Below are 44,651 nucleotides of genomic sequence, written 5' to 3'. Positions count from 1 at the left end.
AGGATTGAGCAGCTCGGTCGAGGTTTAGTCTGGTCGGTAGGGTCGTGTACCTGAGGGCCCGGTTCTTCTACAGGTGGAGTCGCTTGGTCAGGCGTAGGACTTTAGTCTTGGGGCATGGATACAGACGAAGCCGTTGGTAGCATACCTGGTACAGCCGAGAGTATCACGACGAAGACGACGATCAGTTGACGAGGATAGAGAGTTTCATGATGTCCCTCCCGAAATTGAAAACTGGAAGAATCTCATTGCACTTTGAAACGCAAAAGCGGGCGCAACAACCTGCTGAAATCTGACCACGAACGTGGCAGACTATGTCCTGACAATTGGAAACCCTGCATTCAGAGTTCATAATGGCGGGATGTTAACTGATCTTATTTCCCGCTGCGCAACCACAACAGGTTGAGGCGCAGCGCCTCGTAACAAGGCGCAGGGTCAGCGACTCCAAACGACGTGCGGGCGAAGATCCGGCGATAGGCCTGCTCGTCCCGATAGAGCAAGGGCCAGTCCAACAACCAATCAACCAGGACGCGGTCGTTTGGATGGGTTTCCGTGCTGAAATTGCCTACGATCAGCGTGCCGCCAGGCGCCAACATGTCAGCTTGACCGAGCCTGTCAGCGACGGTCCGCCACCTCCCTCTCTTGTTGAGTCTGATGTCGCTGGCTTGCGCGACTGGCGGTGTGGTCATGAGCCCCTCCTTTTTCTACTGGTAGGGCAGAGAACGAATCTGTCCGCGGGCATAAACGCTTGTATCTATTCTACCTGCTTTTGGCCGCCCGAGACTGCACACTTACTGCACAAAAACTGCATAGTTGCGCGGCGCCAAATCTTCACGCAGTGCGCCATCCAGCGCGACGCGCGGGTCACTCGAGAGCCGAGATCCCTTTTCGCCGCCGAATCCAACCCACGTAAACATCGTCCGGCTTCGGTCCCACTGATTATTGCCAATGTAGGTGCGTCGCACCTGGATGCGCATCCCTCTCACATTCGCCCAGTTGAACCAGCTCTCGCCGCGCAGAGGGTAGTAGTATGTCATCCAGGCGCTGTTCTCGATGATGGTGCGCCAGCCGCCGCCCTGCCAGTTCAAGAACTGGTCATTGTCGCGATGAAGCTGTAGCTGCACGCCGTTGTCGTCCACCACCACTACTGTGATCGAAGGGCGGCCTGCCGCACGGTTTCACCGCGTTTCAGGCAGATGGGCAGCCAGGCCTTGTTCCGCCAATCGCTGGGGCGCGCACCCCAGGCCCCGATCACCGCTTCGCCTACCCAGGAATTCCCCTCGTCGGTGCCGCCCATGTGCAAGGCGTTGCTTCCCTGGCAGGCATCGGATACCAAGTCGAAGTGATCGAGATCATTGTGGTCGTTGTACCAGCTCCCCAGACCGAGCTCGAAATCCTCGATGAGGTCGGGGGGCCAGTTCGCTGGCGTGCTTGTGGGTGTGGGCGTATTTGTGGAGTCGGCGTGGGCGTATCGAAAATCATATCGGTAACTCGAAACGAGGCGCACCAATCGCCGGTATCCGCCCGAAGCTCCAGTTGCGATGTGTTGTAAGGATAGCTATCACCAAGACTTGCCTCATGGTGCTCCGGGGTAGCAAGGTAGCATGAGTAATGGGCTGATTGACCTACCACCATGTTTGTGCTCGTATCGTAGAGTTTCAAGTATGGCCCCTGGTAGCACGTCTGAGCGATTGAATTTACATCGAAGGACAGGGTCAGGAATGTCACGATTGCCTGAGTGGGAACCTGCAGACAATTGGCTGCTTCCGTCAAGGAAATGCTGGTTTGCTCAGGTGGTAGGCTGGCGCCATTTCGGCATACCGAAGGAAGAGGTTGGAAGGGCCCCAACAGGTGGACACCCGGAGCGTAAAACCGATCGGCAGTGGGATGGGCGTCGCGGTGGGGGTTCGTGTTGAGGTGCGCGTCGGCGTTGGGCCTGCGACAAGCGTGGCCGCAGGCGTGAACGTCTTGGTTGGTTTGGGTGCGCGTCGGCGTGAATGTTGGAGTTCGTGTCGCCGTGCTTCCTGGGGGAGGTGTCCGCGCCGGCGTCACGCTGGACACCTGCGTCGAGGTGGCGTGAACGTCTTAGTCGGTTTGGGCGTGCGTGTCGGCCTATCAGGTCTTGAAAGGCGAGAGGATTTTGCATGTCGCGGATGGCGCCACCCCGCCAATATCTTCACCTAACAGCCAGCGCACCGGCGCCGGGTTGTTACCGGCGCCATGGTAAGATCAACGAACTCGCCCCGCAGATCAGAGAAAGGTTCGTTGGTGACGTCGGATTGGTAGTAGGTCAAGAGGCTGGATTCATGCTGGGTCACACCGTGCGCCAAGACGAAATTTCGTGGATAGGGGGAGAGTACAAACACCAAGATGACGATAACAGACATAATTACAGAATGGGTTTTCATTGCAAACTCCTTTTTTTGAAAGAACCCGCCATATTCCGGCAATGCAGCGCAATAACGCCTGAGCGTGTATCCCATCTACTGTGCCCTTGCCATTTTGTCCCAATCGAATATCTTCGACCAGTGGCCATCGCCATCCCAAGTCTTCTATTCTTCAAGAGAAAGAACACGTGTTCTCTGTCACGAGCCACTCGATTGAAAATCCTCTCGATCTGTTGTTCGCACTTGCTTGTCTCCTGGGCGGCCTAACGGCTTACGTTGGTCACGGATTGTCAGTTTTTCCTCACAGCATCGAGCAAATCGGTCCGCTGGCATCGCCACTGTTGATGATTCTACCGGATTTTGACCGGTTGAGACTACACATCTTCTGCACAGATACTGCATGATGGCCTGTAAAGGGCCATCGCGCAGTGACGCCAGTCGCGTCGCGGCCGGGGTCACTGCAGCCGAATCCGGTCCAGGTAGACATCGTCTGGCTCAGGTCCCACTGATTATTGCCGATGTAGGTGCGCCGCAGCTCGATGCGTAGACCGGCGACATGAGTCCAGTCGAAGCCGGCTTCATGCCGCAGCGGAATGAAGTATTCCGACCAGGCGTCGTTTTCGATGATCGTGCGCCAGCCGCCTCCCGGCCAGGGTAAGTACTGATCGTTGTCGCGGTGGATGACGAGCGTATTGCCGTTCGCATCCCGAATGGTCACGGTCAGGGAGGGACGGCCGCCGCGCAAGGTCTCGCCGCGTTTGGCGCAGTAGACCAGGCTGGTCTTGTCCTGCCAGTTGTGCGGGCGGTCGGCCCAGTCGCCGATCACGGCCGCGCCGACCCAGGAGTTCCCTTCGTCCGTGCCCCCCATGCGCATGGCGAAGCTGCCCTGGCACGCGTCTGCCGTCACATCGAAGTGGTCGAGATCGTTGGACTCGCTGTACCAGCCCACCAATCCATCCTCGAAGTCCTCGATCAAGCCGGTTGGGGCCGTTGGTGTGGGTGTCGGCGTCCGCGTCGGAGTTGGGGTGATCGTGGCGCAGCCGCCGGGCACAGGGACGCTGCCGGTTGGACAGGCCGTCGGGGTCGGCGTGAAGGTCGGCGTTGGCGTGCGGGTCGGCGTGTTGGTTGGGGTAATCGTTGCGCATCCGCCGGGCACGGGCACACTGCCGGTTGGACAGGCCGTCGGTGTGGAAGTCGGCGTCCAGGTTGGCGTGTTGGCCGGGGTAATCGTCGCGCAGCCGCCGGGCACAGGAACTGTATCGGTCGGACAGGCCGTCGGCGTGATAGTCGGCGTGGTCGTGGGCGTCATCGTCGGTGTCCGGGTTGGCGTAGGTGTGCGAGTCGCTGTCCAGGTTGGCGTCGGCGTGGGAGTTGGCGTCCAGGTTGGCGTCGGCGTTGCGGTCACGGGCGCCGGGCAGACCCGGAGCTCATCGGCCCAGGCGATGACGTGGCCGGGTTGCCGAGGCCAGTGTCGCAGGCGGATTTGTTTGACGTTGGAAAGATCGAGCACGCCATTCCCCTGGTGATCCCACGGATCGCGCCAGGTCATGGCCGCCAGCGGCACCGGAAATCTCCTGCCACCCAGCGCCATCGGCCGTGATGGGGACGCCCCAGATTTCGTCATCGGCGTCTTGCAGGGCCAGGTACAGATCAGCGCTGCCGGCCTGCTTGCGGTAGAAAAACCGCAGCTCCTGGACGGCGCGCCAGTCACGATTGACCGGCTTTGCCACGAACCACCAGTCGTCAGGCTCGAAGGTGCTGCAGTCCAGTTTGATGGCCTGCCCGCGATAGCCGGCGTCCTGGGAGTAGCTGCAGATGGCGCCGTTGCCAAATTCGCCGTGCCAGTCACGAATATCGTCGAAGCCTTCGAGGGTCTGGCACGCGGGCGGATAAGCTCGCGGCGAGCGGCAGAAACTGCGTGGTGAAAGCCGTGTACCGAATCCAGTCGAGCGTCACGAACGTCGAAGCGCCGGGGTAGGTGAAGCGGCCGCACCAGTCATCCACCTCGGTGCATGCCCAATAGCTCGTCATGATGCGCATGGGCGTGGTTGGCAGGGGCCCGCGTGCGCCGATTTCCTCGTGCCGCAAGGCGCCATCCACATACCAGGCCACGCGCCCGGCCTTCCACTCGATGGCGTAGGTATGAAACGCCGCCGAGGCGTCGAAGCCCAGGTCAATCCAGGTTTCGTGGTTGCCGGCGCCCTGGGTGAAGTAATTGACCTGCAGGCGAGTCGGATCGCGCCCGAGCAGTTCGACGTCTATCTCATCGTTTGGGTTGTTGTCGCTTGGTCCCGTGTAGGTGAAGAATGCCGTCACCGTGCCGGGGACATTCGAGGCCTTGAGCCGCGCTTCGAAACGCCCGTACCCAACCAACGCATTGCTGCGATATTCTCCCGACGCATACGGTCGGTCTCGACAGCCATCCGGGCAGGGATTGTCATCCAGGCGAATCTGCAGCAGGCTGTCGGCCACGCTGATATGGTCAGGCAGCCAGCAGTTCAAGAAGGGTGGTCGTGGATTGCACCAATCGGCCTTGTGCCAGCGGACTGTGTCGAAGGTGTTGAAATCATCAAAGAATGAGGGGGTAGACGTGTTCAGGCGCATGGCCACCACGGCGGCCGCGCCCACGACCAGAGTCAGGCCAAGAATAGCCAGGCCCAGAAGAAGTGAAAATCGTTGTTTGGATCGCATGATCGTCCCCCTATCGGTCACATTGCTCGCATTGTCACCTTTCAGAAACCGCCGGGCTGACTGAAAGGTTCATAGCGGGCGTGGGGCACAGACAGTGAAATCCGGCTGTTTCTCTGCGATAAGAGATGGCTCACAGTCCGGCTATCACCAGGGCGCCATGAACGCTGGCGTCTACGCATCAGGAAATTCCTCATCGTATGCACTGTCATGGCCTGCGCCGACCGTGCTGCACGCGCATAAACACCGCTCGCACACCAGCCAGTCGGCCGGCGCGGAATTTTGCTTGCGCATCTGCTGCCCCGACGGCGCGGCTGGCAGCAGGTATCCTTCACCCCATGCCAATGCCCGGCAGCACCGATCGCACCAGGCGTTCGCACGGTTCTGCGCGGCCCACCAGGCCAGGGCCGCTTGCCGCGCCAGGGCCATCTGCACGGGCAGGCCTGGCGAGAGGGCCGCATCGAATGTGGCTTGCGACATCATTGTCTTCTCCGAAGTCCGAATCAGCTGACGATCTTGCTTGCTTCTATTCTACATCCAACGGCGCACGTTCAGACTGCACACTGTCTGCACAAATACTGCAGACTTTCTCCAACCGGCACAGATGCGGCCCAAAGGACGCTTGCTACCTGCTCCACACTGGTGTATAATCTTGCCTAGCCACTACAGGAGGAGTTTCGCCATGCCACGCTGGTTCAATGTCGCCGGACCGTGCAATCCGGATATTCACTATATGCTATCTCCCCTGACGCGTATCCCCGCAGTGTGGCCCCTGATCGAACAACAGGGCTATTTTGTGATCCACGCGCCGCGCCAGACAGGGAAAACGACCGCCATGATCGCCCTGGCGCGTGCATTGACCGCGGCCGGACGCTTCGCCGCCGTTCTGCTCTCGGCCGAAGTCGGCGCCGCGTTCAACAATGACCCCGGCGCCGCGGAGCTGGCGATCCTGAACTCCTGGCAGCGAGCGGCGGCCTTCTTCCTGCCGGCCGAACTGCGCCCACCGCCCTGGCCCAGCGCTGAGCCGGGCACGCGCTTGGCGGCTGCGCTCGATGCCTGGGCCCAGGCATCGCCGCGCCCCCTGGTCATCTTCATTGACGAAATTGATGCGCTGCAGAACGAAGCGCTTGTTGCCGTTCTACGCCAGCTGCGTGAAGGCTACTTTCGCCGGCCAGAATTTTTCCCCTGGTCCCTCGCCCTGATCGGCCTGCGCGACGTGCGCGACTACAAGGTGGCTTCGGGGGGGAGTGAGCGTTTGCACACCGCCAGTCCCTTCAACATCAAGACCGATTCATTGACTCTAGAGAACTTTACCCTTCGGGACGTGGCCGCGTTGTACCAACAACATACGGATGACACGGGCCAGGTGTTCACACCCGCAGCCACGGCGCTGGTCTTTGAGCTGACGCAGGGCCAGCCCTGGCTGGTCAACGCCCTGGCGCGGCAGGCGGTGGAGACGCTCGTGCCGGATCGGACGCAACCGATCACTCCTGAAACGATTGAACAGGCGAAGGAGATTCTGATCGAACGGCAGGATACGCACCTGGACAGCCTGGCCGAGCGGCTGCGCGAGCCGCGCGTGCGTCGCATCATCGAGCCGATGATCGCCGGCCAGACGCTGGGCGATGTGCCCGAAGACGACCGCCGATTCTTGCTGGACCTTGGCCTGGTGCGCCGTGATCCGGCGGGCCGGCTGACGATTGCCAACCCGATCTACCGCGAAGTCATTCCGCGGGTGCTGACGCAGGGAACGCAAGACACGCTGCCGCGCATCGCCCCCATTTGGCTCAGGTTGGACGGCACGTTAGAGCCGGCGCTCCTGTTGGAAGCATTCCTGGCCTTCTGGCGTGAGCACGGGCAGGCGCTGCTCAAGAGCGCGCCCTACCACGAGGTCGCGCCCCACCTGGTGCTGATGGCCTTCTTGCACCGGGTGGTCAACGGCGGCGGCAGCCTGCAGCGCGAGTACGCGGTGGGCATGGGGCGACTGGACATCCTGCTGCGCTATGGCCAGGTGCGCCTGGCCATCGAACTCAAGACCTGGCGCGACGATGAGCCGGATCCCCTGAGCAAGGGGCTGAGCCAGCTCGACGCCTACCTGGCCGGCCTCGGTCTCGACACCGGCTGGCTGGTCATCTTCGATCAACGCGCCAACCAGCCGCGCATCGCCGAACGCACAAGCACCGCCACCGCGCTCACCCCGGCCGGCCGATCCGTCACCGTCATCCGCGCCTGAGCGGCCAACCCCTCGATACCTCCCCTGATCCTCCTACGATCTTCGACGATCCCGCGCTGATGGCGCTGCGCACCCGTCATGACGGCGAACGCAGCGCCGGTAATGAGTTAGTCTCTATCTCGCATCGGTCCCTCTGGAGGAAAATCTTCGCCCATGGCTCCACACAACCTGACCCGCCGTGAATTCCTGACCGCCTCCCTCGCCAGCGCGGCCACCCTGCTCATCGCCGGCTGCCAACCGGTTACGGATGGCGCCTCGCGTATCAATCCAGCGCCGAGCGCGACCCCGCGACCCCGCGTCCTGCGCATCAACATGCCGCTGAATCGCGGCGATATTGGCGCCGCGGCCGATCCCGGCTGCTCCGGAGCCTACCACAGCTACTTCATCAACTCGCTGATGTTCAGCGCGCTGATCGCGCTGGACGCGCACCTGCAGCCGACGCCTGATCTGGCCGCCTCCTGGCAGATCAATGACGACGGCACGGTGTGGCGCTTCAGGTTGCGTAAGGATGTGGCGTGGAGCGATGGCACGCCCGTAACCGCGCATGATTTTGCCTGGGCGATCAAGCGCAACCTGGCGCCCACGCTCTACTGCGGCGGCCAATACTGGCAGCTTGTGGACATCCAGGGTGCGCGCGCCTTCTACACCGGCGAAACCGCCGATGCTAACCGCGTCGGTGTCCGCGCCCTGGATGATCTGACGCTGGAGGTGACGCTGGAAAATCCGTCAGCCTACTTCATCAACCTGGCCTCCCTGCCCAGCTTCATGGCCCTGCCGCGCCAGGTGGTGGAAAAGGCCGGCGACCAGGCCTGGACAAAGCCCGCGAACGTGGTGAGCAACGGCCCATTCCGCCTCGCGGAGTGGATTCCTGAGAAGCAAATGATCTTCACGCCCAACCCGGGCTACCACGGCGGCGCGCCGGGCGTGGATCGCCTGATTGTCAACATGATCCGCCAGGAGAGCACGGCCTTGAGCGCGTACGAGGCGGGCGAGTTGGATATGGTGGAGGTGCCGGTGGCCGAATTGGGCCGCGTGCGCGCCGACGCCACATTGAGCCAGGAACTGCAATCGAATGCGGAGCTGACCACCATGCATCTGCGCCTCAGCGTGCAGATCAAGCCGCTGGCCGATGTGCGCATGCGCCACGCCTTCGCCCTGGCCATTGATCGCGAAACCCTGTGCAACAAGGTGCTGCCAGGCATCGGCCAGCCAGCCTATCAGTTCCTGCCGCCCAACATGCTCGGCCATGACGGACAGCTCGGCCGCGAACTGGCCTTCGATCCGGCGCGCGGCCGTGCGCTGTTGATCGCGGCCGGCTATGCGAGCGGCAAAGAGGTGCCGTTGGTCTACTGGCAGTACGAGCAGAATGAGACTTACCAGACGCTGTTCGAGGCGCTGCAGGCGATGATCCTGGAGAACCTGGGCGTGCGCACCGAGCTGGCGCCCACCGAGGCCGGCGCACGGCAGGCCTGGCGCGCCCAGCGCCCGCTGCGGCCTCATTTCTACCGCCAACTGTGGGGCGCGGACTATCCCGATGCGCACAACTTCATGACGGTGCTCTACACCACGCCCCCGCCGCAGGCCGACCTCTGGAAAACGGCGCCGGAGTTGATCTACAGCAATCGCACGTTCGATGACCTGGTACGCCAGGCATCAAGAGAACTCGACCCTGTCAAGCGTGCCGCGCTTTATCAGCAGTGCGAGCGCATCTTGGTGCTGGACGACCCCGCGATCATTCCGCTGTATTACGTCATGCGCCACCGGCTGATCAAGCCGGCGCTGCAAGGTCTGATCATCAACGGCATGGGCGCGCCCGCGTTCCGACAGGTGCGGCTGGTCTCATGAGCGGCCAACCCCCGCACCCCACCTGGCAGCATGGGTTGAACCGGCTCGGGCAGTCGCTGCTGACGCTGCTGCTCCTCTCTGTGCTCACCTTTGCCGTGGCGCACGCGACGCCGGGCGGGCCATTTGGCCTGGATGACCCCGATCAGGCCGCGCGCGTGCCGCTGGAGATGCGCCAGCGTTACCGGCAGCTCTACGGCCTGGATCAGCCCATCGCCGTGCAGTATCTGCGCTGGCTCGGCCGCGTCCTGCAGGGCGATTTCGGCATGTCCTACACCTACCGCAACGAAACCGTGCAGCAGGTGCTGGCGCGCACGCTGCCGGTTTCCGCGCCGATCGGCCTGGCCGCGGCCGTGCTGGCGCTTGGCGCGGGCGTGCCGCTTGGCATCGCCGCGGCCGCGCGCCGCGGCGCCTGGCCGGATCAAATGGCGCGCCTGCTGGCGGTGGCCGGGTCAGCTATTCCGATCTATGTCCTGGCGACGCTGTGCGTGGTGATCTTCGCCGTGCGTCTGCACTGGCTGCCGCTAACCGGCTGGGGCGCGCCGGGCCGCGCCATCTTGCCCATCTGCGTGCTCGCCCTGGGGCCGCTGGGCGCGGTGATCCGTTTTACGCGGGCCGAAACCCTGGAGGTGCTGGCCGCGGACTACATCCGCACCGCGCGGGCCAAGGGCCTGCCGTCGCAGCATGTGCTGGGCCGCCACGTTCTGCGCAACGCGCTGCTGCCGGCCCTGACCCTGGCCGGCCCGCTGCTGGCGCATCTGCTGACCGGCTCGTTTTTTGTCGAAACCATCTTCAACATCCCCGGCGTGGGCGCGGCCTTTGTCTACGCCGCGGCCGACCGCGACTACCCGTTGATCATGGCCGGCGCGCTGCTGGCGGGCGGCCTGGTTATTCTGCTCAACCTGCTGGTGGATGTGGCCTACGGCCTGCTCGACCCGCGCCTGCGCCTCACGCCGACCGATTAGGTCGGCGCAAGCGAGAGAGCGATTGAAATCGCGCCTAATGGGCGTTCCGCCGGGCGTGTATCTGCGTGGACGCAATATCGGCCGCCGCAAGCGAGAGCGATTGAAATCGCGCCTAATGGGCGTTCCGCCGGGCGTCCACCTGCGTGGACGCGATATCGGTCGGCGGCGGCCGACCTTGCGGCGGAACGCCCATTCGCCCCGAATTCATTCGGCGGCACGCGGAGAAATGGACGCATGAGAATCCTTTGGCGCAGCATCACCCGGCGCTTGCGGCGTGATCGGGCGGGCCTGTCCAGCCTGATCTTCCTCGTTGTCCTGACAACCGTTGCCCTGCTTGCGCCCTGGCTTGCGCCCTTCGATCCGCTCGACGTGGATTTCGAGCATGTGCGGCAGCCGCCCGATGCGCAACACTGGTTGGGCACCGACAAGCAGGGCCGCGACGTGCTGAGCCGCCTGCTCTTTGGCGCACGCCTCTCGCTGGCCGTCGGCTTCGTCAGCCAGGCGCCCATCCTGCTCATCGGAGTCAGCGCCGGCTGCCTGGCTGGCTACAGAGGCGGCCGCAGCGCCGGCCTGATCATGCGCGTGGTGGATGTCTTCTACGCCTTTCCCACCACCCTCCTGCTGATCGCGCTCATGGCTATCCTGGGCCGCGGGTTCGGCAGCCTGCTCATCGCCCTGACCATCACCTCCTGGGCTGGCGTGGCGCGCCTGGTGCGCGGCCAGGTCTTGCGCCTCAAACAGGCGGAGTTCATCACGGCCGCGGTCAGCCTGGGCGCTGCGGATTGGCACATCCTCTGGCGTCACATCCTGCCCAACCTGTCGGGCATTATCCTGGTGATGCTGTCGTTGGGCATTCCGGGCGCCATCGTGGCCGAGGCCGGCCTCAGCTTCCTGGGCATCGGCCTGCTGCCCCCCGCGCCGAGCTGGGGCCTGATGCTCAGCGACGGCTTCAGCGTCGTGCGCAGCAGCCCGCACCTCGCCTGGGCGCCCGCCATCGCCATCGGCCTCACCATGCTGGCCCTCTATACCCTGGGCGACAGCCTGGCTGACGCACTCGATCCGAGGGCAAACTGACCCGATTTGCAGACCCCCAAAATTCATACCAATTTGGAACCATCTTGACCGTTCTTGTCCAGACTGCTATACTCTCGCGCAGAGGCAAAACATAAGCAAAGGAGAGATGCCATGTTGACAATTCAACTTGAATCCGAACTCCTGGCATTGCCAATGCCGGATAAATTGCATTTGCTGCAGGTCTTGGTCGCTGATCTGACTCACACCTGGCCGGGAATCGAGAAGAGCCCGGACATTGCCGGTGGCGCCGCCTGCATTATCCGCACGCGCATCCCTGTCTGGTCGCTTGCAGGCTACCGCCGCTTGGGATGGTCGGAGGAACGCATTCTCAGCAACTTTCCAACCTTGCGACCGGCCGATTTGCGTAACGCCTGGGCCTATGTGGCGGCACACCCCGGTGAAATCGAACAGGCTATCCGTGAAAATGAAGAGGCCTGATGCAGGTCAGGCGCAGAGAATTGATCAAGCGATTGCTGCGGCCTTACCTCTAATTGGCAAACTGATTCGCGTCAACCGCCCACCTTGGAAATAGTTTCGTTGGCCTACGGCTGCACGAGGGCGCCAAATTTCTGGGAACGGAGAGGCCGAAAACAGCAGGTGGTTGGATTCGCCGGGTAGCTCGCGTCTGCCGCTAATGTACAAGCGTGACGAAACGGTCGTACCGGGCCGCCCGCAGCTTGACTTGGGTCACTCTGCCGGCCGGTTTGACAGCCCGGGGGACTGTGCGCAGCCGAGGGACCGGGCTGCGCACGAGTGATGGAAGTTGGCGGATGCACAGGAAACGGCAACCGCTCACGGCGCTAAGCCTCGCTTCCCCACGTGTCAGGGCCGGAACGGTTGCCGTTGGTGTGATGGCGATCACCAGGTAGATCGAATGTTAGCCCTGCACCCCCGGCCGCAGCGGCGGGAAGGGCGCAGACTGACCGAACTGACTGGCCACGCGCAGGATATCCACGATGTCCACGACGCCGTTGCCACCGGCCGCCAGTCCGCCTCGATGCCGAAAGGGTTTGGATCACGAAGCCACGAAGGCGCACGAAGAACGCGAAGCACGAAGGGGTTCCTGCGGTGACAAGATTGAGCATACATGGTGGAGCCTTTCTTCGCGTTCTTCCCTTGAGTTGTCTCAAAGTTATTGACACATTCCGACACGCCGACGGCTTTCTGGTTCCTACGCCAGGTCATCACCACCTGAACCCATCTCACTGGGGAGACTGCGGGCCGGGAAGCACGTACGGCCCGTACTCCTCATCCCAGGGGGGGCCATCAGCCTTTTCACGGATCGCCGTGAGGATGAAGCCGACCCAGCGCTCCCACGGCGGATCCAGCGTTCGACATCCTCATAGCCGAGAAAATTCTCAACATGGCCCGGCAGCAGCGGCAAAATCGGGGTCTCGATCCAAAGCGAGCGTCACCGTGCGGCGGATATCGGGCCGGCCCCCAAGGTTGCTTTTCGAAGATATCGAAGATGGCTTCGCCATCTGTCAGGGAAAGTTTGATGCTGCTCTCGTTGCTTCTCAGAATCACGCTCAATTCCTTCATTGCTGTGCATAACCGCCTACAGCGGTAAGGGTTCAGGCTGGTCGATCAGCGGGATGACGAAGGCCAGGCTCATGGTCTTGCTGGTGGTGGATCCGGTCGCCATCGCGTCGTGCTGTACCGGGTGATACTCGTGGTACGCCCCCCCCCAATCGGTGCTGCGCGCGTGGGCGACGGGTCGGCCCTGGGTTACGAAGTATCTGTGCAGCCGGTCGAGGGCCAGGCCATAGTCGTTCTCTCGGCGGGCGAGAGATGCAGCGCCGCCGTCCAGCTCCCAGCAGGCCAGGTATTGCCATCGGACGCGGCGGGATGGTGGGCCAGGAGCGCCAGCAACCCTGCCATCAACACGATTTGCACCGTTCGTCGGATAACAATACGGTTCATGTTTTCTGCCTTTCACCGGTGAGGCCAGTCACCGTCCTTTGTGCCGAAGCCGCTGAAACCAACGCCGCCGCGCTGCAATCTGAGCCGCGGTGCCCATTGGCTCACCGCACATCCATCACGGGCTATGACCAAACCGCCCTTTCCGGCACCATCGGCTTGCCATGCTGTTCGTCGGCGAGGGCTTGGTCTCGTGGATATGAGAGGTCACCTCATGATCTGACTGTACAACCGAAACGCTACTTTGGACGCTGCTCGTCGGGCGCTTCAAACAGGCACATTTCTCCCAGGTGATGCCCTCAGCCTTACTGGCATCAAAGATGCGCTAGAGGCGGCGTTGGGCGTTCGTAGTAGAATAGTTCCTTAACTCCCGAAGCATACATCGATGCATAGGCCCCTTGCCGCCTGGCAAAGCGCATTGTCACATTCCATCTCAACGGTATAAACTCCACCGATCCATCCGGTAATGGTCTGATCTGCCACCTTTCTGGCCCACCGAATGAGACTTCATACTTCCCGTAGCAGAAGTCATGGCCCCTGCATGCTCCATCCAAGCCATCCCACACTCCATTAACCCCAGCATCACCGGCTCCGCACCAGCAACCATATCTCGAGAAGCTACCGCTATGCCACTTCTCACACTTGCATCTCTCCTTCTCTGTGAGATTTGATGGGTCAATTCTCTGTTGGCCTGTTTCTCACGTACAAATAAGGAGGCCATACTGTCCACATAACCCAGCGGATCCATCTGCACAAATCGCCCCACTCCTGGCGCACATCCGCGCTCGGTAGTAGTAGTTGCCACTCTCGAGATCATACTGCCGTCCGGTGAACAACCACGAATTACCAACCGCTGAAGCCGGTAGAGAATTACCAGCGCCATCAAAGAAACGTGGCGTGCCATACACGTCATACTCATACCGCTCAACCAACGCCGGTTGCGTTCGTCGCCTCAGTCACGCTACCCAGTGCGTCGCGGTGGTAGGTATACGTCGCACCGCCGCGTTCCATGGTCAGCGGCTCGTCAATGCAGTCGCCGTAAGTGTAGCGCGCCAGCAGCCCATTGCTCCCGTCCCGTTCCTCGACGATCTGGTAAGCCGTGTTGTAGACGTAGTAAGTCGCCGTGCCGTCCACGATCTTGGCTATGCGGCGACCCAGGGGATCGTAGATGTACTGGGCGACCCCGCCTGGCCCGCTGGCGCCGGTCTGGCGGTTCTCGTGGTCGTAGGTGTAGGTGTTGCGGTCATCGGCGGTCAGGTTGCCCTTGGGGTCGTAGGTAAAGGGATCGGCGTCCACCTGCTGGTAGCGGTTCACGGGGTCAGTCAACCGCGTGCCGTCGTTGGGCAGGTAGACCTGGCTCACGGCGTCGTTTTGCACGAGGAGCCGGTTGCCTACGGTGTCCAACTGGTAGCTCTGCAGCTTGTCATAGGCCGTGATGGCCGCGGGATCGGTGGCGTTGGCGCCGTACCACACCCGGGTAAGCTGGTACAGCCCATCGTACTGGTAGACATCCGGCAGGACTGGTTGGCCTTGTATGCGCGTTGCATGTAGGTGCGGTTGCCGGCAGCGTCGTAGCCATAGCGGTAGTCGGCGACGGTCGCCGCCAGTCGTGTGGACGCGCGTGACTCGGCGCAGCGGGTCGGTCTCGGTCAGTGTGCTGACGCCGTTGGCGTGGGTCAGCGTCACGTGCCGGTGTCGTTGTAGACATAGGTAGCTACGGTCCCGCCGCCTTGCCGCACCTGCTGCAGGCGGCTCCGGCCGGTCGAGGGTGCGCAAGCTGCACGCCTGAGGGGTAGGTCAGCGTTGTGCGGCCGGCCGGGTAGTCGTAGGCGTAGCCGGTCGTCCAACTCAGGGCGTCCACGGTCTGAGCGAGCCGTCACATCGCCCAGCGTTGGCAGGCAAAGGTGAGCGCTGTAGTGTGACCGCTCATGGTCTGATTGGCGGTTGTCAGCCGGCCGGCCGTGTCGTAGGCGAAGGTCTGGCCGCTGCCGTCGGCGTAGCTCTTGCTCAGCAGCCGGTTGGCGCCATCGTAGGTATAGGTCGCGACCGCGCCGGCCTGGTCGGTGCGTGTGGCAAGCGTGCCGTCGGGATGGTAACTGTTGGCGACAACGCTGCCGTCGGCGTAGCGGGTCTCCAGCAGGCGGTTGTTGGTGTCGTAGGTGTAGTGGGTGGTGTGGCCGTTGTCATCCGCGATGGCGACCAGGTTCAGGTTGTTGTCGTAGAGGTAGGAGATCTCGGCGCTCAGCCCGTTGGCGTCTTCAACGGTGCGCACCGGCTTACCAAAGGCGTTGATCTCGGTGCGGTGACGATGCCATGGGGATCGGTGGTAGTCAGCAGTTGTCCCAGCCGGTCGTAGGTGTAGGTTGCACAGAGGTTAAGACCGTTGGCGTCCTGGCAGCTTTGCGTCAGACGATTTAGATCGTCGTAGGCGTAGGTCGCGACTATCCCTCGCTCGTTGGTGCTGCGGATCGGGTTGCCGGCCTGGTCGTAGCTGTAGCTGGTGCATAGGTTGAGGCCGGTCGCGTCCCGACAGGTCTGCGTGACCCGGCCCAGGGCGTCGTAGGCGATGCGGGTCTCCACCCCCCGTTGGTCGGTGGCGCGCACCAGGTTGCCGGCCAGGTCGTAGACGAAGGTTGTCGTCAGATGCAGTCCGTTGCAGTCGCGAGTCTCGGTCGTGCGCCGGTTGAGCGCGTCGTAAGCATAGCAGGTGACCGCACCGGCCGGGTCGGTGGTTGACAGCAGGTTGTCGTTGTCATCGTAGGCGTAGGTCGTGGTCAGGTTGAGGCTGCCATCGTCCACGATCTCCTGCACCGGGCGGCCATAAGCGTCGTACACGGTGCGGGTCACGTCGCCGTCCGGCTCGGTGACAGTGGCTAGCTCGCCGCGCGCGTGTAGCGCAAGTTGGTGACGTGACCCAGCGGATCGGTCTCGGCGATCAGTTGGTCGGCATCGTCGTAGCGGTAGGTCGTGGTGTTGCCGTTGCTATCCGTGCGGGCGGCCAGCTTGCGGTTGACGTCGTAGCGTTGGGTCGTCTGGCGCACGATGCCGTCGGCGGCCGTGCGCTCGGTCAGGAGCTGGCCGTGGGGATCGTAGGTGTACTCGGTGACCACGTTGCGGCCCGTAGTGCCGTCGGCCGTGTAGTCCACGATCTTGCGCGTCAGGTTGCCCTGGGGGTCGTACTCGTACTTCGTCACGATGTCCAAGGCATCGGTCTCGGTTAGCACGCGGCCCCAGGCGTCGTAGGTGTAGTGGGTCACCGTCCCGCCTGTCGTTGCGCCTCCGCCTGCGCCGCAGGTCGCACGCTGCGCCGGCCATCGCCCCGGCGTTCGGCCCCAGCACGGTCATCGGCTTGCCGTTGGCGTCGAAATCCTTGTAGGTCGTGGTGATGTTCAGGTGCGGGGCGTCGCCAAAGTCCTCGATCACCCTGGTCAGCAGGCCGGGCACGGGCGTCACGCCTTGGGCAAAGAGGGCGTTGGGCTGACCGTAGGCCTCGTCGGGCGTGCCTTGAGTGTAGAGGTACTTCGTCACCGCGCCGCGGGCGTCGGTCTCGGTCTCTTTCAGCCCCAGCGCGTTGTAGGTGTAGGTCACAGTGGGCGTGACCATCTGGCCGTTCTCATTCGGTACGGCCGGGTACTCGACGCGGATCAAGTTGCCGGCTTCGCCCTGGCTCTCCTCGTAGTCATAGACGTATCTTGTCGTGTGGCCCAACGGATCGGTCTCGGTCTTGATCTGGTTGAAGAGCGGCTCGTGGTGTATAGGCCCATGTTGGCCCCTGCACGTTGACCCCGACGCCTGGCCACTGACCCGCATCCAGCTCCATGCGGGTGAGCAGGTTGCCTATCCCCGTCGTAGGTGGAGCTGATGCAGGTGCCGTCGGGTTGGTCTCGTGGGTGAGATTGTTGGCGCCATCCCGCTGGTAAGTCGTCGTGCGGCTGATGGCATCGGTCTCATCCAGCCAGGAGCCCCACTCATTGGTGTGGCCAGAGAGGCCGCCGCGACCGTAGGTTACACGATCCACCAGTGCGACCGACATGGGCACGGCCGGCGCCGGGTTGGCGGGTGTGCCAACGGGGCTGTTGTTGATCAGCGCATAGCCGGTGTCGCTGGGCGTGAAGATGCGCATCTCCTGGATCACCTGGTTTTGGCCGGTGGCGGGGTCGAAAACCTCGCGTTAGTGGAGCCGTGCTGGATGCGACCGTAGGCGTCGTAGCTGTAGCTGGTCACTTCACCGCGCTGGTCGGTCTGCTGGGTCAGCAGCCCGCGCGAATCATAGGCAAACTGGCGCGTCGTGCTGTCGGGGAAGGTCGCCCGCACCAAATGGCCGTTGCCATTCACCACGAAAGCGGTTGTGCGACCGGCAGGATCCGTGATATCGGAGAGCTTGCCAGCCGTGTAGGTGAAAGTCCACGTATGCGACGGCGTGCTGGCGCCGATCGGCGTGAAGGCCCTGGTCGCCACGGAACCGTCAGGATTGTGGGTATAGGCCGTCTTGTTTCCCTGCCGGTCGAGGGTGTAATCGTGGGCGCCGCCTGGGGTGGAAGTGGAACCGTGTGCCTGTCGGGGTAGATGCGCGTGTAGGTGCCAGTAGCGCCATCCCACTCGAACCAGGAATGGTCGGTCGCAGTGCGAGATTGCCCTCGGATAGGAATTCGTCAACGCCGATATCTGAGCAGAACCCGTTGGACGTGGATCGCCCTCGAAGTCGGTCTCAGGGTAGTTGTTGGGGTCACCAGTGTCAATGCAGGGTGATCCAGCTTGCAGGTGAAAGTCGCCATTCTGCGCATCTACCAGAGGGATCAGCCGAAATGTCGTGAGCGCCAGCGGCAATGCCTACTAGTTGCCACCGGCGTTGTTCCACACATCATTGTAATCCAGACTCGCCGGAGCCACCGGCTCGGCGGATCTCGCTGTAGTTTCGCCACGAGGTTGCTGCGGATGACGGGCTGCCGGAGCCGTTGGAGATGCCGCCGCCGCCGGAGGATGAGGCCGAGTTGCTGCTGAAGGTGTTGTTTTGGATGGTCGGGCTGCCGAGTGTTGTAGATCACCGCCGCCGCCGGAGGCTGAGTTGGCGCTGGAAGGTGTTGTTTTGGATGGTCGGCTGCCGGAGGCGTTGTAGATGCCGCCGCCGCCGGAGGCCGAGTTGGCGCTAGGGTAGTTGTTCTGGATGGTCGGGCTGCCGAAGTGGTTGTAGATGCCGCCGCCGGAGGATGAGGCCGAGTTGCTGCTGAAGGTGTTGTTCTGGATGGTCGGGCTGCCGGAGTAGTTGTGAGATGCCGCCGCCGGAGCCGTAAGCGCCGGAGGATGCCGAGTTGGCGCTTGAGGGTGTTGTTCTGGATGGTCGGGGCTGCCGGAGAAGTTGGTGATGCCCGCCGCCGGAGCCATAACCGTGGATGATGGAGAATCCATCGATGGTCAGGTTTTACGGCGCCGTTAATGACCAGCACGCTCCCCTCCACCTGGCATCCAGGGTCGTGGTATAGAGGTGCGGATCACAAGCAGGCTGGAAGTCGTAGTTCCAGCCGCCTGGAGGGTCAGGGTCTTGTTGAGGGTCAGAGTCTGGTAGCATGTGCCGCTGACTTTGATCAGGTCGCCGGAATTCGTGCTGGCGTTGATGGCCGCCTGAACGTCGCCCCCATCGGGCCCATAATTCAGGCGCACCCGGCACCACGTCACTTCCAGTCTTTGCCCGCGCCCGCCCACGACCTGTCCGCCGCCCCAGACTCGCCGTTGCCATGACGCTGTTGACCGCTGGCAGCGGTGCGGGCATCGTCGTCACCCCATTGTCGAGTCATGGACGGCTTTCCTCACGGCCAGTGCGCCGCCTTTCACGGTGCGGCTAGAAGGCCGCCCCAGGCCGCGCCATCGTGGGCGCAGTCCAGGCTAACGGCTTGCTGACTCACGTAATGGCGACCACCTCAAGCGGAAGGGTGTCGGTGAACACCACATTGCTCACCGGCGATGCCTCCAGGTTCACCACCGCCAGGCGATAAGTGATGGTCTCGCCTGGCGCCGCCGTGATCGGCCCCGCCTTCGTCACCCCGAAGCCGCGGACCTCGTCAGCCCCCATGTCGCCACTCCAGGCCCATTTACCCCGGGTCGCCAATCGAAGTCGGTGGCGGGGTGATTGTCTGGGTCACCGGCGTCGATGCAGGGCGGTCCGGGTTGCAGGTGAGTCGCCGGCCATCGCATTCACGAAGAGCGGATCGGCCGAAATATCGTGCGCACCGGGAGTGACGCCAACATAGTTCCCATTGCTGTTGTTCCACACATCATTGTAATCCAGACTCACCGAGCCACTGTCTCGGCGGATGCCTGCGCCTGTATTGTTCGCCACGATGTTGCTGCGGATGGTCGGGCTGCCGGAGTAGTTGTTGATGCCGCCGCCGAAGGAGGCCGAGTTGCTGCTGAAGGTGTTGTTCTGGATGGTCGGGTGCCGGAGTAGTTGAAGATGCGCCGCCGTAGAGGATGCCGAGTTGGCGCTGGAAGGTGTTGTTCCTGGATGGTCGGGCTGTCGGAGTAGTTGTAGATGCCGCCGGGGGAGGCCGAGTTGGCGCTGAAGGTGTTGTTCTGGATGGTCGGGCTGTTGGAGTAGTTGTAGATGCCGCTGCCGGCGCCGGAGGCCGAGTTGGCGCTGGATGTGTTGTTCTGGATGGTCGGTCTGCCGGGGGCGGAGATGCCGCCGCCGGAGCCGTAAGCGCCGGAGGATGCCGAGTTGGCGCTGGGGTGTTGTTCTGGATGGTCGGCCTGCCGGGTTGTTGTAGATGCCGCCGGGAGGATGGCCGAGTTGGCGCTGAAGGTATTGTTCTGGATGGTTGGGCGCTGCCGGAGGCGCTGTGGATCCCCGTGGCCGTCTGTGGGATGCCGAGTTGGCGCTGAAGGTATTGTTCTGGATGGTTGGGCTGCCGGAGCGCTCGTGGATCCGCCGCCGGAGCCGGAGGAGGCCGAGTTGCTGCTGAAGGTGTTGTTCTGGATGGTCGGGCTGCCGGAGGGCGTTGTGATGCCGCCGCCGGAGGAGCCAGTTGGCGCGAAGGTGTTGTTCTGGATGGTCGGGCTGCCGGAGTAGTGTTGTTGATGCCGCCGCCGCGGAGCTATAACCGTGGATGATGGAGAATCCATCGATGGTCGGGTTTACGGCGCCGTTAATGGACAGCAGCTCCCCGCCACCTGGCATCCAGGGTCGTGGTATAGAGGGTGCGGATCGCTTCGAGGCTGGAAGTCGTGGTTCCAGCCTCCCTGGAGGGTCAGGGTCTTGTTGAGGGGTCAGAGTCTGGTAGCATGTGCCGCTGACTTTGATCAGGTCGCCGGAATTCGTGCCTGGCATCGACGGCCGCCTGAACGTCGCTGCCCATCGGGCCATCTGGCGCACCCGGCACCATGTCACTTAGTCGCTTCGCCCGCGCTCGCCATGACCTGTCCGCCGCCCAAACTCGCCGTTGCCATGACGCTGTTGACCGCTGGCAGCGGGACGGGCATCGTATTCGTCACCTCCACTGTCAGAGTCAGCGGACGGCTTTCCCCCACGGCCAGCGCGCCGCCGGTCACGGTGCAGGCTAGAAGGCCGCCCCAGGCCGCGCCATCATGGGCGCAGTCCAGGCCAACGGCTTCGGCTGACTCACGTAGCGTACCTCAAGCGGAAGGGTGTCGGTGAACACCACATTGCTCACCGGCGATGCCTCCAGGTTCACCACCGCCAGGCGATAGGTGTGGTCTCGCCTGGCGCCGCCGTGATCGGTCCCGCTTCGTCACCCCGACGCGGACCTCGTCAGCCCCATGTCCACACCCAGGCCCATCTGCGCGGGTCGCCATCGAAGTCGGTGGCGGGTGATTATCTGGGTCACCGGCGTCGATGCAGGGTGATCCGGGTTGCAGGTGGAGTCGCCGGCCGTCGCATTCACGAAGAGCGGATCTGAGCCGAAATATCGTGCCAGCGAGTGACGCCCGAATAGTTGCCGCCGCTGTTGTTCCACACATCATTGTAGTCTATGGCGGACCGGGAACTCCACCCCCACTAGAGATAGTCCGCCGCCTGTGTTGCCAGCGATGATGTTGTTCTGGATGGTCGGGCTGCCGGAGTTGTTGTAGATGCCGCCGCCGGAGGATCCGAGTTGGCGCTGGAGGTATTGTTCTGGATGGTCGGGCTGCCGGAGTAGTTGAAGATGCCGCCGCCGGAGGATGCCGAGTTGGCGCTGAAGGTGTTGTTCTGGATGGTCGGGCTGCCAGTGAGTTGTAGATGCCGCCGCCGCCGCCGTAGTAGCCGCCGGAGGGCCGAGTTGGCGCTGGAGGTGTTGTTCTGGATGGTCGGGCTGCCGGAGGCGTTGTAGATGCCGCCGCCGGAGGGGGCCGAGTTGGCGCTAGAAGGTGTTGTTCTGGATGGTCGGGCTGTCGGAGAAGCTGAAGATGCCGCCGCCGCCGCCGTAGTAGCCGGAGGATGCCGAGTTGGCGCTGAAGGTGTTGTTCTGGATGGTCGGGCTGCCGGTGGCGTTGTAGATGCCGCCGCCGTAGTAGGGGACCGAGTTGGCGCTGAAGGTGTTGTTCTGGATGGTCGGGCTGCCGGTGGAGTTGTAGATGCCGCCGCCGTAGCCTGCCGAGTTGCCGCTGAAGGTGTTGTTCTGGATGGTCGGGCTGCCGGTGGCGCTGTAGATCCCCGCCGCCGTAGCGTGTCGAGTTGGCGCTGAAGGTGTTGTTCTGGATGGTCGGGCTGCCGGAGTTGAAGATGCCGCCGCCGTAGTCGTAAGGTCGAGTTGGCGCTGAAGGTGTTGTTCTGGATGGTCGGGCTGCCGGAGGCGTTGTAGATGCCGCCGCCGCCGGAGTAGTAGCTGGTTGCTGAGTTGCCGCTGAAGGTGTTGTTCTGGATGGTCGGGCTGCCGGAGGCGTTGTAGATGCCGCCGCCGGAGGAGCCATAACCGTGGATGATGGAGAATCCATCGATGGTCGGGTTTACGCGCCGTTAATGACCAGCACGCTCCCCTGCCACTTGGCATCCAGGTCGTGGTATAGAGGTGCGGATCGCGCAGGCTGAAGTCGTGGTTCCAGCCTCCCTGGGGTCAGGGTCTTGGTGATCAGAGTCTGGTAGCATGCTGCCGCTGACTTTGATCAGGTCGCCGGAATTCGTGCTGGCGTTGATGGCCGCCTGAACGTCGCTGCCCATCGGGCCATCATTCAGGCGCACCCGGCACCATGTCACTTCAGTCTTCGCCCGCGCGCGCGCCATCACCTGTCCGCCGCCCAAACTCGCCGTTGCCATGACGCTGTTGACCGCTGGCAGCGGTGCGGGCATCGTATTCGTCACCCCCACCGTCAGAGTCAGCGGACGGCTTTCCCTCACGGCCAACGCCGCCGGTCACGGTGCAGGCTAGAAGGCCACCCCAGGCCGCGCCATCGTGGGCGCAGTCCAGGCCAACGGCTTGCTGACTCACGTAGCGTACCTCAAGCGGAAGGGTGTCGGTGAACACCACATTGCTCACCGGCGATGCCTCCAGGTTCACCACCGCCAGGCGATAGGTGATGGTCTCGACTGGCGCCGCCGTGATCGGCCCCGCCTTCGTCACCCCGAAGCCGCGGACCTCGTCAGCCCCCATGTCCACACCCAGGCTCATCGGCCGCGGGTCGCTCTCGAAGTCGGTGGCGGGGTGATTGTCTGGGTCACCGGCGTCGATGCAGGGCGATCCGGGTTGCAAGTGGAAGTCGCCGGCCATCGCATTCACGAAGAGCGGATCGGCCGAAATGTCGTGCACTCGGGATGGCGCCAACATAGTTCCCATTGCTGTTGTTCCAGACATCATTGTAGTCCACGCGCGGACCGGGAACTCCACCTTGACTATAGATACCTCTGCCTGTGTTGCCAGCGATGTTGTTCCCTGGATGGTCGGGCTGCCGGGTTGTTGTGATGCCGCCGCCGAAGTAGGCCGAGTTGGCGGTAGGTGTTGTTCTGGATGGTCGGGCTGCCGGGTCGTTGTAGATGCTGCCGCCGAGGAGGCCGAGTTGGCGCTGAAGGTGTTGTTCTGGATGGTCGGGCTGCCGAAGTCGTTGTAGATGCCGCCGCCGTAGTAGCCGGTATTCGTCAGAATCTGTGTTCCGCTGATGAGGGGCGATGCGCCTTGTATCACAATCCCCGTGTAACTATACTGCACAATCGAGTTCAACACCTGTACCAAGTCACTGTAGGTACAACGACCCACTGTTGGAACCGCCATATTCCACAATGGCGTGATCCGCGTTCCTGCTGCCGGTCAGGAACGCAAGGTTGCCCCAACTACCTGGTGTGGAGCCCGCAGCAGGCTGGAAGCGAATGGGTGACCGGCGCTGCCTTCGGCCAACAGTCCGCCTGAAACCAGCAGTCGTCGGGTGGTGTGCTGGAATTGCACCGTCACGCCGGGCTGAATCGTCAAGGAGGTAATCCCGGAAGCCACCTGCACATCACAGGTCACCACGCACGGGCTGGCCGACGCCGTCCACGTGGTGTTGGCTGTGATTTGACCGCATACCTGCGTTCCTTGGGGTGCTGGTCTCTGTTAGGGCGGCAATATCTCCAGCACCGGCGGTTTGGGGAGCAAAGTCGGGTCGGGTGGCGGTGGGGCGGTAGGTTCCGGGCCTGCCTGTTCCGGCGCCGCGCCGGGTATCCGTGCGTGGCGCTGATGGGCTGAGGCGACTCGTCCGGGAAGGTGGAGCCAGCGTTTCCGTGATGGGATGCGGCGGCTCAAGAGGCGACCTGGGTTCTTGCGTCAGGTCAGCGGTCTGGAAGCCGGACTCCCAGCAGCCGGCAAGAGTGGAACGCGGGTCGCAGGCACGGCAGAGGTCGCGCTAACGCCAAGCCGCCGCTCAAGAGGTCCTTTCTGCGGGAAGTAGAACTCGTCCGCCCGCTCGCCATTGGTGACCAAGAGATCCGCCCGGCCTCGTTCTCGTAGAGCCGTTGCAGGCCGTCCAACGTCCAACCGGCGCCCAGGGAGCTATCGGCCTGAGCGTCTAGTTCGACGGCGCCGCGTACCCAAACCACCTTGACTGCATCCACGAATACGCCAGTAGGCCGGTTCACGCAGTCCGGCGGACCACCGAAAACAGTGGTGCCGCAGTACTGGGCTCGATAGGGGTAGTTAGCTTAACAGCATACTCGTACACACCTGGTGGCAGTCGCTCGCCCTGCGCGTTGCGACCGTCCCAAAGGTAACGATATCGCCCCACTTCACCGATTTGACTGAGGTCGGCAGCGAAGGTGAAACTGTCCGTTCTCTCACCCTCGATGTACAACTCCCAACCCAGGTGGTCGCCTACCACCGAACCCATCGTGCTGATGTTCAGCCTCACGTCAATGACTGCCGAAGAAGCGGCGCGGTCGGTGCTGTACCGTAGTTGGGGCGCGACCTCTCGACCCAGGACATCTGCCGGTGGCAAGTCAATCCACTCGTGCAGTTCGCCGGACTTATAGTTGATGTAACAGCCCGCTTGCCCCACTGCGCAAGTATTGTCATCCTCGCTTTTGCTATCCGCACCCTCGTTCAGATCAGATTGGCTGACGGGATAGTTTTGGATCATGGTTTGAGAAGTGTAACAAGAAGTGCATCTCGACCCTTGCCCCGACGCATCCACAGTGGCGAACCCCGTGCTCCCACTGCATCAGGTGCTGATTCCAAAAGCCCAGGGGAATCTCAGATCCTGGCGCAAAGTTCCTGCTGTTGCGTAGGCGCACGGTGATCGGCTGCTGGAACTGGTGGTCCGAGTCGCTGCCCAGGTTGAAGGCATAGGTCTCCCCAGGTTCCCTCCGGCAGGTCGCCGCTGGGCAGGTACTCGACCTGGTCGAACTCCCGTGGCCGTGACCTGCACCTGGCCGCCGGGTGGAATCGCGCCGGCCGGCACAGTGACCTGCATCTGGTTGTCGCCGCTTGTGTGGCTACAGCCGTCAGAGTCACGGGCGTCGCCGCCGGATCATGGGCGTCAGGTAGATCGCAGTTCGTCGCCGCGCTGCGCTCCCGTGCAATCGCGGCCTCGCGTTGGCCAATATAGGTAAACCGTCCTTTTTCACGCAGCCAATAGTGACCCGTGCGTCCACCGGGAAAGCAAAAAGCCATCTGGCCCGTGACAATGGTGCCGCTGACCGGGTCGGTCACCTTGGGAATGTCGCCGAGCGGCGGCAGGGTGTAGTTTTCCCCCATCGTTGCCAAACGCTCCGCGATCAGGCGTTTGCGCGCTGCGCGTGCAGCAGCCAGAGCCTGGACCTCGACTCTCGCCAGCGTCACCAGAGCGCCGGCCAAGCCCTCACAGGTGGTCAGATACTCGTCACAGGTCGTGGAATCGTACACCACCCCGCTGACCCAGCCGGTGACCGGCGGCTCCGCCGGCGGCACGATGCTGCCTGGATCAGGCGGTATGTAGAAGGTGGTCTGCTGGATGGTCTGGTTAGCAAACGTATCCTGGAGGGTGACGGTCATCGTGTAGTTGATATCTTGCTGCAAGGGCGTAGCCAGGGTGCCGTAAGCTCGAGCCGCGGTCACGGTCAATTGGTTGGTGATCGAAAACGTGCCACCGCCGGCAGCTTGCAACTGAACGTTCAGCGTACCGGTGTTGACCGCGCCGAAGTAGTCGCTGTAGTGGATGTCCACTTCGGGCATGGCTGAATAAACAGCCTGGCGATCCCGTGGCAATACCACGGCGACTGCAGGCCACTCGACATCCAGGGCAACGAGGCGTGTCTCGCTGGTCGTGGCGCCAACGGCGTCGGTCGCTACAACGGTAACCACCTGGTTGCCGCCCGCCATGGTCAGAGCGATGGCGAACTGGCCGGCCACCAGCGGTGCAGTCTCCCCGTTGACGGTCACGGTTACTGTGTGACGATCACTGGCCGTGCCGCTGACCTGAACGATGGTCCCGCCCAAAACCTGCCCGTTTGTCGGCGTGGTCACGACAAGCTGGGGTGGGTCAGAGCGGCTTGGCCTGAGCCGGCCGCGCGCTCCTTTGACGCTACCGGAGCCGCGGATGCCGGCGCCAGTGTGCTCGACAGAATCGTAAGGCACACCAGGGTCAGTGTGATGGTTTTATTCCAATTTGAAGAACGAAGACGTTGCATAAGGCCTTTTCTCCTCCCACACACAAGCGGCTGATCAGCCAAGAGACGATGATGCCATGTTGCCATCGCAACCACTGGGGCTTACTGTACACGTTGATGCAATTGCAGGAGAACCTGTCGGCGCACCTGTCCACTCACAGACGGGCATCTCATGCGGCGCCCATTGGACTGCACAAAACTGCACTCTTTCTGCACTCTTTCTGCATGTATACAGCCAAACGCCGCGGGCGTGGTTTGACGGCGAGTGCAATCTGCCCTTATAATGAACGCACGATTCTCTATCTCCATTGCTGCATTGCTGAGGAGCGTCTGCGTATGCGTATGCCATCTTCTCTCGAAACCGGCAGCGGCCAGGCGTGGCTGACGCTCGTCAAGCAGGCGCTGCACGCGTACCACGACGACCCTGGGCTGCTGGCGCTCACGCGCCTGGCCGCTTGGCGCCTGGTGCTGACAGCCCAACAGCGCCCTCCCGGCGCCTCGCTGCCCGACGCGGTGCGCGCGGTGCTGACTGACGGCCTGCAGCGGCTGCAGGCCAGCGACGCCCTGGGCGCCGCGGTGCTGCGCCGCCATTACGTGGAGCGCGAGCCAATGGCGCAGCTCGCCCTGGATCTCCATTTCTCCGAACGTTCGCTCTTCAAACATCAACAGGCCGGCCTGGCCGCGCTGAGCCAACTCCTCTGGCAGGCCGAGGAGCACGCGCAACGCGTGGCTCGCCTCAGCGCACGGCAGCAGCAGGCCCTCGACGAGTTGCCAACGCCCACCTTCTCGCGGCTGTTCGGCGCGGACGAAATACTCTCCGCGCTGCGCCGCTTCCTCACCGACGCGCAAGCGCACTGGCTGGTGGCTCTGGATGGCATGGGCGGCATCGGCAAGACGGCCCTGGCGCGCGCAGCCTGCGAGGCGCTGATCTACGACGGCCGCTTTGAACGCGTGATCTGGATCACGGTGCAGCAGCGGCTGTTCGCCTGGGGTCGCGCGCACAACCTGGACGCGCCCGCGCTGTCGTATGCCCAACTGCTCGATGAACTGGCCCGGCGCCTCGATCTGGCCGCGACGACAGGTCAATCCGCTGACCGCCGCGAGGCGCCGGTGCGCGCGGCGCTGGGCGAGCATCCCACCCTGGTCGTCGTGGACAACCTGGAGACCGCGCCCGATGTGCAATCGCTGGTCATGGGCCTGCACCGCCTGTCACATCCCGCCCGCATCTTGCTCACCTCGCGCTATGCCGTCGGCGCCTTCGATCCGGTCACATCGCTGACCACCAGGCCGCTGACGCTGCACGACGCGGTGAATTTTATCCGCTATGAGGGTCAGGATCGCAACATCGAGGCGCTGCACCATGCCAGCGAGGAGGACTTGCTGCGCGTCGCGCGCATCACCGACGGTAATCCACTGGCGATCAAGTGGGTGGTGGGCCAACTGCAGTCGCTGCCGCTCGGACAGGTGCTCGCCGACCTGGTTCAGGTCAGCGAAGGCGATCACGATCTCTACCGCTACCTGTTTGCCTATGCCTGGCAGCACCTCTCCCGGCCGGCCCGTCATCTCCTGCTGCACATGCCGCTGCTCGACGCCCGCGGGACCGCGTGGCAACACCTGGCCGCGGTCAGCGGGGTGCCGGCCGATGACGAGTTTTGCCGGGCGATCCAGGAGTTGGTCAATGCCTCGCTGCTCAATGTGGGACACGCGGTGCAGGACACGGTCTACAGTATTCACCGCTTGACCGAGTATTTCGTCTTGTCTGAACTGGTGGGCGTGATGACGCCGGCGGCGCGCTCATGATCGAGACGGATCTGACCGTTGACTTTTTGAGCGGCCTGGAGCGCAGCCTGCAGCATTGGCTGGCCCGCTGGCGTCAACCGGCCGATCACCTGGCTTTGCAGCCACTGCGGGGGCATGCGCTGCGCGCGCTGTGGTGGGCGGCCACGACCGGCGCATGCCTGCCGTTGGCGGTGGACCTGGCCGTTGCCCTGCACACCGACGCGATGTACAGCGGGCAGTGGCAGGAGTGGAAGGCCTGCCTGGCCCGCCTGGCCGCGGCGGCCGATCGCGTGGACGCTGCACGCCTGTTCAATCTGTTGCACCGCCTGGCCACGATGTGCTTCCGGCAGGGAGACCTGGATGAGGCGCTGGCCTGGGGTGAACGCGTGCTGGCATTGGCCGCAGCCGGCCAGGATCGCGTGCGGCAAGTGATTGCGGCCAACTTGCTGGCGGAGATCTACCTGACCGCGGAGCACTTTGCGCCGGCGCAGACGTACGCGGAGCAGGCCGTGGCGCTGGCTGCGGCGATCGGCGACCCGCCACGCCGGGCTGATGCTTTGATCAACCGCGCGCGCGTACACCTGGACGCGGCCGTGGCCGCGGCGGGGGGTCTGGCGGCCGTTGAGTTGCAGCCATTGACCGCGGCGCAGACGGCTGCGCTGGAAAAATGGCTGCATGAGGCATTAGCCCTGGTGCAAGCCTCGTGCGATGTGGCCTATGAGACCAAAGCGCACCTTTTCCTGCACCATGCGCTGGCCGCGCGCGGGGAGTGGACGCAGGCCCTCTGGCGTGCGCAGACCGCCCTGGCCCTGGTCGAGTCCTACGGTGATGACGCCGGCCGCGGCGTGGTGCTGCAGGCCGTGGGGCGCTCCCTGGCCGGACTGAGCCGCCGGGCCGAGGCCATCGAAGCCCTGCAATCCGCCATGCGCATCCACGAGCACCACGGCAACCGGCTGGCGCAGCAAAACACGCAGCGGCGTTTGGAGAAACTACTGCAGGTGAATTGACCACCGCGCAGCCCCGTGTATAATTGGCAAGTAATGATCATCGAGTGCTGCGCCACCCGCCACCCGCCCTTCGGCGCGTCGTCCAGGGCGCTCCACTATTCAACGCTGAGAAACCGCTGGAGTATGATGCACGCTACGTGTCGCAGATGAGCAGGTGGCGGTGGCGACGGAATTGGTAGATGGGAGATTGAGCCCGGCTTATGACCCCCAAGAATATCAAGGTAACGATGCGTAATGCACATCCTGGTCGTTGACATCGGCACCGGCACGCAAGACATCCTGTGGTTCGATTCGACGCGCGATCCGGAGAACTGTCTGAAGTTGGTGATGCCTTCGCCCACGCTGCGCGTGGCCGGGCAGATTCGGCAGGCCACCGCGGCGCGGCAGCCGCTGCTGCTCAGCGGGGTGTTGATGGGCGGCGGGCCGAGCGCCTGGGCCGCGGAGGATCATCACAAGGCCGGGCTGCCCATCTGGGCCACCGCGGCGGCGGCGCGCAGCTTCAACGACGACCTGGAGGCCGTGCGCCGCGACCTGGGCATCGAAGTGGTGAGCGCGGACGAGGCTGCCGGTCTGGCCCGGCGGCCCGACATGGCCCATGTCACCCTCAGAGATTTCGACTATCCCGCCATCGCCCAGGCTTTTGCCGCTTTTGGCCTGACCCTGCGGCCGGACGCGCTGGCCGTCGCGGTGTTCGATCATGGCGACGCGCCGCCGGCCGTCAGCGATCGCCAGTTCCGCCTGGATTACCTGGCCGCCCGTTTGCAGGCCAACCGCCGCCTGTCCACCTTTGCCTTCCCGGCCGCGGCCGTACCGCCCATCATGACCCGTCTGCAGGCCGTGGCCGACAGCGCCGGCGCCGATCCCTCTGTCCCCGTGCTGGTCATGGACACCGCGCCGGCCGCGGTGCTGGGCGCCTGGGACGATCCGGTGGTCAGGACGCACCCATCCGCGCTGATCGCCAACGTGGGCAACTTCCACTGCCTGGCCTTTCAATACCGTGACGGCCAGTTCGTGCGCCTGTTCGAGCACCACACCGGGCTGCTGAACCAGGAGGGGCTGACCGGCTGGATCGAGCGGCTGGCCGACGGCTCCATCAGCCACCAGGAGGTCTTTGCCGGGCATGGGCATGGCGCCCTGGTGTTGGACCAGACGCCGGTCGCGCTCGATTTCGTGGCCGTCACCGGGCCGCGCCGCGCCATGCTCAACGGCTCACGCCTGCCCGTCTACCAGGCAGTGCCGCATGGCGACCAGATGATGACCGGTTGTTTCGGCCTGCTGCGCGCCTGCGCCGATCATTTCCCGAACTGGCGCGACGAGATCGTCCACGCCCTGGACACCGGGCAGGGCGTCAGTCTTTGGTGAATATCATGCCCCTGCTAAAAAACGACGAGGAAACAACGATGAGCGATTATGAGCTTACAGGCACTCGCGTCGAGGTGCTGAGGCACATTCCGTATGGCATCCACATCATCACGACGCGTGACCACGAGGGTTTGCACGCGGCTTCGGTCAGTTGGGTGATGCAGGTCTCGTTCGAGCCGACGCGCCTGGCCGTTGCGCTGCGCACGCCATCCCGCATTCTGCAGCACGTCCTGAACAGCCAGGTCTTTGCGCTCAACCTGATCGGTCGCGAGCAGGCAGACATGGCGCATGCCTTCTTTCGGTACACACACGCCGGTTTCGACCAGGATACGCTGAACGGCTATCGTTGCCGGCCCGGTGAAACCGCCTGCCCCCTATTCGTCGAGGCGGCGGCCTGGATCGAGTGCCAAAATGTATGCACCATACAGGATTGCGGTGACCACACCCTGATCATCGCCGATGTGGTGGAAGTGGGAATGCGCCCAGGCGCTTTTGTCCCGCTCGATCTGTGGGAATCGCCCTGGTCCTACGGCGGTTAGAAAAAAACGAAGGGACAAAGCACTGCTTTGTCCCTTCGTGTCAACATGTTTACTCAACCGTAGGTCACGTCTCCGGCGTGACGGCGTCGTCTGGCGCAGAGCTTGCTTCTCTCGTCCAACGTCGTCCGGCCAGGAGGCCGGACCTACGGGGGCTTCGCCGTAATCGCTCGCTTTACGCCGCAACCGCGACCGGCATCAGCAGCGGACGGAACTTGTAGCCGTAGACGATGACGCCCTCCGGGCCGTCCTCGGTCAACTTGCGTGTGACCATCTCGACCGGCATGCCGATCTTGACATCGTCCGACTCGACATCGGTGAGCTGAGCTGTCAGCATCGGCCCTTCGTTCAGCTTGACGAGCGCCACCGTGTACGGCAGGTAGGCCTCGAACCCGGCCGGCGCATCGTACATCGTCGTGAACGAGTAAACCTCACCCTGGCCGCTCATTTGATGCAGCGACTGGGCCGGTTCGGCGCAGTGCGGACACACATCGCGCGGCGGGAAGATCGCCTTGCCACATTCATTACAGACTTCGCCCATCAGGCTATAGCGCTGACGGCGCGTCCGCCAATTTCGTGCAACTCCCATGGTCAGTGACCTCCACTAGTCAGGGTTGAAAAAGCCCTCGATGCCTCCTACTTTACCACTCATTTTTCTCAAAACCTATCAATCTGTCCCTTCTTTCACAACTGCCGCTGGATTTGACAGCTTTTGACAGGCCCGCAGTACCGTTAATTAGCCAGGATGTGGGTGATGACGGTGGCCCCACTGCCGCCAATGTTCTGTGCCATGCCGATCTGCGCTTTCTGTACCTGGTTGGCGCCCGCTTGCCCCTGCAACTGCTGCACCAACTCCACGATCTGATAAACACCGGTCGCGCCCACAGGATGCCCGCGCGCCTTCAACCCGCCCATCGTGCTGATGGGAACCCGGCCGCCGATGGCGATCTCACCTTCTTGCGCCAGGCGCACACCCTGGCCCGGCTCGGCAAAGCCGGCCGCTTCCAGCGACAGCGCCGACATGATCGTGAACGCGTCATGCACCTCGAACAGGTTGATGTCGCGCCGGGTCACGCCAGCCTGGGCGTAAGCGCGCTGCGCGCTCAAAGAACCGCCCTCCAGCTTCAGCGGATCGCGGCGATCATGCACCGCCAGGGTGTCGGTCGCCACGGCTGAGGCCAGGATGCGCACCGGCGCTCGGTTGATGCCGAATTCACGCGCCCGATCGTGCGCACAGAGGATCACCGCGGCCGCGCCGTCACAAATGGGCGAGGAATCGAGCAGATTGACCGGCGCGGCAATCATGCTGGCTTTGACATAATCCTTGACCCCCAACGGCAGATGGAACATCGCGTTGGGATTATGCAGCGCGTTGCGGTGTGCGTTGACGGTGAAATTGGCAAACGCCTCATGCTTGATGCCATACTGATGCATGTAGCGCTGCATGAGCATGGCGTTGATGCCCACAAAGGAAACGCCTTCGGCCGCTTCGTACTCCTGATCGGCCGCCAGCGCCAGGCCGGTGGTGGTCTCCTCACCCGTGGTGTCTGTCATCTTCTCGACGCCCAACACAGCCACCACGTCGAGTTGACCGCTGGCAACCGCCAGGTAGCCCACGCGCAGCGCGGCCGCGCCCGACGCGCAGGCCGCTTCGATCTTGAACGCCTCGACGCCGCGCCAGCCCACGAAGTCTGCCATCAGCGCGCCCAGGTGTTCCTGCCCGGCCAATTCGCCGGAGAGCATGTTGCCCACATACAAGGCGTCAACCGCCTCCACGCCGGCATCGCGCAGCGCGGCCACCAGGGCGTCATGGCCCAAATGGCGCAACGAGCGGTCCCAGAGTTCGCCGACGGGCGTCTGCCCAATGCCGATAATACTGACTGGTCTCACAGCAACACTCCTTACGCCGTCTGCAGTTTGCCGCGATAGCGGACATAGGTGGCGTAGTCAATTTCTTTGCGCCGCTCGATGTAGTGACGCGTCAGGGGCGCCTTGTCACGATTGTGTGCAATCCGATCGGTCACTTCGAAGGAAATGGCATCACTGCCTGCGCCAGAGCCAAAAGAGACGATCAACACCCGGTCGCCCGGCTCGGCAATATCGAGGATGGCGGTCAGCCCGATCATGGAAGAACCCGCGTAGGTGTTGCCGATGAGGCCAACCAGCAGCCCGGTTTCGATCTGCGCCGGCGTGAAGCCCAGGGTCTTGGCCACCTTCTGCGGGAACTTGAGGTTGGGCTGATGGAAGACCGCAAAGCGATAGTCGGACGGCTGGCGCCCCATTTCGCTCAGGATCATCTCCGCCGCCGCGGTGATGTGATGAAAATAGGCCGGGTCGCCCGTGAAGCGCTGGCCGTGCGACGGGTAATGCGCATAGGGCCGGCGCCAGAAATCGGGCGTGTCGGTCACATACGAAAGCGAGCCTTCCAGCACCGCGACGCTTTCTGCGGCCGGCCCGATGATAAATGCGGCCCCGCCCGCGCCTGCGGTATATTCCAGCGCGTCGCCGGGGCGCCCCTGCGCCGCATCCATGCCGATGCCCAGGGCGTAATCGGCCATGTGTGAACCAACCAGGCCGAACGCGGCCTGCAAGGTCTCCGTACCCGCTTTACAGGCGAATTCCCAATCGGCCGCCTGCGTGGTAGGCACGGCGCCAATGGCCTCCGCCACGATGGTGGAGGTTGGCTTGACTGCATACGGATGCGACTCACTGCCTACCCAGACGGCACGAATCAGCCGCGGGTCAATACCGGCGCGCGCCAGGGCATTACGCGCGGCTTCGATGGACATGGTAGCCGTGTCTTCGTCGAGGCCGGGCACTGACTTCTCTTTGATCGGCACCCCGCCTTCGCCATCGGTCCAAACGCGCGACACTTCGGTCACCGGCAAGCGAAAGCGCGGCACGTAGGCGCCATAACCTGTAATGCCTACCGGTCGTTTTGGTTTCATCAACAACATCTTTCTTACCTCGACTCGTTACTCCAGGCTCAAGCGGGCGCCCGCCCGCACCAGTTCTTCAGCCCGCGCTTGCCGCACTTGCCCCTCGCGCACGAGTTGGACGGCGATGGCCGCGACCTCGTCACCCTGCGCGCCGGCCGCCAGGGCCACCTGACGGGCGTGGAGGGCCATGTGCCCGCGCTGGATGCCGTCGGTGACGAGGGCGCGGATGGCAGCCAGATTCTGCGCCAGCCCCACCGCGGCCATGATCTCAGCCAGGCGGCGCGCGCCGGGCTGACCCAGAATCTTCAGCGCCACCTGTGCGCTGGGATGGGCCTTGGTCGCGCCGCCCACGGTGCCCACGGCCAGCGGCATCTGCAGGCGGCCATGCAGCGTGGGGCCGGTCGGCATGTCGAGCTCAGGCGCCACCCGCCAATCGGTCAGGCCGCGATACTGCCCGTCGCGGGCGGCGTAGGCGTGTGCGCCGGCTTCCAGGGCGCGCCAGTCATTGCCGGTCGCCAGGGCCACCGCATCAATGCCGTTCATGATGCCTTTGTTGTGCGTCGCGGCCCGGTAGGGGTCGGCCACGGCAAACGCGTTGGCCTCCACGATGCCCTGCGCCACGCGTGCGCCGGCCAGGCTTTCCGTTGCCAACGCCTGCACGGGGATAGCCACCTCGGCCCAGGCCTGGCGCTGATCGCTCAGGTTGGAGAGAATGCGCAGAAGTGCGCGGCCGCCGGTCAGCGTCTCCAGCAGCGGCGCGATGGCTTCGGCCGCGGTGTTGACCGCATTAGCGCCCATGGCATCGCGGGTATCGAACAGCAGATGCACGATCAACATCGGGCCGGCCGGCGTATCCGCCAGCGGCCGCACCTCCAGCCCCCGCGCGCCGCCCCCGCGGGCCTGGATGCTCGGATGCAGGCGGTTGGCGACGGCCAGAATGTCGGCCGCGGCCGCCTGCACCTGCGCCGCGGCCAAATCATGGTCGGGCAGGTCGAGCAGTTGTACCTGGCCGATCATCACCGGTTCTGTGCTGCCGGTGCGAAAGCCGCCGCCCGCGCGCGCAAGCCGCGCGGCAAAGCTGACCGCAGCCACGATGGACGGCTCTTCGACGGCCATCGGCACCAGGATGTCCTCATCGTTGATACAAAAATTGGTGGCGATGCCGAGCGGCAAGGCAAAGAGGCCAATGACATTTTCGATCATATAATCGGCCTGCTCCAGGCTCAGCCCGGCCGCCAGCGTAGCCTGCTCTTCGCTGCTCAAATCGGCCCATGCCGCGACGATGCGAGCGCGCTCTGGCCGGCTCAACTGATAAAAGCCGCTCAGCCGTGATGATTTCTTCATTGACTCTCTGACTCCAAACTCTGACTCCAAACTCTGACAATTCCTCTACAGACAACGCGCCCGCAGCGGCCTGCAAGCCGGCGGGCGCACTCATGATTGAGACGCACAGATCGAGAAAATTTTACAGGGTCGAGACTGTCAAAACCTATCAGGTTCAGCATCCTCTCAGTCGAGGTCTTCAGCGCCCCACCAGGGTTGCCAGCGCGGCCAGGGCTGCGGAGACCGGTCCGGTGAGCAGTTGCGGCGCCAGGCCGAGCAGGGCGCTGGCAAGGACGGCCAGGGCAATCAGCCAGCCGGCCACGACCGGCTCACGACGCACCTGGGAATTGGCGGTGGCGCCGCCAAGCACGGCCAGGCCGCGCAGATAGCCGATGGCTACCAGGAGGGCGGCCGGCACCATGACGGCGATCCAGCGCGCATCGCGCACCGCCACCTGCTGCAGCAGCGTCCACTGACTGGCAAAGCCGGCCGTCGCCGGGAAGCCGATCAACCCCAAGCCGCCGGCCAGCAGGCCGGCCACGGTCCAGGGTAAGCGGTTGGCCAGGCCAGCGACGCGGGCGAAATCGGTGGCGGCGGCCTGTTGGCGTAACGAAGCCAGGCTCATGGCGCCCAGGAGGATCAGGATGGTGCGGGCGCCGAAGAGGAGCAGCACCAGCGACCACGAGCTGAGCAGCCCCAGTCCCATCGCCAGCAGCAGATTGCCATAGTTGACCAGGCCGGCGTAACTCCACAGTGGCGCAAAGTCGCGCTGACCGACCGCGGCGATGCCACCCCAGGCCATGCTGAAAAGCCCGCCGTAGATGAGGAAGCGCGCCAGGTTGAAGTCGTTGATGATCGCCAGGAAATCGGCGGTGAAGGCGCGCACCAGGTAGAGGATGACCGCTTCGCTGATCAACTGCAGGAACGCGGCCACCAGCGGCGGCGCTTCGCTGGCCAGGGTCACCCGCGGTCCGTGCAGGGGAGTGGGCGCCAGCAGCAGCACCAGGCCCCAACCCAGCAGGGTGACAGCCAGGTTGAAGGGCGCCGGGTTGTCCGGGTTGAGCGGAATCTGCTCCAGGAGCCAGCCGGCGGTGAGGAAGAAGGGGAAGGCCGCCAGCGGCAGCCACAGTTGGCGGAACGCGCCCCGGGTCGAACCGCCGCGGCCCGACTGCACGATGAAGACCGCGATGCAGGCGATGAAGGCCAGTCCCAGGGGCGCCAGCGTCAGGGGCCGCACCATGAGGATCAGGCTGGCCAGGCTGGTGACGATGAGGGCAGCGGCGAAGAAGGTGCGCCCTTGCGAAATGCGCCAGGCGAAGATGAGCGCAATGACCGTGATGAGATAGAGAAAGCTGAGGAAGGGGCGCAGCGCCTCGGTAAAACGAAAACTCATCCCGCTCCAGGTCACATCCTGCCCCATGAGCAGCGAGCGGCCGGCCAGGGTGACGGTGAGATCGGGCGGTGCGATCCAGATGAACAGGCCCAGGGCCAGGATCAAGGTGACGGCCACGGCCACGGCCAGGGTGGCAAAACGGCGCAGGGCGTAGGTCAGGGCGGCAGCCATCAGCGGCACGACGGCCAGGAGAAACGTGCCGCTGATCATGGCCGCGGTTCCTGATCCGGGTTGGCAGGAACGGGCGCCGCGCGTGCCACCATCAGGTACGCGCAGGCCAGCCCCACCAGCAGTTCCAGCGCGCCGATGACACCGATCATGCGCGCATCATGGGTGAGATTGCCATAAAAAATCTGCACGGCTGCCAGCCACATGAGCAGGCCCATCCCGGCCTTGAACGGCTCCTCTTCCAGGGCCAAAGCCAGCAGCCCCATCGCGGTCAGCCACAGACACAGGAAATCGGCGTCGGGGGAAAGTTCGGGCAGGGCCACGCTCGCCCTGGTCAGGAACAAGCCCAGCCCAACCATGATGACCACCACGCTGCGGAACGTCACGGTCGTAGCCAGCCAGGGCCAGCGAGGCACGATCTTTGCCCTCACGGCCGGGCGGTCCTGGGCGATCGCAGCCGCGGCGTTGGTTTGATTGAGACGCGATCTATCCCGGTTGAGCTGATAGGCTGACAAATACCACATGATGCCGATCAACGCGCCCACCAGGATGCGCAGGACGGCCCACTCCGGCGGCAGCAGGCGCAGGCTGACGATGGCCAACGCCAGGTAGAGCAGTTGCATCATCAGCAAACTGCTGCGCCAATCGGCGATGATGATCAGGAAGGCTGCGGCCACGATGGCCAGGGCAATGGCCGGCAAACCGGAAACGCCATCAAGGGCTGCAGCTAAACTGGACAAAGGTGGCATGACAACACGTCTCCCTAGCTGCCGGCTTGCAGGAACCAGGCCAGCAGCATAATCAAGGCCAGCCAGCCCACATAGCCGGCGCCATCGAGCAGGCCGGTGATTGTGGAGGAGGCCAGGTTGAGGCCGCGGCCGACCCCACGCAAGCCGGCCAGCAGCCAGCCCAGGTCTACAATTTGGGCCACGATACGTTGTTGCGCAACCTGGGCCACGAGCAGACGCGGGCGCCAACGTGCCAGCAGGAAGCCCAGGCCGGCGGCCAAGCCCTGGACAAGCCACATCCAGCCGGGCAGCAGGCGTACCTGCGTCCACAATGAATCGAACAAGGGGCTTGGCTCCAGCAAGCCCAGCCAACGGGCCAACAAGGGTGGTTGCAATCCCAGGGTCAATAGCGGCGCCGCAAAGAGGGCAAAACCGAGCAGGTGACGGGCCACCAGCCAGCGTTGACCGAACAGGATTTCGACGGATGGGGTGCGCGTGGCGGCCGGCCAATGACGCAGGATCGCCGCGATCGCGATCGTATCGGCCAGCCAGGTGAGCAGCCAGCGCAACAGGTTGAGGCCGGGCAAGAGCGACTCCTGCATGGTGGGCAGGGTAGCCAGGGTGATCCGCACGGGAAAGCCCACGGTACCCGGCACACCGATGAGAGCCAGCATGGCGAGCGCCAGCGGGAGACGCCAGCCGGCCACCCGTACCAGGGCCAGACCCACGACTATGCCGCTCAAGCCCAGGGTAACGGTCATGAGGGGCCAGACCGCCGCGGTCGGTCCGACCACCGGGCTGAGGATCATGGCAACGACACACCAGGTGACGCGGTTGACGGCCACCAGCAGCAGGCTGCGCTCCTGGTTGGTGTCCAGCCAGGCGGCCAGGCTGCTGCCGAGCAGGCCGAGCAGGCCAATGGCAAGCCAGACCGGCTGCCTGAGGGCCAGGGCGAGGTCGGTCTGGTAGACGCGGCCCAGCAGGGTCAGCCCGACCGTCGCGGGCAGGAGGAATTCAGTCAGGTGGACAGGCCGTGTATAGGCAGTGGAGGCAAGCAGCCAGGCATGAAACGGATAGAAGGCCACGCGCCACAGGCCGGCCAGTAGAAGCAGCAGGATGGGCAGCGACGCCAGGGCGCCCGCGCCGAGCGGTAGTTGCGCAGAGTCCAGCCCGGTCAGGCTGAGGGCCAACCAAACGAGCAGGCTACCGACGGCGCCGGTGACCACCACGGGCTGCTGCGGTCGCGCGATGGCACGGGCCAGGAGGGCGATTTCGAACAGCACCCACATGCCGGCGAGGGTCAACAGGTTGTTGGATGAGACCACAGCCAGGGCTGCGACCAGGGCCAGCAAGCGGCGGCTATGTACCTGGGGCGTGTTCCAACCGGCGGAATCCCAGTTGAAGAGGATTTCGATGGCAGTCACCAGCAGGGCCAACAGGCCGCACAACCAGGCCCAGCCATCTACCTGCCACACCAGTTGAGCCGTCGGCAGCACCATGATCTCCCAGGGGCGCTCCAACAGCGCCTGGTCAGGCAAACTGCGCAGGCGATACCAGAGCAGACCGGCCGTCAGCAGCGATAGCATGGCCAGCACGCTGTGCCAGCCGGGCTGGCGCCAGCGCACAATCAAAATGAGAGCCAGCGCTCCCGCGATCAGGGAGAAAGCTGGCCCAATGGGACCTGCCAGGATGGAACTCAAAAGCGATTTCTCACTACCCTCAGTAATTGGCTGAATTCTACCACACGGCGATAGGGGCGCCAAACAACGCGCGTTCAATTTGCACAATCACCATGCCACTTTTAGAATGACAGGTACAGGCTGACTGTGAACGGACAAAAGGAGATGAATCGTGCAACAACTGGTTGAATGTGTGCCGAATTTCAGCGAAGGACGCCGGCCGGAGATCGTGCAGGCCATTGTGGAGGCCATGCGCGGGCCGGGCGTCTCGCTGTTGGACGTGGAGAGCGACGCGGACCATAACCGCTCGGTGGTGACGCTGGTGGGCGAGCCGGAGGCGATCCTGGAAGCGGCGTACCAGGGCATTGCGACGGCGGCGCGTCTGATTGACCTGGAGCAGCACCGGGGCGCGCATCAACGGCTGGGCGCCACTGACGTGGTGCCGTTCGTGCCCTTGCGCGGCATGACGATGGCGGAGTGCGTGACGCTGGCGCAGCGCCTGGGGCAGCGCGTCGGCAGCGAGCTACAGATTCCGGTCTATCTGTACGAGGCGGCGGCCACGCGGCCGGCGCGCGTCAACCTGGCGGATGTGCGCCGCGGGGAGTATGAGCTGCTCAAGACGGAGATTGCGACCAACCCGGCGCGCGCGCCAGACTACGGCCCGGCGGCTGTGGGGCCGGCGGGCGCTACGATCATTGGCGCGCGCGGCTTCCTGGTGGCGTTCAACGCGTATCTGAACACGCCGAACGTGGAGATTGCGAAGAAGGTGGCGAAGGCGCTGCGCCATTCCAGCGGCGGCCTGCGCTTCGTCAAGGCGATGGGGCTGTTGGTGGAGGGCCGGGCGCAGGTTTCCATGAACCTGACCGATTTCACGGGGACGCCCATTCACCGGGCGGTGGAGATGATCCGCTCCGAGGCCGCGCGCTACGGCTGCATGATCGAACGGACCGAGCTGGTCGGCATGATTCCGCAGCAGGCCCTGCTGGACGCCGCGCAGTGGTATCTGCAGATTGACAACTTCACGCCGGAGATGGTGCTGGAGAATCGGCTGATGTAAAAATCTCCCCGCCCGCTCCTTACCCGGCGGGCCTGCGCAAGGTTGGAGCTGGTTGAAATATGGCCTGGTCGGCCAGTCGAACACGCAAGCGCGCATTTTCGCGGCGTAACGCCGCGTTTTCTTTACCCAACCGCCGGATCTGTTGGGTTGTCTTGGCGAGTTGCGTCAAAGCCCCGTCTATTTGTTGTTGAAGCAGCGTAACATCATGCACTGGTGTGCGTACGATCTGGGCCAATTCGGCCTGATCCTGCTGCGCGTACCAGGCTTCCAGCGCGGCTGCCTCTTCATGCGTCAGAGATTGACCGCGCGTGGCGCGATCGTGGAGACGCGGTCTAAGTTCATCGAGAATCATGCTCATCCTCCTGCCGGTGCCTATTCACAGCCAGGATATTACCATTGTCAGGTATGGCGGTCAATCAGCCATCGCCGCCCATCGCCCGACCGTAAACGGTCAAGCAATAACAGGATTGACAGGATGCCCCGCCATCTCGTCTCAATGCACGCGCAGGATCACCAGACCGCCGCCCGCATCAGCCACGTAGACCAGGTTGCCCACGGCGCTGACGCCCACGATCCACGAAAAGACCATCCATGAATGAATTCACGGACTGAATCTGTAGGTCCGACCTCCTGGTCGGACGACGTTGGACGAGAGAAGCAAGTTCTGCGACAAACGGCGCCGTCACGCCGGAGACGGCCTGGCCTGCCCGCGCTTGTCACGCTTCTCAACGCAGGGACGCAAGGACGCCAGGACGCAAAGAAAAAAAGCCCTTGCGTCCTTGCGTTTAACATTTCAACGCCACGACACAAGAAAAGCCTTCCCCCCCTCTCCTCTCCCTATGCGGGAGAGGAGAGGGGCCGGGGGTGAGGTGAGGCCACATCCCTACGCACCAGCCACCAACCGCGCATTCGGATGCGCGTACACACTATACGCCAGCCAGGTGGGATCGCCAACCTGGCGAGCGGCCAGGCGCGCCTGGCGCACGGCATCGGCGACCGCGTCGCCGGCGAAGAGCCGCTCGTAGAAGGTCACGGCGAAGTGCGCGGCCTGGCGATCGGTGACGGTCCACAGGGGCGCCAGGAAGAGACCCGCGCCACTGCTGATGAGCCGGTTGGCCCAGCCGCCCAACCCGGTCAACGCCCAGCCCTGACGGCTGCCGTGGCAGGCGTTGAAGACGAACCCGGGCCGTTGGCGCTTGAGGTGCGCCTCGATGGCCGGGCCGACAATGCTGTCAGGCGTCAGGCTGCGACCGTCTTGCAGCCAGAGCGCAGCGTCGAGATCGGGCGTATCGGAGTAGAACGAGCCGTGGGCGGCGACGTGCAGCCAGTCGAAATCGCCGCCTTCCAGCAAATCCAGCGTGTCTGACCAGGTGGCGGCCGTGGGGCTGGCATCGCGCAGACCGCGCCCGGCAATTTGTGAACGCAGGTGGTCACATTCATCTTGTGCATAGTTCAGCCCGGAATCGGTGGGGGCCAGGCAGGCCAGCCGCCGCAGGGAGAGGGTCGTGGGCGGGCCGTCGTGACCATTGCCCTGCTCATCCCGGCGCAGCCAGCGGGTCAGGCGCAGGGTCAGGCACCAGGGTCCCTCATCCGGATCCTGCCAGCCCTCGCCGTAGGGCCAGAGCAGTTCCCAGGGGAAATAAGGCTCATCGGAAACGAGGAGCATGGAAGCATCACGCCACGCGCCGCGCTCGTGCTCGTACACCGCCTTGAGATCGGCCGGAATCAGCGATTTCCATAGATTCTGTCCCAGACTGCGCAGGCGGCGCTCCGCGTCCGCGGCCGGGAGCGTGCGGCGGGCCTGATGCGCGAGTTTGGCCGTGGGGTCGAGGTGATCGGTGAGATCGGTCAACTGCGCCAACAAACGATTGGCCTCCGTCTGCGGATCCGTCATCAACGGCACGGGATGGAAGGTTTGCCCTGGCTTGTTGCCGCGAAAGAGGGTGAAGACCAGCGCCGGCCGCTGCTGAAAGCGCTCGTAGGCGATGTGAAGCTGGTACGCGGGCGGCTCGGCCGACGGAGCGATGCGCAGTGCGAGCGCGTGGCGCGGAATCTCCACGGCGCTGCTGGGAGCGGCGGTAATCTCCACGGCCACACTGACCGTGCCCGCCAGGTTGCCGGCCTGGAAGAAGTCCACCGTCACCCGCGTGGGGCCGACCGTGTGCGGACGCAGGTCGAAGACAACCGGCGGGCTGTCCGCACCAGGGAGAACCGGAGTCTCCTGCTCGGCCGCATTGAGCAGATCGAAGCCGGGTGCGGCCAGGCGCAGACGCACCGGAAGGTGGGTGTCCAGGGCCATCGAGGCGATGGCCGCGCTGTACACCGGCGGCTGCACGGTCAGGCGCACGACGACCGCGATGCGCGGGGTCTGCACCCACACCTGCGACGGGCAGGCGATGTCGGTGTAGCGGATGACGGTGGTGGCCGCGGGCCGCGTCGTGGCCGCGGGCGGCTGGTAGTGACGTTCCAGGCCGCCTTTGGGAACTGCGCCGGCCTGCATCACGTCCAGGGTCGCAACCAAGCGGGTGTGGGCGGCCGGGTAGTTGCCGAAGATGTTCAGAATCGTGACCCGGATGATGCTGGCGCGCGCCGGGGCGACATGCGTCAGCTCGTCGCGCAACTGGCGCAAACGGTCTGCAACCTGCGGCCAGTCCGGCCCGAACAGGCCGGGCAGCTCCGGCTCAAGCTGACGCAGAGCGGCCAGGAGTTGTGCGTTCTTGTCCATCGTGATGACCTCCATCGTGATGATCCCCATGCGTTCCGAGCAGGCGTCCGCAGGCGCCTAAAGGCCGGACGAGAGACTTCCGCAGGCTGGGCGACAGGTCGTTACACCCCGGTCAGGTAGAAAGCAGCCCACCAGAAGGGATGCTCGAAGCTCTGCTCCTGCTGATGGCGTTCGGCCACCTGCTCGAAGAAATCAGCGGCAATCGCCTGTGGCATACGGGCGCCATCGAGGTCCGGAATGTCATGCCCGAAGTAGTCGGCCTTCTCCTGGTTGGTCGTGTCGCGCAACCAGCGCTGCGCCGCGGCCAGGGCCTCGCCAGGGGGCAGCCCCTCCTGGCGCCACAGACGGTAGAAGCGCTCCATCAGCATCGCGGTGCTCACGTCCGCCACCGACCAGAGCGAGGCGACCACGCCGGCAAAACCGGCCTGCGTGAGGGCCGCGGGCAGGGCCACCACCTCATCGGGCAGGTCCGTGCCGACGATGCCGGTCTCGCAGGCGGAGAGGGTGGCGAGCCGGGCGCCGGTCCGGCGCAGGGCCAGCACATCGGCCACGGTCAGCAGGCGGTCATGGGCCATCACCAGGCCACTCTGCAGGGGCTTCTGCCAGTTGTTGGCGCCGTGACAGGAGAAGTGGACCACCTGCGCCGCGGGTAAGGCGGCCAGGACCGCCTCGCGCCTGGCCTCGCCGTGGTGCAAAACGGTGGGATCGGCAAAGAGCGCGCCGATGGCGGCCACTTCGGCCGCCGAGTTGGGCAGACGGTTAGCCGTGACCGGCTGCGGCTCGTCCACGGCCAGCAGGCGCAGATCGCGCGTCAGGCCGGCCAGCTCGCGCGCATGCTGCAGCGCGCCGGCCGACGGCGCATAGGTCAGGGTGATGTCGTCCAGCGCGTAGCGGCGACGCCCGCTCGGCTGCGTCCAGGCTGCGTGCAGGGGCAGCAGGGCCAGCAGGCCACTGGGAATGAGAACCGCCTGCGTCGCGCCCAGGCTCTGCAAATGGGCCACGACCGGTCCCATGACCTTGTCACCGAGATCGTGCGTGGTCTGCTCGAGCTGGTCGAACCACGCCTGGCGTTTGGCCGGGTTGCGCGACTCGCGCACCCAGGCGCTGTACGCGCCCAGGTAGCCGCCCAGGGCAGGATCGTCGGCTGGCCCCACCAGCATGGCGCGCAGCGCGGGTTCGGTGAGGTCCAACGGCGCGGCAGTGACAACCGCCACGGCGTCAGCGGCGGTCTCGCGCCGCACGAACAGGGCCAGTCCGCCGGCGGTGGTGGTCAGCAGGTAAACCAGGGGGACGCCGGGCTGCACCGCGGCGGCGATGCGGGCGAAGGTAGGGGGCTGCAGGAAATCGGCGTAGGGCTGCTGGCCGTCCACCGACACGCTGCGGATGGCCGCGATGGTTTCATCCAGATCGCCGCGGGCCGCCTCCAGCTCCTGACGCCAGGCGGCGTAGTCGCGCGGGCCGGCCGGGTGATCCGGGCCGGCGCCTGCGGGCTGGCCGGCCTGCTGCTGCAGGGCAGCGAGGCGGTCGGACGCGGCGCGGTAGCGCTCGTAGAGGCCGCCGTGACCGAGCGCGGGCAGGCGTTGCAGGTCGCGGCGGTTCTGTTCGAGCGCTTCGGCCAGCAGGCGGGTGCGGCCCTGTTCGAGGGCGACGATCGCCTCTGGCAGCCGGCCGAGTTGGGCCAGGGCGTAGGCGGCGTTGGCCGGCAGGCCTTGCGCTTCCTTGAGCCACGATTCTTTGGCCGGCCGGTCGAGCTGGCTCTCAAAGAGCTGGGCGATGGCCTGGCGACCGAAGTCATAGGCCGTGATGGCTTCTT

The 44,651-nt window shown here is 64.1% G+C and carries 41 protein-coding genes and 1 pseudogene; 10 read left to right on the top strand and 32 right to left on the bottom strand.

Annotated elements, in window-relative coordinates; all coding sequences use genetic code 11:
- Positions 1-371: 371 nt before the first annotated feature.
- The 6 genes from IPF85_RS22325 to IPF85_RS22300 form a co-directional block, all read right to left on the bottom strand.
- Positions 372-686, bottom strand: coding sequence for a hypothetical protein (locus IPF85_RS22325; protein ID WP_343410258.1), 315 nt, complete (start codon positions 684-686; stop codon positions 372-374).
- A 102-nt stretch (positions 687-788) separates the two neighbouring features.
- Positions 789-1,121 (bottom strand): hypothetical protein, encoded by a 333-nt coding sequence (locus tag IPF85_RS22320; RefSeq protein WP_343410257.1) that lies wholly within the window; start codon positions 1,119-1,121, stop codon positions 789-791.
- Positions 1,122-1,141: 20 nt separating this feature from the next.
- Complete coding sequence (locus IPF85_RS22315; RefSeq protein WP_343410256.1) at positions 1,142-1,507, bottom strand: hypothetical protein; 366 nt, start codon at positions 1,505-1,507, stop codon at positions 1,142-1,144.
- Between the two features lie 1,178 nt (positions 1,508-2,685).
- Positions 2,686-3,948: a hypothetical protein gene (locus tag IPF85_RS22310; RefSeq protein ID WP_343410255.1), complete on the bottom strand. Its 1,263-nt coding sequence runs from the start codon at positions 3,946-3,948 to the stop codon at positions 2,686-2,688.
- Between the two features lie 281 nt (positions 3,949-4,229).
- Entirely contained in the window at positions 4,230-5,075 is an 846-nt protein-coding gene (locus tag IPF85_RS22305; protein WP_343410254.1) for a family 16 glycosylhydrolase, read from the bottom strand.
- Positions 5,076-5,246: 171 nt separating this feature from the next.
- A complete protein-coding gene (locus IPF85_RS22300) occupies positions 5,247-5,552 on the bottom strand; it encodes a hypothetical protein (RefSeq protein WP_343410253.1) in 306 nt (101 codons plus the stop codon).
- Positions 5,553-5,754: 202 nt separating this feature from the next.
- On the opposite strand from IPF85_RS22300, the gene IPF85_RS22295 reads away from it, so the two are divergent.
- From IPF85_RS22295 to IPF85_RS22275, 5 genes are all read left to right on the top strand, one after another.
- The gene (locus IPF85_RS22295) at positions 5,755-7,305 is read left to right on the top strand and encodes an ATP-binding protein (RefSeq protein WP_343410252.1); all 1,551 of its coding nucleotides are present in this window, start codon (positions 5,755-5,757) and stop codon (positions 7,303-7,305) included.
- Positions 7,306-7,458: 153 nt separating this feature from the next.
- Positions 7,459-9,150, top strand: a complete 1,692-nt coding sequence (locus IPF85_RS22290; protein WP_343410251.1) for a peptide ABC transporter substrate-binding protein — start codon at positions 7,459-7,461, stop codon at positions 9,148-9,150.
- Positions 9,147-10,112, top strand: coding sequence for an ABC transporter permease (locus IPF85_RS22285; RefSeq protein ID WP_343410250.1), 966 nt, complete (start codon positions 9,147-9,149; stop codon positions 10,110-10,112). Before IPF85_RS22290 ends, IPF85_RS22285 begins: the two co-directional genes overlap by 4 nt.
- 234 nt (positions 10,113-10,346) lie before the next feature.
- Entirely contained in the window at positions 10,347-11,186 is an 840-nt protein-coding gene (locus IPF85_RS22280; protein WP_343410249.1) for an ABC transporter permease, read from the top strand.
- A 111-nt stretch (positions 11,187-11,297) separates the two neighbouring features.
- Positions 11,298-11,624: a DUF433 domain-containing protein gene (locus IPF85_RS22275; RefSeq protein WP_343410248.1), complete on the top strand. Its 327-nt coding sequence runs from the start codon at positions 11,298-11,300 to the stop codon at positions 11,622-11,624.
- 1,290 nt (positions 11,625-12,914) lie between these two features.
- On the opposite strand, the gene IPF85_RS22270 is transcribed toward IPF85_RS22275, so the two are convergent.
- From IPF85_RS22270 to IPF85_RS22195, 16 genes and pseudogenes are all read right to left on the bottom strand, one after another.
- Positions 12,915-13,109, bottom strand: coding sequence for a hypothetical protein (locus IPF85_RS22270; protein ID WP_343410247.1), 195 nt, complete (start codon positions 13,107-13,109; stop codon positions 12,915-12,917).
- Positions 13,110-14,030: 921 nt separating this feature from the next.
- Positions 14,031-14,792, bottom strand: coding sequence for a hypothetical protein (locus tag IPF85_RS22265; RefSeq protein WP_343410246.1), 762 nt, complete (start codon positions 14,790-14,792; stop codon positions 14,031-14,033).
- Between the two features lie 190 nt (positions 14,793-14,982).
- Positions 14,983-15,378, bottom strand: a complete 396-nt coding sequence (locus tag IPF85_RS22260; protein WP_343410245.1) for a hypothetical protein — start codon at positions 15,376-15,378, stop codon at positions 14,983-14,985.
- Positions 15,348-15,953 carry a hypothetical protein gene (locus IPF85_RS22255; RefSeq protein ID WP_343410244.1) on the bottom strand — a complete coding sequence of 202 codons (606 nt, stop codon included), beginning with the start codon at positions 15,951-15,953 and terminating at the stop codon, positions 15,348-15,350. Before IPF85_RS22255 ends, IPF85_RS22260 begins: the two co-directional genes overlap by 31 nt.
- 26 nt (positions 15,954-15,979) lie before the next feature.
- Complete coding sequence (locus IPF85_RS22250; protein ID WP_343410260.1) at positions 15,980-16,255, bottom strand: RHS repeat domain-containing protein; 276 nt, start codon at positions 16,253-16,255, stop codon at positions 15,980-15,982.
- Positions 16,238-16,369 (bottom strand): annotated as a pseudogene (locus IPF85_RS22245) (RHS repeat domain-containing protein); the annotation flags it as partial. The gene IPF85_RS22250 and the pseudogene IPF85_RS22245, both read right to left, overlap by 18 nt.
- 416 nt (positions 16,370-16,785) lie before the next feature.
- Entirely contained in the window at positions 16,786-17,229 is a 444-nt protein-coding gene (locus IPF85_RS22240) for a hypothetical protein (RefSeq protein WP_343410243.1), read from the bottom strand.
- Positions 17,230-17,237: 8 nt separating this feature from the next.
- Positions 17,238-17,933 carry a choice-of-anchor Q domain-containing protein gene (locus IPF85_RS22235; RefSeq protein ID WP_343410242.1) on the bottom strand — a complete coding sequence of 232 codons (696 nt, stop codon included), beginning with the start codon at positions 17,931-17,933 and terminating at the stop codon, positions 17,238-17,240.
- Between the two features lie 6 nt (positions 17,934-17,939).
- Entirely contained in the window at positions 17,940-18,512 is a 573-nt protein-coding gene (locus IPF85_RS22230; protein ID WP_343410241.1) for a hypothetical protein, read from the bottom strand.
- Between the two features lie 263 nt (positions 18,513-18,775).
- On the bottom strand, positions 18,776-18,898 hold the full coding sequence (locus tag IPF85_RS22225; RefSeq protein WP_343410240.1) for a hypothetical protein: 123 nt from the start codon (positions 18,896-18,898) through the stop codon (positions 18,776-18,778).
- Positions 18,899-19,002: 104 nt separating this feature from the next.
- Positions 19,003-19,173, bottom strand: coding sequence for a hypothetical protein (locus IPF85_RS22220; RefSeq protein ID WP_343410239.1), 171 nt, complete (start codon positions 19,171-19,173; stop codon positions 19,003-19,005).
- A gap of 218 nt (positions 19,174-19,391) precedes the next feature.
- Positions 19,392-20,222 (bottom strand): hypothetical protein, encoded by an 831-nt coding sequence (locus tag IPF85_RS22215; RefSeq protein WP_343410238.1) that lies wholly within the window; start codon positions 20,220-20,222, stop codon positions 19,392-19,394.
- A 434-nt stretch (positions 20,223-20,656) separates the two neighbouring features.
- Positions 20,657-20,800, bottom strand: a complete 144-nt coding sequence (locus IPF85_RS22210; protein WP_343410259.1) for a hypothetical protein — start codon at positions 20,798-20,800, stop codon at positions 20,657-20,659.
- A 657-nt stretch (positions 20,801-21,457) separates the two neighbouring features.
- A complete protein-coding gene (locus IPF85_RS22205; protein WP_343410237.1) occupies positions 21,458-22,087 on the bottom strand; it encodes a right-handed parallel beta-helix repeat-containing protein in 630 nt (209 codons plus the stop codon).
- Between the two features lie 204 nt (positions 22,088-22,291).
- The gene (locus IPF85_RS22200; RefSeq protein ID WP_343410236.1) at positions 22,292-23,236 is read right to left on the bottom strand and encodes a choice-of-anchor Q domain-containing protein; all 945 of its coding nucleotides are present in this window, start codon (positions 23,234-23,236) and stop codon (positions 22,292-22,294) included.
- 1,512 nt (positions 23,237-24,748) lie between these two features.
- Positions 24,749-25,999: a hypothetical protein gene (locus tag IPF85_RS22195; RefSeq protein WP_343410235.1), complete on the bottom strand. Its 1,251-nt coding sequence runs from the start codon at positions 25,997-25,999 to the stop codon at positions 24,749-24,751.
- A 479-nt stretch (positions 26,000-26,478) separates the two neighbouring features.
- Here IPF85_RS22195 and IPF85_RS22190 point away from each other — a divergent pair, with 479 nt between their 5' ends.
- The 4 genes from IPF85_RS22190 (at position 26,479) to IPF85_RS22175 (ending at position 30,829) form a co-directional block, all read left to right on the top strand.
- Positions 26,479-27,942, top strand: coding sequence for an NB-ARC domain-containing protein (locus IPF85_RS22190; protein WP_343410234.1), 1,464 nt, complete (start codon positions 26,479-26,481; stop codon positions 27,940-27,942).
- Positions 27,939-28,928 carry a tetratricopeptide repeat protein gene (locus IPF85_RS22185; RefSeq protein WP_343410233.1) on the top strand — a complete coding sequence of 330 codons (990 nt, stop codon included), beginning with the start codon at positions 27,939-27,941 and terminating at the stop codon, positions 28,926-28,928. The genes IPF85_RS22190 and IPF85_RS22185 overlap by 4 nt, the downstream gene beginning before the upstream one ends.
- Before the next feature lie 234 nt (positions 28,929-29,162).
- Positions 29,163-30,290: a DUF1786 family protein gene (locus tag IPF85_RS22180; protein ID WP_343410232.1), complete on the top strand. Its 1,128-nt coding sequence runs from the start codon at positions 29,163-29,165 to the stop codon at positions 30,288-30,290.
- 5 nt (positions 30,291-30,295) lie between these two features.
- Complete coding sequence (locus IPF85_RS22175; RefSeq protein WP_343410231.1) at positions 30,296-30,829, top strand: flavin reductase family protein; 534 nt, start codon at positions 30,296-30,298, stop codon at positions 30,827-30,829.
- A gap of 172 nt (positions 30,830-31,001) precedes the next feature.
- Here IPF85_RS22175 and IPF85_RS22170 read toward each other — a convergent pair whose 3' ends face one another.
- From IPF85_RS22170 to IPF85_RS22140, 7 genes are all read right to left on the bottom strand, one after another.
- Complete coding sequence (locus tag IPF85_RS22170; RefSeq protein ID WP_343410230.1) at positions 31,002-31,415, bottom strand: Zn-ribbon domain-containing OB-fold protein; 414 nt, start codon at positions 31,413-31,415, stop codon at positions 31,002-31,004.
- 143 nt (positions 31,416-31,558) lie between these two features.
- A complete protein-coding gene (locus IPF85_RS22165; RefSeq protein ID WP_343410229.1) occupies positions 31,559-32,716 on the bottom strand; it encodes a thiolase domain-containing protein in 1,158 nt (385 codons plus the stop codon).
- Between the two features lie 11 nt (positions 32,717-32,727).
- On the bottom strand, positions 32,728-33,783 hold the full coding sequence (locus tag IPF85_RS22160) for a hydroxymethylglutaryl-CoA synthase (protein ID WP_343410228.1): 1,056 nt from the start codon (positions 33,781-33,783) through the stop codon (positions 32,728-32,730).
- An 18-nt stretch (positions 33,784-33,801) separates the two neighbouring features.
- Positions 33,802-35,109, bottom strand: coding sequence for a hydroxymethylglutaryl-CoA reductase, degradative (locus tag IPF85_RS22155; RefSeq protein WP_343410227.1), 1,308 nt, complete (start codon positions 35,107-35,109; stop codon positions 33,802-33,804).
- A 178-nt stretch (positions 35,110-35,287) separates the two neighbouring features.
- The gene (locus IPF85_RS22150) at positions 35,288-36,691 is read right to left on the bottom strand and encodes a proton-conducting transporter membrane subunit (RefSeq protein ID WP_343410226.1); all 1,404 of its coding nucleotides are present in this window, start codon (positions 36,689-36,691) and stop codon (positions 35,288-35,290) included.
- Positions 36,688-37,398 carry a hypothetical protein gene (locus IPF85_RS22145; RefSeq protein ID WP_343410225.1) on the bottom strand — a complete coding sequence of 237 codons (711 nt, stop codon included), beginning with the start codon at positions 37,396-37,398 and terminating at the stop codon, positions 36,688-36,690. The genes IPF85_RS22150 and IPF85_RS22145 overlap by 4 nt, the downstream gene beginning before the upstream one ends.
- Before the next feature lie 14 nt (positions 37,399-37,412).
- Positions 37,413-39,077, bottom strand: a complete 1,665-nt coding sequence (locus tag IPF85_RS22140; RefSeq protein WP_343410224.1) for a hypothetical protein — start codon at positions 39,075-39,077, stop codon at positions 37,413-37,415.
- 151 nt (positions 39,078-39,228) lie between these two features.
- Between IPF85_RS22140 and ftcD the strand changes: the two genes are divergently transcribed.
- A complete protein-coding gene (ftcD, locus tag IPF85_RS22135) occupies positions 39,229-40,113 on the top strand; it encodes a glutamate formimidoyltransferase (protein WP_343410223.1) in 885 nt (294 codons plus the stop codon).
- Positions 40,114-40,132: 19 nt separating this feature from the next.
- Here the strand turns inward: ftcD and IPF85_RS22130 are convergent, their stop codons facing one another.
- The 3 genes from IPF85_RS22130 to IPF85_RS22120 all read right to left on the bottom strand — a co-directional run.
- The gene (locus IPF85_RS22130) at positions 40,133-40,465 is read right to left on the bottom strand and encodes a hypothetical protein (protein ID WP_343410222.1); all 333 of its coding nucleotides are present in this window, start codon (positions 40,463-40,465) and stop codon (positions 40,133-40,135) included.
- Positions 40,466-40,996: 531 nt separating this feature from the next.
- On the bottom strand, positions 40,997-42,838 hold the full coding sequence (locus tag IPF85_RS22125; protein ID WP_343410221.1) for a CHAT domain-containing protein: 1,842 nt from the start codon (positions 42,836-42,838) through the stop codon (positions 40,997-40,999).
- Between the two features lie 101 nt (positions 42,839-42,939).
- The coding region (locus IPF85_RS22120) for a CHAT domain-containing protein (RefSeq protein WP_343410220.1) at positions 42,940-44,651 on the bottom strand (1,712 nt) is incomplete at its 5' end.

It is taken from the genome of Candidatus Amarolinea dominans, from assembly GCF_016704685.1.
GTDB lineage: Bacteria > Chloroflexota > Anaerolineae > SSC4 > Amarolineaceae > Amarolinea > Amarolinea dominans.
The sequence above is the reverse complement of the archived record's forward strand: the minus strand, read 5'-3'. Positions and strand labels throughout refer to the sequence as shown.

Coding starts and splice junctions, on each gene's coding strand:
- IPF85_RS22295 (WP_343410252.1), top strand. CDS start 5,755: ATGCCACGCTGGTTCAATGTCGCCGGACCGTGCAATCCGGATATTCAC.
- IPF85_RS22305 (WP_343410254.1), bottom strand. CDS start 5,075: ATGCGATCCAAACAACGATTTTCACTTCTTCTGGGCCTGGCTATTCTT.
- IPF85_RS22215 (WP_343410238.1), bottom strand. CDS start 20,222: ATGGATTCTCCATCATCCACGGTTATAGCTCCGCGGCGGCGGCATCAA.
- IPF85_RS22205 (WP_343410237.1), bottom strand. CDS start 22,087: ATGCCAAGTGGCAGGGGAGCGTGCTGGTCATTAACGGCGCGTAAACCC.
- IPF85_RS22240 (WP_343410243.1), bottom strand. CDS start 17,229: ATGCGCATCTTCACGCCCAGCGACACCGGCTATGCGCTGATCAACAAC.
- IPF85_RS22160 (WP_343410228.1), bottom strand. CDS start 33,783: ATGTTGTTGATGAAACCAAAACGACCGGTAGGCATTACAGGTTATGGC.
- IPF85_RS22280 (WP_343410249.1), top strand. CDS start 10,347: ATGAGAATCCTTTGGCGCAGCATCACCCGGCGCTTGCGGCGTGATCGG.
- IPF85_RS22270 (WP_343410247.1), bottom strand. CDS start 13,109: ATGAACCGTATTGTTATCCGACGAACGGTGCAAATCGTGTTGATGGCA.
- IPF85_RS22290 (WP_343410251.1), top strand. CDS start 7,459: ATGGCTCCACACAACCTGACCCGCCGTGAATTCCTGACCGCCTCCCTC.
- IPF85_RS22155 (WP_343410227.1), bottom strand. CDS start 35,109: ATGAAGAAATCATCACGGCTGAGCGGCTTTTATCAGTTGAGCCGGCCA.
- IPF85_RS22185 (WP_343410233.1), top strand. CDS start 27,939: ATGATCGAGACGGATCTGACCGTTGACTTTTTGAGCGGCCTGGAGCGC.
- IPF85_RS22225 (WP_343410240.1), bottom strand. CDS start 18,898: ATGACTCGACAATGGGGTGACGACGATGCCCGCACCGCTGCCAGCGGT.
- IPF85_RS22230 (WP_343410241.1), bottom strand. CDS start 18,512: ATGGATTCTCCATCATCCACGGTTATGGCTCCGGCGGCGGGCATCACC.
- IPF85_RS22130 (WP_343410222.1), bottom strand. CDS start 40,465: ATGATTCTCGATGAACTTAGACCGCGTCTCCACGATCGCGCCACGCGC.
- IPF85_RS22150 (WP_343410226.1), bottom strand. CDS start 36,691: ATGATCAGCGGCACGTTTCTCCTGGCCGTCGTGCCGCTGATGGCTGCC.
- IPF85_RS22170 (WP_343410230.1), bottom strand. CDS start 31,415: ATGGGAGTTGCACGAAATTGGCGGACGCGCCGTCAGCGCTATAGCCTG.
- IPF85_RS22190 (WP_343410234.1), top strand. CDS start 26,479: ATGCGTATGCCATCTTCTCTCGAAACCGGCAGCGGCCAGGCGTGGCTG.
- IPF85_RS22285 (WP_343410250.1), top strand. CDS start 9,147: ATGAGCGGCCAACCCCCGCACCCCACCTGGCAGCATGGGTTGAACCGG.
- IPF85_RS22325 (WP_343410258.1), bottom strand. CDS start 686: ATGACCACACCGCCAGTCGCGCAAGCCAGCGACATCAGACTCAACAAG.
- IPF85_RS22220 (WP_343410239.1), bottom strand. CDS start 19,173: ATGGGGGCTGACGAGGTCCGCGGCTTCGGGGTGACGAAGGCGGGGCCG.
- IPF85_RS22175 (WP_343410231.1), top strand. CDS start 30,296: ATGCCCCTGCTAAAAAACGACGAGGAAACAACGATGAGCGATTATGAG.
- IPF85_RS22275 (WP_343410248.1), top strand. CDS start 11,298: ATGTTGACAATTCAACTTGAATCCGAACTCCTGGCATTGCCAATGCCG.
- IPF85_RS22180 (WP_343410232.1), top strand. CDS start 29,163: ATGCACATCCTGGTCGTTGACATCGGCACCGGCACGCAAGACATCCTG.
- IPF85_RS22125 (WP_343410221.1), bottom strand. CDS start 42,838: ATGGACAAGAACGCACAACTCCTGGCCGCTCTGCGTCAGCTTGAGCCG.
- IPF85_RS22145 (WP_343410225.1), bottom strand. CDS start 37,398: ATGCCACCTTTGTCCAGTTTAGCTGCAGCCCTTGATGGCGTTTCCGGT.
- IPF85_RS22300 (WP_343410253.1), bottom strand. CDS start 5,552: ATGTCGCAAGCCACATTCGATGCGGCCCTCTCGCCAGGCCTGCCCGTG.